Genomic DNA, 57,671 nt, shown 5'->3' on the forward strand with positions numbered 1-57,671 from the left:
AACAATAGCATATTTAGGAGGTGTTTTACAATATTTGCCCTTATAAGCCGCCAGAATTTCTTTTTCAAAACTTCCATCGGTATTGATCTTTCTGTCCATCAAATAAACCAAATTCGCCTGGCTAAGGTCATCTACTTTCTTTTCAAAGCTTGGAGCATAATACATACTGAATGCTTTTACTCCCTGAACTTCTTTAGACAAAGCGATCACTTTATTAGAGAACGCCTCACCCGCCGCGGAATCTGCATTGGCTAAAATCGCGATTACCGGAGCAGACTGTCCTGTCATCATATTTTGATCTAGTTGAATATCTGCTGCAGAATTCACGATCGTTACTGTTGGACTTTTTAATGTTTTTTCAAGACCTGCTTTAATGTAGTTGGCATTTTCTTTTTTAGCATCTGCAACAACATAGATTTTTTGGTCTGAATAAGAAGCTTTCACTTCCTCAACAATTTTATCAGCATAAGTTTGATCATTCGTTTCAACGATAATCAAATTGCTGTAGTTATATAATTCCGGAGAGTTGGCAAAAGGTGCCACAATCGGGATTTTTTGATTTTTAGTAAAGTCAAGAACATCTACCACATTCGACTTGAAGAACGGACCGATAATTAAATCTGTATTCTCAGGATGCAATTGCGTTAAAGAATTTCTGAATGTTGCCTCGTTTCCTGAATCTACAATTTTAACCTCAAGTTTCTGTCCGTTTCTAGCATTTCTTTCAATCGCTAACTTCGCTCCCGTAAGGAAATCCATAGCCATTGCTCTGTACTGCGTTTCGTTGGTACTGTATCCGAAAGGAAGCATCAATACAACACTTAGCGCATCACCATTTTTCTTAACGTAAGCAGGATCCAGCTTTTTAATCTTTAAAACCATTCCAGTTTTTAAACCATGAGAAAGATCTGGGTTTAATGCGATTAATTCATCAATTGAAATTCCGTATTTATTCACAATTGAGAATACGGTATCACCTTGCTGAACGGTATACGTTACAAAATCATCAGCAGTTGACGTAGCATTGGCTGAAGATCTTTCGTTTCCTGAATCTACTTTTGTTTTTGAATTAGAAGAAGATTCAGCAACCGGAGCTGCATTTGATTTTTTTATGATAATACTTTCTCCAGGCTTCAATCCTTTTTCCTCCAATCCCGGATTCAAAGCGAAAAGTTCCTGCTGAGAAATATTAAACTGTTTTGAAATTCTGTAATAATTATCTTTTGCCTGAACAACATAGTTTTCACCATCCGCAATCGGAGTTGGAGTTTCTACTGTTGACTGTTCTACAGGTTTAGGTGTTGAAACTGCTGCTACAGCCTGCTCGCCACCATATTTTTTAATACTTTCAAGAGGTAAAGTGATCTCGTCGCCAATCTTCATGTGAGAATCCAGCTCAGGATTCATTTTTCTAAGATCAGTTTCAGAAATACGGTATTGCTTTGTAATTCCGTAGATCGTTTGTTTAGGCTGCAAAACAATTTTTCCAACCTGCGAAGTGCTGGTTGCTTTTGGTTTTTCAACAACAGCCGCTTTAGGAGCTGAAGTTGTAGTTTTATCGCTTTTTACCGATAAAACATCACCAATTGCCAATTTGCCGTCTTTAAACTTCGGATTCATTTTCAGCAATTCATCTACAGTCATGCCGTATCTTTTTGCAATATTATAAGGATTGTCTCCTTTTGCAACAGTGTGCGATTTCTGAGCAGATACACCCAAAACCATACATAAACTGGATAGAATAAAAAACCTCTTTATCATATTCGATAATTATAATTTACAAAAATACTTCTTTAAAATTAAATGGCAACAATTATTAATTTTGAATCTTGAACCACCATTTCTTCCCAACAATTTTCAAGCCACGCATATCCATAATCTGCGAAGAACACGCTAAAATTATAAACCCTTTCCTGCCAGGTTTTAGAAGGATGTACATCTAAAAACAGATTTTCTAGTCTTTCTAACATTTCGCTCTGTTTTATTTTTTCTGCGTGAAGAAGACGTTTTTTCAGTCTTTTGAATGATTTTAACTGTCGAACTTCCTCCGCTTTCACCATATTTCCGAAAGATTTCTCCGTAGTTTCTGCAATAGTTCTTAATTCAGCGAAATGAGTCATTAGAAGATTTTCCTTTTCATCCAATAATTTCAGAATAGTATTATCGTCTAATATTTTGTTATTCGTAATCGTTGTGAAATTCTGGAAAAAGTCTTCTACTTTCAAATTCAATTTCTCGATTTTTCCAACTGTTTTTTCTTTCAGGAATAACATTGAATTTCGAGGAATTAAAATTGGAAAAGGAATATTGATGGTGTTGAAATAATCTTTTAATTCCAACCAATACATGATTTCGGCATTACCTCCGATATAAGCTAAATTCGGCAACACCGTTTCCTGATATACCGGACGCATCAATGCATTCGGACTAAATTTCTCAGGATGATTTTCAAGCTCATTAAGAATTTCTTCTTCTGTAAACTGAATATTTTTGTCTACAATCGTATATTTTTTTCCGTCAAAATCAATTCTGTCTCTTGTTTCAGAAAGATAAAACAAATTAATTTCGCGCGGATTTACCTGCACTTTCCCGTATTTCTTTGTTAAAAAATCAACTTTCTCTTTTGAGTTTTTATGTAAACTAAAATTAAGAAGTTCATCTTTAAAAGTTGCTTTAATTTGATTTTTAAGCGCCGAAGAATCGCCATCCAAAATCAACAAACCAAAGTTTGAAAACAATCGGTTCACCAAAATCTGAATCGCCTGTGTTAAAGTATTTCCAACTTTATAGGCTTCTTTCAGCATTAAAATTAATTCAGTTCCGAAAACAGAATCTTTAAATTCCTTTTCAAATTCAGAAATAAAGAAGGTATCATTTATATCAATTCTCCCAACTGCACCACCCGATTTTTCGTTGATCTCGTAATAATTATTCTCTGTTTTAAAATGATTGATCTCCGCAAAATCATGATCTTCTGAAGCCATCCAATAGATAGGAACAAAATTGAAATCCGGAAAATTTTCTTTTAAATAAGAACAGGTTTTAATCGTCTGTAAAATTTTATACACGAAAAAAACGGGTCCGGAGAATAAATTTAACTGATGCCCTGTGGTGATCGTAAAAGTATTCGGTTGCTTTATATTATCTATATTTTCTTTTTGCTTCGAAGAAAGTTCAAGATGAGAAAGCTGTCTTTCTAAAACATCTGAAAGAACATTTCTTTGCTCTGAAGTAAAAGAATACTGTTTTTTGTGAATTTGATTTTTAAAATGATCTAAAGAAAATGTGTTTTCTTCAAATCCCTCAATTTTTTGATTTAGAAAATCTTTAACCAATTGAGGAATGCTTTCTATATCGTTAAATGATATTTTATTTATAGTTTTCAACCTGATGTAAGTTTTAGTTGAACATATACCACACAATTCCGATGTTTAACCTAAAATCATAAACCGGATAGTGCGGAAATGCGTACGCTTTATTATTTGAGATAGCCGATCCCACTTGCTGACCTTCAATAAAGAAGAACATTTTTTTAATTTTCATATTAAAATAAATGTCTACCATAGGCTGTCCACCGATAGAGAAGGAGCCGGAACCCGGCAAAATGTATTCGTTAATGATTGGAAGGTATTCTCTTGTTGCAAACTTCGAGAAATAATAAATTTTGACACCTGTTTGTACTTCTGCAGCTTTCTTAAACCATTTTCCTTGGTAGAAAATATTGGCTCTACCAATGAAACTTGGCATCGGATAAAGATCTTTATTTGATAAAGCATTCTGAAACTGCAATCTTGTATTCAAATGGAAATTTCCGTAGCTAAATGTAGCATCGCCTCCAATTTGAGAAATATTAAGAGAACTTTCGCTTTGTTTTGGCTGTGCGCTACTGTCGAAGTATGTGTAATTATCAATTCTGAAATAGTTGGCAAACAATTCGGTTTTGAACCATTTTAAATTGATATTTCCTCCAATCTCAGTGATCGACTGGTTTTTCGCATCCTGCAGATAATAATTAAATCTATTATAGATCGAAGTATTCAAAAGATAGTTGAAACTTGGATAAACGCTTTGGAAATTCACCTTCGCATTTACAAAATAATCTTTGATAGGTTCAAATCTTAAATTATTGGTCGTTTTTAGATAATTCCCAAATTCGCTTCCTTTTGAAAATTCCAAGAATGAATTTAAATGAATTTTGTCAAAAAGTTTAACCTCTAAATTTCCAACGGCACCTAATCTATTTTCTTTAAGCTTTGTTGGATAAGCTACATCGTTGATTGTAATTCCGTTTTCTAAACCAAATTCAAGCATTTGATAACGAACTCCCGCATCCAGTTTCAAGTTTTCTTTATCAAAAACCAAACTTACCGTATTGCTTAAATTATTTGAAAATTTCTGAGTTCCCAACGAGTACCCATTTACCAACTCATTGGCATTTGTATACCAATATCCTTCCAAAGCATTCTGATGATAGAAATATTTATTTCCCTGATGAAAAATCGTGTGTCTTATTCTGAACGGAAATTTTTCCGCAGTGAAAGGCGTAAACTGATGGCTTAAATAATATCTTCGGTAAGAAAACTGCGAACTCGATGACGATAGATTGATTTGCATATTCTGTCGGTTACTTGAATTGCTGTCACCATCCTGGAAAAGATCATCTCTGGTAATTCCTCCGTTCTCCTGATTATTTACGTTTTGATGTAAATAGTGGGCAAACAATTCATAATTTCCGCTTTTGGAAATATAATGCCCCGAAAATAAAGTATTGTTATTGGCAGCCAGTGAATTTCTATAAAGCCCCTGAGAACGAAGTCCCATATACTCCACTGCAAAATTGAATCTTTTACCAATATTTTGAGTATAAGTAGATTTCAGTGCAGCTCCGTTTTTCATTGTATTATGATAGATAAAAGTTGCCGTCGGTGTTTTTACATCATAATATTGGATATCATTAATCCCTAAAATTCCATACGATTTATTGGTCGGAAGCAAGGATAAGTTCTGCTCTGCATTCACTTCAAATGACAAAGGATTGAATCCTGCTCCTACATTGGCAAATTGCGCTCTCCCAAAATTATCTTTATTGTTGTATTGCGTAAAGATATAAGTCTTGTCAAATGACATAACAGTATCAAACACCTTCTTTTCAGAAAATTGTGTCTGATACTGATAATCATTGATTGTTGGTTTAAATATTTTTAAGGAATCTTTCTTCCCCGAGTCTATCACCAGTGTATCTTTCTCAGCTATTTTTTTATCCAGCCTGTTGGAGTCTGTCTTATTAATTACCTGAGCGTGAGCGATAGAGGCGAAGAAAGTTATTATAAGAAATATGTATTTCATTTTTTGCTTTTGTAAGGCAAAAATACATGTTTTTTTATAATTACTATTTATTAATAAAATCAAATAATTTTATCAAATCAGCTTCTTTGCTGAAATTAATTTTATTAGACTTTACAAAGTCTTTTACACTTTTTTGGTCCAGAGAAAGTAAGCCTGACAATTCTTCTATATTCTTAGAAAGTTTATAGAAATTACTTCCATTAGAAACTAAATATAAATCTTTTTCTTTAGCATAATAATCATTAGCATCTTTACCGTAAGCATTTGGACTTTTCTCTCCTGGCATTAATTCCACTTTCTCTCTTTTAAACAAACCATACTTTCCATCCTTTTTACTTAAAAGAACAAGATATCCAACTTTAGTATTTCCTAAATAATCATATTTTTTTACAATATAAGTTTTATTCAACGATGGAAAATTTATCACAGTTCCTTCTACTTTATCAATATAATAGGTTTCATTATTATTAGAGAATTCCATCTCATCAGCATAAGCATTATACCTAAGATCCTGTACATTTTTAGAGTAGCCATCAATAGAAACCTTATCAAATTTTTTTCCATTAGAATAAGGATTACCATCTACTATATATTCACCACTTTTAACTCTTTTCCCTAAAGTAAAAATCCTATCACTGGACATAAAAACATTATCATTTCCTGTTTGAGCGAGAAAAGAAGTAGTTGCCAATGGCAAACATAAAATTAAAAATATTTTTTTCATATTGAACTTTTATATATACATGTAAAGATAATAATTTTCCTTGATGAATTTTCATAAAAAAAACCGCTAATAGCGGTTTTTTTTATGAAAATGATTATTAACAAATCATTAAATTAGTTATCATAACCAGGATTTGATTGAACAGCTCCTACATTAGTTTCTGATAAAGGAATAGGGAAAGCATTTAATAAGATACTTGTACTAGCACCTGTTGGTCTTGGTACAGCATCGCCCCATCTTCTTAAATCCCATTGTCTTAAACCTTCTCCAAGAAGTTCTCTTGCTCTTTCTTTTTTAAGTTCTACAATATCCACAGTTGTAGCAGCAGCTAAACCTCTATTTTGGCGAATCAAATTTAAGTAAATTAAAGCTTGAGATTGAGTTCCTCCATTAATTTCAGCTTCTACGCCATCTAATAAAACCTCTTCATAACGAAGCATTTTTATATTATCAGCACCAGAAGCATTCATATATTTACCTCTAGTTGTACCATTAGCAGCCAAATATGATAAATAACTCGTTCCTGAAGCTGTAGTTATAAGGCTCTTTCTAACATCTGTAGTAGTAGCCCCATACAAATCATTTGCAACACCAGCTTTAAGCACGACATTACCATAACCTCCATTACTTAATTTATGTCTATATGAAGCAGTTCCTAATGCAGAAACGTTTCCAACTGCCAATTCAAACATAGAGTTTGGTGAAGAACCATTCTTAGCAAAATCATAGCTTCCTGCAAAATCTGCCGCTGGTATAACACTATAACCTCCAACTGCAACAATTTGGCTTACTAATTGTCTAACTCTTGCGTAGTCTCCCTTGTAAAGATAGAATCTAGCCATTAATCCTTTAACAGCAGACAGAGATAAAGCAGTTCTGTCACTTGTTTTTAAATCATAATCGCTATTATCGGCCATTAATTGTACTGCTTTGTTAAAATCAGCCGCAATTTGTGCTTCCGTTTCTGCAACAGTACTTCTTGCCTGCTTAGCTTTAGGATCATATTTTAATGGTAATACAGCTCCTAAAGAAGTTGTGGAACCAGTATATTGCTGACCATATAAACGTAATATATCAAAAAAACCTAAAGCTCTGATAGCATAAGCTTGTCCTTGTAAAAAACTAGCGTATTCTTGATCATCAGAAGTAAATCCGGAAAAGTCCGTATTAATTACAACGTTTGCAATACCAACAGTTTTATAAATTTGATTCCAAGTATCTCGTGAATAAGCATCAGAAGAAGTCATTGTATAATTCTGTACATTCTGATAATATCCGCTCGCCAAATTACTATACATTACATCAGATCTTACCTCTCCAAATGCCAAGAAATCACAACCATAATAATAACGAGATCTCATCTGAGCATATCCCCCTCTTACAAAAGATTCAACTTCCTGAACTGACTTTAATTGCCCCTGTTCTACTTCTTCATAGAATTGTCTATCTACAAAATCATCACTACAAGAGACAGAAACTGTTAAAAGTCCTATAGATAGCAATGCTATTTTTAATATTTTATTTTTCATTTTTTATTTTTTAAAAACTTAGATTAACACCAAATAAGAACGACTTCAATACCGGTAAACTTAAATTTGTGTATCCCGCAATATTTGTTTCAGGATCAAATTTTAATTTCTTATCAAATCTGTAGGTCCATGCATTATTAGCCATTGCATATACTTGAACAGAATTTAATCCTGAACCCTTTAAGAAATCACCCGTGAATGTATATGCAACTCTCGCATTACTTAAACGAATATAATCTGCGTCATATAAAAATCTAGTTGATGCTCTGTTTGAAAGTTTGTTACCACCGTATACAGGTTTAGGATTTGATGCTCCCGTATTAGTTGGAGTCCAATAATCACCAATTACGTCACCATATCCAGGATAGTTATATGAATATTGTCCATCAGAATATAGGTAGCTTGACCAATCATCATATATTTTCCCTCCAAAACCATAAGTAAATTGAAGATCTAATGAGAACCCTTTATAAGATAAACTCGTATTAGCACCTCCAAATATGTTACTCAAGAAAGATCCTTGGACAGCTTGTTGAGCTTGGTTATAATTATTGGTCGTTGCACCATCAACACCATTTACATACCAAAGCGGATCTCCATTAGAAGGATCTACGCCTGCCCATTTTCTTAGATAGAAAGTTCTTACACCTTCACCAACTCTAAGTGTTGTTGTTGAACCATTTACCGTACCTCCATATAACTCCGTAACTTCATTATTAAGAGTTGAAAGGTTACCACCAATAGACCAATTAAGTTGGTTTCTATCACCTTTAATGATATCAGCATTAACAGCAAATTCAAATCCTTTATTTACTAATGTTCCTACATTGTCTACGTAGAATGCACTTAGTGGACTATCTGGGTTATTAACCCCTTGCGCACCAGATAAAGGTATATTATAAATTAGATTTTTAGTTTTCTTATTATAATATTCAGCTGTTACTGTCAATCTATTATTGAAGAATCCTAAATCAACTCCTACGTTAAACGGATTAACTGTTTCCCAAGATAAATTTGGATTATATACTCTATTAATAGAAGCCGCAGCATAGTCATTATAGTTTGTTGTATAAGAATATGTTGCATAAGGATTAGCATCGATTTGATTTCCTAATTTACCATAAGATGATCTAAACTTCAACATAGAAATTGCTCCTATATTTTTTATAACCTCAAATCTAGCTACATCTAACCCGACACCTACAGACCAAAAATCCCCAGCCTTTTGACCTGGTACGAATTGAGATAAGATATCACGTCTGTATGAAGCATCAACTAAAACTAATTTATCATAATCATAATGACCTGTAGCAGCATACCCGTAACGTGAAGTTAGACCTCTTTCTCCTCCATATCCAAAAGGAACAATGAAGTTTGTTAAAGTTTGTAATGTTGGAGTACCAACAGTAATTCCTGTTGCTGTAAGATATTTTTCATCTTTTTTGTAAGCTTCCTGAATTAATGAAGCACCAACATTATGCTTATCAAATCTATAGTTAAAATCTAATATGTTTTGGATGTTAAAATTAAAATAACGTCCCATACCTGTTTTTTGATAACCTCCATAATTATATCCATCACCATGTAAAGGATTCCAATAAGTATCTTCTTCTATATTTATATATTCTGGAGAGAAAACAAATCTATAAGTCAGATTTTTTAAAATTTTATATTCTGCATTTAAATTAGCAAACGCTCTGAAAGTACCTGCTTTCACATAATTTAAATCTTGAAGAGCTGCAGGGTTAAAGTTACCGTTGCTTAACCTTCCAGTAGCTCCTCCAAAATACCAACTACCATCTGCATTTCTAACAGGATCTGTTGGTCTGTTAAAATACTGAGCCAAAATAGGATTTGAAAATGCCCCTCCATCGCTTAGTGTACTAATCTTACTATACGAAAATTGGAAGTCTGTACTAATTTTTAATTTGTCTGTAGCTTGATAAGCTAATCTATTAGTAAATGCTAATCTGTTAAAATATGAATTTTTAACAACACTTTCTTGATTGAAATAGTTCAAAGAAGAATAATACGTGAATTTATCATTTCCACCAGACACACTAAAATCAGCATTTTGCTGGTAACCATATTTTTGAGTTTCCTTTTGCCAATCAGTACTATATGGAGAATTAAAAATAGCAGCTGGACCTGTTCCTAACTCACCTCCTTTTATGTCATCAACAGTAATTGTCTCATCATAATAATTTGAGAATCCTTCTGCGACATAGCTTTTCCACTCATCAGCAGTGAAAGCTCTGTGAGGTTTAACTGCTCTATCATTGAAACCACTACTAAAACCTAAATTAAACTTAGGCTTTCCTTTTTTACCAGATTTAGTTGTAATTACAATAACCCCAGCTCCCGCATCAGCTCCATATACTGCCGTTGAGACAGCATCTTTAAGAACTGTAACGTTTTCAATATCGTCTGGATTTAGAGAAGCTAAGACATTCGAAGTTGTATTTTGTCTTGATAAATCTCCTGATGCTATTCTAACTCCATCAACAATATAAATAGGAGAAGTCACCCCATTGATTGAAGAAATACCTCGAACACGCACAGACGCCATACCTCCTGGTTGTCCAGAAGCATTTCCTGTTTGCACCCCAGCTACTCTACCTTGAAGCATTTTATCTACAGAAGCTACAGGAACATCCTCGATAGCTTTTGCTGACATGGTACTTACAGATCCTGTCAATTCCTGAACTGTTTTCTTCTGACCAAATCCTACCATTACTACTTCCTCAATCTGAGTTTCTTTAGCAACTGTATCCTTCTTGGATTGTGCGTAAGCTGTTTGCCCTAAAAAGAACAACGCCCCAGCACTTAATACACGTAGTTTAACATTCATATTAACAAATTTTAATATATTTAATGGGCAAATATGTTAATAAATTTTAACACTTGCAAGTTTTTTTACCACTTATTAGAGAGTTACTTTTAGGTTTTACTATAAAATATACTTAAAACAAACAAAATTTAACAATAATATTCGCTCATTTTTAAATAAAATACATTTTCAATATACTAGAAAAAACTTTTAACATGTTTTCATTAATAGGAAAAAACTTATTTAGAATCATTATAAATTAATAAAATATATTAAATAAAAAAACCACCTCAAAAAAAGGTGGTTTTTATTTATCTGTAAAAAGTAGAGTTATTTCAACTTTTTCTTAACAGCAACTTCTTCGTAAACTTCTAGAATGTCGCCTATTTCAATATCATTATAGCCTTTCAAGTTCAATCCGCATTCGTAACCTTTTGTTACTTCTTTCACATCATCTTTGAAACGCTTTAAGCTTTCTAATTCTCCATCAAATTTCACAATACCGTCTCTTAGCAAACGTACTTTCGACTGTCTTGTTACTTTTCCGGTAAGAACCATACAACCAGCAATTGAACCCACTTTAGAGATCTTAAATACCTCACGGATTTCAACATTACCGATTACCTGCTCCTGAATTTCAGGAGAAAGCATTCCCTCCATTGCTTCTTTAACCTCATCGATAGCTTTATAGATTACAGAATATGTTCTGATCTCAATTTCTTCACGATCTGCCAATTCTTTTGCATTAGCACCTGCTCTTACGTTGAATCCGATGATAATCGCATCAGATGCTGCCGCTAAGTTGATATCAGATTCAGTGATTTGTCCAACACCTGAGTGTAGAATTTTCACACTGATCTCTTCTGTTGATAATCTTTGTAACTGATCGGAAAGTGCTTCCACAGAACCATCAACGTCACCTTTAAGGATAATATTCAATTCTTTGAATTCACCTAAAGCAATACGTCTTCCAAGCTCTTCAAGCGTTGTATGTTTTTTAGTTCTGATAGAAAGTTCTCTCTGAAGCTGCTCTCTCTTATTCGCGATTGCCTTACCTTCACTTTCGTCGGTATAAACACGGAATTTATCTCCTGCGGTAGGCGCTCCATCCAAACCTAAAATTGTTGCCGGAATTGAAGGACCTGCTTCTTTAAGATTCTTCCCTCTTTCATCAAGCAAAGCTTTTACTTTACCGTGATTCTTACCTGCTACCACATAATCTCCAACTCTTAAAGTTCCGGTTTGAACCAACATTGTTGCTACATAACCCCTTCCTTTATCCAAAGAAGCTTCGATAACAACTCCGTTTGCTGAACGATCCGGATTAGCTTTTAATTCAAGCATTTCTGCCTGTAATAAAACTTTCTCTAATAATAAATCAACATTATTACCAAATTTAGCTGAAATCTCCTGAGCTTGAACATTTCCACCCCATTCTTCAACTAAAACAGAAGGATTCAATCCTGAAAGCTGCTGACGGATATTATCAGGATTAGCATTTGGTTTATCTACCTTGTTGATCGCAATAATCATCGGTACACCTGCCGCCTGAGCGTGAGCAATAGCTTCTTTCGTTTGTGGCATTACATCATCATCGGCAGCAATTACGATAATCGCAATATCCGTGATCTGCGCACCTCTCGCTCTCATCGCCGTAAAGGCTTCGTGACCCGGAGTATCTAAGAATGTAATTCTCTGACCGTTCTCCAATTTCACGTTATAAGCACCGATGTGCTGTGTAATACCTCCGGATTCACCAGCAATTACGTTAGTTTTTCTTACGTAATCCAATAATGAAGTTTTACCGTGGTCAACGTGCCCCATTACCGTAACAACAGGCGCTCTTGGCACTAAGCTTTCTTCAGTATCGATTTCTTCTTCAGAGTCTGTATCTTCAAGATCTGCATCAGAGAATTCAATTTTATAACCGAACTCATCTGCTACTAATAATAAAGTATCAGCTTCAAGTCTTTGGTTCATGGTAACCATTACCCCAAGAGAGAAACATGCAGAAATTACTTCTGTAGGAGAAACGTTCATTAAACTTGCCAATTCACCAACAGTGATGAATTCTGTTACTTTTAATGTTCTGTCTGCTGCATCAATTTCTTGCTGACGCTCATCCTGCTCTCTACGGAAGTTTCTCTTATCTTTTCTGTGCTTAGCAGATTTAGACTTACCTCCTTTATTTGTTAATTTTTCAAGGGTTTCCTTGATTTGGTTTTTAACTTGTTCGTCTGTTAATTCAACAGGCATGGTTCTTTGCCCAGGTCTGTTTCCTCCTTGTCCGCCTCTGTTAAATCCGCCTCTGTTTCCACCTTGACCACCTTGTCCTGGTGGACGGTTTCCTTGGTTGTTTCCAAAACGGTTTCCGCCTTGACCACCTTGACCTTGAGGACGATTTCCTTGTCCACCCTGTCCTTGGTTACGGTTTCCCCCTTGTCCGCCTTGACCTTGAGGGCGGTTTCCTTGACCACCACCTTGGTTATTGTTGTTGTTATTGTTTCCGCCCTGTTGGTTATTTCCACCACCTTGTTGGTTGTTGTGCCCACCTGGCTTCTCAATTCTTTTTCTTTTCTTTTTCGCTCCAGAACTAGGTTTTGGTGCAAACTGAGTTAAGTCGATCTTTTCTCCAACGATCTTAGGACCGTCTAGTTTCTGATAAACTGTTTCAATTTTTTGTGGTTCCTGAGATTCAGGCTCAGCTTTCTGAGGTTCAGCTTTTACCTCAGCAGGTTTAGCCGGAGCCGGAGTTTCAGCAACTGGTTTTGGAGCTTGTTTTACAGGCTCAACTGGTTTTTCCTCTGCTTTCTTCACTTCTTCTTTTGGTTTGTCTTTTTTAGCAGGTCTGTTTCTAGATTCTAATTGAGACAAATCAATTTTATCCAGAACTTTAAATTCCTGTTTTTCGGGAGTCACTTTTACTTCAGGAGTTTCTTTCACTTCCGGAGCAGGTGCTACTTCCTCTTTTTTCTCCTCAATTACCGGTTCCGGCTTTTGAGCAGGAGCAGGAGTTTCTTCAACTTCAGGCTTTTTAGGCTCTAAGTCTATTTTACCTAAAATCTTAGTTTCTGGTTTATTAGCTTTAGCTCTTATTACTTCAGGGGTTTTCTTCTCTTCAATTTCCAGTTTTTCTTCCGGAACTTTTGTGATCACCACCTCATGGGAAGCCTTTCGCTGTTCACCATCCTTGGCAAACTCAGCCTCCAATGCAGAATATGCCGCTTCTTCTAATTGAGCGTTAGGATTGTTTTCAACCACAATATCTTTAGACTGTAAAAATTCTACAAGCCTAGACATCGAAATATTGAATTCCTTAACCGCTTTATTTAATCTTATTTTTGGCATCTATATTATTTACTGTTTTTTAATTCTTAAAATTAAAGTATTTCTTTTTTACTGTTTATTAAAATTTATTTAAAATCTTAATCTTCAAATTCTTCTCTAAGAATACGCTTCACATCTTCAATAGTCTCCTCTTCAAGATCCACCATATTCAGTAGACTTTCAGTATCTTTATCTAATACCGATTTCGCAGTTGTAAGACCTACTTTCTTAAATTCATCCAAAATCCACTGCTCGATATCGTCATTAAATTCTCTTAATTCAACATCGTCATCTTCGCTAGACTCTCTGTATACATCAATTTCAAATCCTGACAACCAAGAAGCCAGTCTAATATTCTGACCTTGCTTTCCGATTACTTTAGAAATCTCTTCAACAGGAGTATAAACTAAAGCATAATTAGTTTCCTCGTTGATGTCAATTTTATTGATGGTAACATTACCTAAAGCTCTCTTCACCATGATCTCCGGGTTTTTAGACCACTGGATTACATCAATGTTTTCATTTCTCAACTCTCTTACCACGCCGTGAATTCTTGAACCTTTCACACCCACACAAGCTCCTACAGGATCTATTCTGTCGTCGTAAGCATCTACTGCAATCTTCGCCTTTTCACCAGGAATTCTCACTACTTTTTTCAGCATGATCGTTCCGTCTTGGATCTCAGGAATTTCCAGCTCTAATAATTTCTCTAGGAATTTAGGTGCAGTTCTGGAAATAATAATCTGTGGTTTAGAACCTTTAAAATCTACTGTTTCAACAATAGCTCTGATATTCTCACCCTTTTTAAAGAAATCGGATTGGATCTGATTTTCTTTCGGCAAGATAAATTCGTTTCCTTCATCATCCAACAAGATCACGTGCTTATGACGGATATGGTGAATTTCTCCTACCACAATCTCCCCGATCTTATCTCTGAACTGCTCATACAACATGGCGTTGTTATGTTCCTGCAGTTTTGTTGCCAAAATCTGTTTCAACGTAAGAATATTTCTTCTTCCCAACTGAGCAACCGGAATTTCCATGGTAAAATCTTCACCTACTTCGAAGGTAGGATCTATTTTTTTAGCCGCAGAAATCTCGATTTCCAAATCATCATCTTCAGACATTTCGTCTTCAACGATTGTTTTGTTTAAAAAGATCTGAAAATCTCCTTTGTCAGGGTTTACAATTACATCAAAATGATCATCTGAATCGTATCTTTTTCTCAAAAGTGTCTTCAGTGAATCTTCAATAATTGCCATAAGATCAATCTTACTGATCCCTTTTTCGTCTTTAAAATCACCAAAGGATTCAATCAACGCTATATTATCCATTTATTCTTTTTTCTTTTAAAATTTAATTATTACTAATGCTTTTTTAATCTCAGAGTAAGGTATTTCTTTCTCTTCTACCACATCTACTTTGCCTTTACCGATATCTTTCGGTTTTCTGTAACGAAGCGTAAGTGTAATTTTTTCGTCATCTACTTTAGACAGTTCCCCTTCAATTTTTGTAGAGTCTTCAAACATTACTTCGATCTCTCTTCCAAGGTTTTTATTAAACTGTCTTGGCGTCGCAAGAGGCTCGCTTAATCCCGCCGACATTACCTGTAAGCTGAAATCATGCTCTTCACGATCCATATTAAATTCTACTGCACGGCTTGCATCAAGACAATCCTGCAAAGTAACCCCATTATCACCATCCAAAATCACAGTGATATCGTCCCCTGCAGAGATCTTTAAATCAATAAGAAACAAATCTGTTCTTGTTGCAAGGAATTCATTTAATAATTCTTCAATTCTTTTTCTAAACTCCATAAATTTAATGCTTGATTTACAGTACGAAAAAAGGCTTTCTTCCGAAGCCTTCTCATTTTTTCCCGTAAATCCAATGCAAATATACGAATTTTTCGTAAAAAAGCAAAATCATCTTATTATCAAGCAAATAAGTTAAAGAATGATTTACATCAAATTAAAAGACGTCGTGAAAGTATTTTTATTACTTTTGTGTAGAAATTTTAAAAACATACATTTTGAATATTACTATTGTAGGAACAGGTTATGTAGGATTAGTTACAGGAACCACCCTTGCAGAACTTGGAAATTCAGTATACTGTGTAGATATTGATGAAAAGAAAGTAGAAGGTATGAAAAACGGCGTAGTTCCCATCTATGAGCCGAACCTTGAAGAAATGTTCTTAAGAAACATTCAATCTGAAAGATTATTTTTCACTACAGACTTAAAAGAAGCTTTAGACAAAAGCGAAGTTGTGTATCTCGCACTGCCTACTCCACCGGGAGAAGATGGCTCTGCAGATCTTTCTTACGTTTTAAAAGTGGCCAACGATATCGGCGAGATGATGACTGAATATAAAGTGATCGTCAACAAAAGCACAGTTCCCGTAGGCACAGCCGACAGAGTGAGAGAAGTAATCTCATCTAAAACTCAAATTCCTTTTGATGTGGTTTCAAACCCGGAATTCCTTAGAGAAGGTTTTGCGGTAGAAGATTCTATGAACCCGTCAAGAGTTGTTGTAGGCGCAAGCTCTCAAAAAGCACAGGACATTATGGCTAAGATCTATCAGCCATTTACCAATACAGGAATCCCTATTATTTTCATGGACGAAAAGTCTTCTGAATTAACAAAATATGCTGCCAACTCATTTTTAGCTGTAAAGATTACATTTATGAATGAAATCGCTAATTATTGTGAAAAAGTAGGTGCTGACGTTGATAAAGTAAGACTTGGAATGGGAAGTGACGATAGAATTGGTCACAGATTTTTATTTCCGGGAATCGGATATGGAGGAAGTTGTTTTCCTAAAGATGTGAAGGCATTGATCAACTCAGGAAAGCAGGAAGATTTTAACTTCCAGATTTTGGAAGCAACTGAAAATGTAAACACGGCGCAAAAAGTAATTCTTGTTTCAGAAATTGAAAAGTATTTCGGCGGAAATATTGAAGGCAAGAAAATTGCCATGTGGGGACTTGCTTTTAAAGCAAATACGGATGACATTCGTGAAGCATCTTCTTTAGATAATATTGATCTTCTTTTACAAAAAGGTGCAAACGTGGTTGCATACGATGCTATTGCTGAAAGTAATGTGCAAAAAGTATTAGGAGACAAAATTCAATATGCGAAAGGAATGTATGATGCATTGGAAGATGCAGATGCTTTATTCATCGCAACAGAATGGCCGGAATTCAAAAATCCAAACTTTGAATTAATGGCTAAAAAACTTAAAAATAAAGTTATTTTTGACGGAAGAAACATGTATCCTCTGGAGATTCCGGAGCAAAATGGTTTCTTTTATAAAAGTATAGGCAGAAAGACAATCTCAAAATAAATAGATGAAGAACATAATCATTACAGGAGGAGCAGGATTTATTGGTTCCCACGTGGTAAGAGAGTTTGTAAAGAACAATCCGAACACGACAATAATTAACCTTGATGCTCTTACCTATGCCGGAAATCTTGAAAATTTAAAAGATATTGAAAACGAACCTAATTACGTTTTCGAAAAAGCCGACATTACAAAACCTGAAGAACTAAGAAAAGTTTTCGAAAAATATAATCCGGATGCGGTTGTGCATTTAGCAGCCGAAAGTCATGTGGACAGAAGTATTACAGATCCGATGGCGTTCATCAACACTAATGTAAACGGAACAGCGAATCTTCTGAATCTTTGTAAAGAATTCTGGGCATTAAACCCAGATCATACACACGGAAGATTTCCTAATGAGAAAAGAACCAATCTTTTTTATCACGTTTCTACTGACGAAGTGTATGGAAGTTTAGGTGAAACAGGATTTTTCCTTGAAACAACATCTTACGATCCGCAGTCTCCATATTCAGCTTCAAAAGCAGCTTCTGACCATTTGGTGAGAGCGTACGGAAATACTTACGGAATGCCTTTTATTGTTTCAAACTGTTCAAACAATTACGGTCCGAATCATTTCCCTGAAAAATTGATTCCACTTTGTATTTCAAATATTATTAACGAAAGACCTTTGCCAATTTACGGTGACGGAAAATATACAAGAGACTGGTTATACGTAATCGATCACGCAAAAGGAATTCATCAAATCTTTAACGAAGCTAAAACCGGAGAAACTTACAATATCGGAGGTTTCAACGAATGGCAGAATATTGATTTGGTTAAAGAATTAATTAAGCAAATGGATGCTAAACTTGGAAGAGAAGAAGGTTATTCTGAAAAACTGATCACTTTTGTAAAAGACAGACCTGGTCACGACAAACGTTATGCAATTGATGCTACAAAACTGAATTCTGAGCTGGGATGGAAACCATCTGTAACTTTCGAAGAAGGTTTAGGAAAAACAATCGACTGGTATCTTGAAAACAAAGAATGGCTTGAAAATGTAACAAGCGGAGATTATCAGAAGTACTACGAAAACCAGTATAACTAAAACACACAAGAGATGAAAGGTATCATTTTAGCAGGAGGCTCAGGAACAAGACTTTATCCTCTTACGATTGCTGTAAGCAAGCAATTAATGCCGGTTTATGACAAACCAATGATTTATTACCCGCTTTCCACGTTATTGTTAGCTGGAATTAAAGACATTTTAATTATCACAACTCCGCACGATCAGGCAGGTTTTATCAAGCTACTGGGCGACGGATCACAAATCGGATGTAATATAGAATATGTTGTTCAGCCAAGTCCGGATGGTCTGGCACAGGCTTTTATTTTAGGAGATAAATTCATCGGAGACGATGCTGCGGCATTGGTTTTAGGTGATAATATTTTCTACGGTTCCGAAATGGGAACTTTATTGAAAAACAAAACCAATCCAGACGGAGGTGTTGTGTTTGCTTACCACGTTTCAGATCCTGAAAGATATGGTGTGGTAGAATTTGATGATAACTTTAAAGCGGTTTCTATCGAAGAAAAGCCGACACAACCAAAATCAAATTATGCAGTTCCTGGCTTATATTTTTATGATAATGATGTTGTAGAAATTGCCAAAAACATCAAACCTTCTCATAGAGGAGAGCTGGAGATTACTGATGTGAATAATGTATATTTAAACAAGGGTAAACTTGAGGTAGGTGTTTTAGACAGAGGAACAGCGTGGCTGGATACAGGAACTTTCGATTCTCTAAATGATGCTTCGGAATTCGTAAGCGTAATTGAGAAAAGACAAGGTTTCAAAATTGGATGTATTGAAGAAATTGCTTTCAGAAACCATTTTATCGACGAGGAAAAATTGCTCGAAACGGCAGTTAAATACGGCAAAAGCGGTTACGGAGAATACCTAAAGAAACTCGTACAGAAATAACAATTTAATTTTAAATAATTCAAAACTATTAACCTTTATGGTTAATAGTTTTTGTTAATACCAACAAATATTAATATATTAGTTGTTATTTTCTAATTGTTATGTGAATAATAATTCACAAACATAAAAGTACCGTAAAGATTAATTATTATAAATTTGCACTAAATTTTCACACAGATGAATGAACCACAACAGAAGTGGACAGAAACGATAGAGGCCAGCCATTCTTTATTTGATGTAAAACTTAAAGAAGTATGGAAGTATAAAGATTTGATTTACATGTTTGTGAAGAGAGACTTTATATCCAGTTTCAAACAAACTATATTGGGGCCTATTTGGTTTTTTATCAATCCCATTTTCACTACAATTACTTACCTTATTATTTTTGGTAGATTTGCTAAGCTTCCTACAGATGGAGCTCCGGGACTTATCTTCTATTTGGCAGGAGTTACCTTGTGGAATTATTTTTCAGGGGCATTGCTCGGTACATCGGGTACATTTACAGGAAATGCCAGCATTTTCGGCAAAGTATATTTCCCAAGATTAGTAACCCCTATTTCCATTGTGATTTCAAACCTAATGCGCTTAAGTGTCCAGTTTATTTTATTCCTGCTGGTTTGGGTTTATTATTTAATTAATAACGAAATTTCTCCTAATATCTGGATTTTAGCAACTCCTTTTTTACTTCTGTTAATGGCATTATTCGCTCTAGGAGTGGGAATGATTTTTTCAGCATTAACCACAAAGTATAAAGATTTAAGTATGCTGTTAGCATTTGGTATTACATTATATATGTATGCTACTCCAGTGATCTATCCCGTATCGATGCTTCCTGGATATTTTAAAAAACTAGCTAAGTTTAATCCGCTCACAGGTATTTTTGAATGCTTTAAATACGGATGGCTTGGTGTAGGAGATTTTTCTCCTATAATGCTCCTGATAAGTTCTTGTATTATCGTTATACTTTTATTTATTGGCATCATTACCTTCAACAAGGTGGAAAAAACATTTATGGACACCGTGTAAAATTATTAAAAACACGCTGACAAAAAAATTTAAAACAAAGAAACATGCTAGCTTTAAAGGCAGAAAACATATCAAAACAATACCGATTAGGGCAAGTGGGAACAGGCACGCTTTCTCATGACCTCAACAGGTTTTGGCACAGAGTAAGAGGAAAAGAAGATCCTTATTTAAAAATTGGAGAATCTAACGACAGAACTACCAAAGGAGATTCTGAATATGTATGGTCTCTTCGTGATATTAATTTTGAAATTAATCAGGGAGATGCCGTAGGAATTATCGGAAGAAATGGTGCCGGAAAATCTACATTACTAAAACTATTAAGTAAGGTAACTAAACCTACCACAGGAACCATTCATACCAACGGAAGAATTGCATCTTTATTAGAGGTAGGAACAGGTTTTCACCCCGAAATGACAGGTCGTGAAAATGTTTTTCTGAACGGCGCCATTTTAGGGATGACCCGAAAAGAAATCACCAGAAAATTTGATGAAATTGTAGCATTCTCTGGTGTTGAAAGATATATTGATACTCCTGTAAAAAGATATTCCTCGGGAATGTATGTTCGTTTGGCATTTGCCGTTGCAGCCCATTTGGAATCTGAAATTTTGATTGTAGATGAAGTGTTGGCAGTGGGAGATGCAGATTTCCAAAAAAAATGTTTAGGTAAAATGAATGATGTGGCAAAAGGAGAAGGAAGAACAATTCTTTTTGTGAGCCATAATATGACTGCCGTAAAAGAGCTTTGTAACAAAGGTATTCTTCTAAATCAAGGTACGCTTCAATATGAAGGTGATATGCTAAGTACAATTATCGAATATCAAAAAAGTAGTGCCACCGCAAGCTCTTATCACTACAACGGAAATATAAATGAGGCGTTAGGCAATGAAAACATCAGAATAAAAGAATTTTCGGTAAATCCTATCAAGGGAAGTTTAATTGATATTGATTCTGGAGTTCGTGTAAAGTTGGTTTTCGAAAACTTCCGTCCTGATATTAATTTGGATACGACTTTTGAATTAAAGAATTATGAAGAATTAGTAATTTTTCATGTAGGTGCCTTTGCTGCAAAAAATAACGATGCCAAGATAGGTGAATATACTGTAGAATATGATATTCCTTCGGGATTATTAAACGCTGGAAACTATTACTTTAAACTGTATTTCGGAAGAGATCAAAGCGAACTTTTATACGGAGTTGATAGTTTCATAGGGTTTGAAGTTGAAAATGTAAAAGTTGGTAATAAGCTTCACATCTATCCTGGAATTACAAGACCTCATTTCGATTATAAAGTACAGACACCATGATTAAAGAAATAATAAAAAATTCCCAGACATGGCAGAACCACAAATAATAACATTGGACAAAATAGGTTCTTCAGAGCTTGGTTATATAACAATTGCTGAAGCTCAAAAGAATATACCGTTTGATATACAACGTGTCTACTGGACTTACTTTACTCCACAAGATGTCACCAGAGGAGGTCACGCTCATAGAAATTTACAACAGGTAATCTTTGCTGTATCAGGAACTATCACTTTTAATACAGAGGATAAAGCGGGAAATAAAAACAATTTTGTTTTAGACCACCCTACAAAAGGATTATATATCCCTAAACTAGTTTGGAGAGACATTCAGTTTTCTCACAATGCAGTTCTCTTATGCTTAGCTTCGGAATTGTATGATGAGAATGATTATTTCAGAGATTTTGAAGAATTTAAAAATTATTAAAAATGATACATCGTTTAGCTGATGTACAATCTTTAGATATTGGAGAAGGTACAAATATATGGCAGTTTTGCATTATTCTGAAAGGGGCAAAAATAGGTAAAGACTGTAATATCAATTGTCAGGTGCTTATTGAAAATGATGTTATCATTGGTGATAATGTTACTATAAAGCCTGGTGTACAGATTTGGGATGGGATTACACTTGAAGACGATGTTTTTGTGGGTCCGAATGTGACTTTTACCAATGATCTATTTCCAAAATCTAAAAATAAAGACTTTAAATTAGAAAAAACAATTGTCAGAAAAGGAGCTTCTGTTGGAGCTAATGCAACCATATTAGCAGGTATTACAATTGGAGAAAACGCACTGATAGGAGCCGGAAGTGTCGTTACAAAAAATGTTCCCGAAAACGAAATATGGGTTGGCAATCCTGCAAAATTTTTAAAGAAAAAACAATAATGATAAAATTCCTCGATTTACAGAAAGTTAATTTACAACATCAAGCCGAAATTGAAGCGCAGCTTTTAGAGGTTTTCCGTTCTGGCTGGTATCTGCTTGGAGAAAAAGTAAAAGCTTTTGAAAATAATCTTTCACAATACATCGGAACCTCACAGGCAATTGGAGTTGCAAACGGGTTAGATGCTTTACGCCTTATCCTTCGTGCTTATATCGAAATGGGAGTAATGAATCGAGGAGATGAAATTATCGTCCCATCCAATACCTATATCGCTTCTATTCTAGCCATTTCGGATAACGGATTAATTCCTGTTCTGGTAGAACCTGAAATTAACACCTATAATATTGATATTTCTAAAATCGAAGCGAAAATCACTCCTAAAACAAAAGGAATTCTTATTGTTCACTTACAGGGAAGAATTGTTTTTTCAGATGAATTGAAACAAATTGCCCAAGAACATAATTTAAAAATCATCGAAGACAACGCCCAAGCCATCGGAGCGGTGTGGAATGGTTTAAAATCAGGAAATTTAGGAGACGCGGCGGGTTTCAGTTTTTATCCCGGTAAAAATTTAGGAGCGCTGGGCGATGCTGGTGCCGTAACTACCAATGATGAAGAACTGGCAAAAACAATCAGAGCATTGGCCAATTATGGTTCTAATCAAAAATATGTAAATATCTATCAGGGTTTAAATTCAAGACTAGATGAAATTCAGGCGGCTGTTTTGGATGTTAAACTGAAATATATAGATAACGAAAATACGATCAGAAGAGAAATTGCAAAACGTTTTATTAATGAAATAAAAAATCCGGCAATTATTCTTCCTAAAAATCCTAAAAATGAAAGCGAGCATGTATGGCATGTTTTTGTCATCCGTTCAGAAAAAAGAGACGAATTTCAGGCTTATCTTACTGAAAATGGAGTTCAGACCTTGATCCACTACCCTATTCCTCCACATCATCAGGAAGCGTATAAAGAGTGGAAGACTTTATCTTTCCCAATTAGTGAAAAGATACACCGTGAAGTTTTAAGTTTGCCTATTTCTCCTGTGATGACAAAGGATGAAATTGAAAAAATAATTTCAATAGTAAATGATTTCAAATAAGCAACTTATAAATTTAGATTCAATTCTAAAAAAGAATTTAAAGACATCTATTAGTCTTAAAGATTTTGATAAAGCTTTGAGGTTAATCGAACTGTCTGCACATTTACAATATAATTATTGCTTCAATTCTACATTATACGATCAAGAACTTGAACATTCTTTACAGCAAATTGCTGATCAATTATTTGAAAATGTAGAAATAATACCAGAAGATAATGTTGTATTATTCTATGATTTTTTTGGATATGACAACAGAGGGCTTACCCAGCAATATTTGCGTGCTTTAAAAGAATTGAATAAGCGAATTGTTTTAGTTTTTGAAAATAAAAAAAGACAATATAAAAACGAGGCTATTCTTGCTGAGATCGAAAATTATCCAAACAAAGTAATTTATTATCTTGAGGGTAATAACAGAATTGAATTATGTGAATCTCTATTCAAGATTGTAGAAACTGAGAAACCAAAGGATATTTTAATGCACCTTATCCCTTGGGATACAATTGCCTATATGGCATTTTATAAAATAAAAGGCGCAACAAGATATCAAGTTAACTTAACAGATCACACGTTTTGGTTAGGTACTGATATTACAGATGTTAACATAGAGTTTCGTTCTTTTGGGATGAATTTGTCTGAACAATTAAGAAATATTCCGGCTCATAAAACCCGTTTGTTACCGTTTTATCCAATTTTATCTACAGAAGAATTTCAAGGATTTGATTTTGATACTCAAGGAAAAAAAATCATTTTCTCAGGAAGTACTTTTTATAAAGTTTTAGGTCATGATTTAGCCTTTTTTAAAACCATACATCAGCTTTTAAAATTGGATGATAATCTAATTTTTATATTAGCCGGAAGTGGTAATAATACGGCTATTATTGATTTTATTAATAAAAATAATCTTAACAACAGAATATATCTTATTGGTGATAGATATGATTTGTTTGAGGTTATGAAAAGAGTTGATTATTATATTTCCACCTTCCCCTTTACAGGGGCATTAATGACTCAAATTGCTGTAGCTGCGGGATTACCCATATTTGCTTATGTAAATTCAAACAGCCTTTACAACGGAATAGAAGATTTATTCTCTAAGTCTGAAACTTTTGAATCCATCAATAGTTTAGATGAGCTTGTAGAAAAATTTTCAATTGAACATAAGAAAGGAAGCCAAAGAAATTCTCAGGGAAGAGAATCTATGCTAAGTGAAGAGGAATTTGCTCAAATCTTATGTAAAATTTTAAAGGGACAAAATCCAATGTCTTTTTTGGAAAAAAGAGTAAGCGTACAAAAATCTTATCAAACATTTAATGAATTAATGATTGAGACGGAAAATCTTTATAACCCGACATTTGAAAGTACTATAAATAAATATTTACCTGCAAAAGAAAGATTAAAGTTAATTCCTAATTACAGACGTAATTATTACAAAAAAGTATTTAAAGAAAATAAAATACAGTTTTTAAAAGAATTATATTATTACTTAATAAAAGGAGAATGAGTTTTTTAAAAAAATATCTTGTAAAATACTTATTTAAAATAATTAATTCTGATGCATACAAATCTCATAAAATGCATCAGCAAAATGCTTGGGCAAAAGCTAACTTCAAAACGTTTGGAGAAGGCTCTCATCTGCCTGACTTTTATTGGATAAAAAATCCAAAATATATGTCAATTGGAAAAGGATTCAGCTCTCTATTCAATCTTAGGCTAGAAGCATGGGATCGTTTTCAAGACCAAACTTTTACTCCCGAAATATCTATTGGTGATAATGTGATCTTAAATTCTGATGTTCATATAGGTGCCATTGAAAAAATTATCATTGGAAATAATGTTTTAATGGCAAGCAGAATTTATATTTCAGATCATTATCACGGTGATATCAGCGGTAATGATTTAGACATTCCTCCGAGGCTCAGACCTCTTTACGCCAAAGGTCCTGTTATTATTGAAGATAATGTATGGATTGGTGAAGGAGTCTGCATACTACCCGGAGTTACCATTGGCGAAAATTGTATTATAGGAGCAAATTCTGTAGTAAACAAATCATTTCCTAAAAATTCCGTAATTGCTGGTGTACCAGCAAGATTAATCAAAACACTTGAAAAATAATTTAAAAATGAAAGCAAGAGCAATAACATATTACCTCCCTCAATACTATCCCATTCCTGAAAATGATGAATGGTGGGAAAAAGGTTTTACCGAATGGACGAATGTGACCAAAGCAAAACCGTTGTTTCCGGGACATCATCAACCCAACTTACCTTCAGAACTTGGATTTTATGATCTAAGAGTTCCTGAAACAAGAGAACAGCAGGCAGAATTGGCAAGAGAGCATGGTATCGAAGGTTTTTGTTATTGGCATTATTGGTTTGGCAATGGCAAACGTATTTTAGATAAAATCTTTAAAGAAGTTTTAGAAAGCGGCAAACCAGATTTTCCGTTTTGTATAGCTTGGGCAAACGAAACATGGAAAGGTATTTGGCATGGTTTGGATAATCAAATCTTGGCTGAGCAGACTTATCCTGGAATTGAAGATTATACTGCTCATTTTTATGAATTATTACCAGCCTTCAAAGACAGCCGATACATCAGAGTAAACAACAAGCCTCTATTTGTTATTTATAAAGCTTTTGATATTCCGGACGTAAAAGTATTTTTAGATCTATGGAATAAACTGGCCAAGGAAAACGGCTTAGATGGAATCTATTTCGTAGGTCATCTTTTTGATTTCAGAAAATATCAGGAAATTCTAGATTTAGGTTTAGATGCTGTAAATGTAGTTCGTATGAATGAAGTTCAGCGTTTACTTCCAAAACCTAAATTGACAATAAAAGAAAAACTGGAATACAAGCTTAAAAATTATGCTACTAATATTCCGAAATATGAATATAGTGACGCTATAAAAGTTTTGCTGGGAGAAGAGTCTAAACATAAAAATGTAATCCCTACCCTGTTTCCAAACTGGGATCATTCACCGAGAAGTAAAGGAAAAACATTGGTTCTTCATGATTCTACTCCGGAATTGTTTAGACAACATGTAAAAGAAGCGCTAGATTTAGTAAAAGATAAACCTGAAGAAGAGAGAATTATTTTCATTAAATCATGGAATGAATGGGCAGAAGGCAATTATCTGGAGCCCGATCGCAGATATGGAAGAAAATATTTAGAAGCACTGAAAGACGAAATTCTGTAAAATATGACGATAACCGTTATCATACCTGTTTACAACGCCGAAGAATTTATCGAGAAAGCGGTAGAATCTGTGATTCAGTTTCCTGAAGTGAAAGAGGTTTTATTGATAGATGATGGCTCGAAAGATCACTCATTACAAATCTGTCAGCAAATGGCAGAAAAGCACCCTCTAGTAAAGACGATTCAGCATGAAGACAAAAAAAATCATGGTGTTTCAGCTACACGAAATTTGGGTATGGATCTCGCTTCACAGGAATTTGTAGCATTTTTGGATGCCGACGATTATTATCTTCCTAATAGGTTTGATGCAGAAAGAGAATGTCTTAAAAACCCAGATATTGACGGAGTTTTCGGAGCTATTGGTGTAGAATTCGTAACAGAAGCCGGAAAACAGAAATACCTTTCTGTGATCAATGATACTGGTTTAACTACCGTTCATCATCCGGCAGAAGGTAAAGAGGTTTTTAATGGTCTTATTCAGATTGATCCTACATTCGGAACTTTTTTTTCACTTATTGCTACAACCCTCAGAAAATCAGCGATTGAAAATCCAAAATTAAGGCTCAACGAAAGCTTGAGAATGCATGAAGACAAGGATTTCATTGTGAAATTGTCTTATCACTGTAATTTAAAATCAGGTTTTATAGATAAAGCGGTTGCAATAAGAACAGGACATGAGAATAATACTTTTTCATCGGTTCAGAATAGATCAAAGCAATATTACATCAATCAGGAAAAGCTCTATAACTCGCTATATTCTTGGGCAAAAGAGGAAAAATTACCCGAAGATATTACAGAAATGTTTAAGTTAAAAGGAATTTGCGCTTACATTTCTCAAAAACAAGGTGTAGCAAAGTATATAAATTATGCATTTAAAGCATTAGCAAACCCCAAATTATTGAAAACAAGGTATCAATATTTTGCTTTAAAAAACAGACTTTAAAATGGTTATATACTACAAGATCATTTAATTATTCAAATATTTTTTTTATATTTTTGAAAATTATAAACACTAAGATAAAAAACACTATGCATCAAAAAATTTCCCTCATTATTCCTGTCTACAATTCTTCTAAATTTTTGTATAAAACTTTGGAGGCAGTGGATGACCAAAGAAAGATATCAAATTGGGATCTGGAACTTGTTTTGGTGGAAGACGGAAGCCCAGACGGAAGTTTCGAAGTAATAGAGGCTTTATCTGATAAATATCCCTATATAAAAGCAATTAAACTTTCGAGAAATTTCGGACATCAAATTGCTGTAAAAACAGGTCTTAGCTATGCAACTGGTGATTATATAGCCATTATAGATGATGATCTTCAGGATCCCCCATCACTTCTTCCACGTTTTTTTGATGAACTAGATAAAGGATATGAAGTAGTATATGGCATCCGGGAAAAAAGAAAAGAAAACAAGTTAAAAAAACTGGCTTATGGCAGCTTTTACAGATTTTTAAATTCAATAAGCGATACCAAAATCCCTTTAGATTCTGGAGACTTCTGTGTGATGACAAAAAATGTAAAAGATAAAATGCTTACTTTAAATGAGCAAAATCCTTATTTGAGAGGTATTAGAGCTTGGGTAGGGTTTAAGCAACTTGGGCTACGTTACGAAAGAAGCGGAAGAGTGGAGGGCGAATCTGGATATTCACTAAAAAAACTTATAAAAATAGCAAAAGACGGTATTTTTTCTTTTTCATCTTTACCTTTACAAATTATCAGTATTTTAGGAAATCTTGGGCTTTTAATTTCTATTCTCTTTACAATATTTACTCTTGTAAGGTATTTAAAAAATGAAATTGAGGTGCCCGGTTATACAACTATAATCATAATAATGGCATTTTTTAATTCTATATTGCTAATTAGCTTAGGATTAATTGGCGAATATATTTACAGAATTTATAACGAAGTAAGAAACAGACCTTACACTATTATTGAAAAAACGATCAACGTATGATTATTGGTAACGGAATTTTAGCAAATGCATTCAGGTCTTTTGATGATGAGAATATAATATTTTTCGCTTCAGGAGTTTCTAATTCGTTAGAAACCAAAGCATCTGAATTCCAACGAGAACTTGATCTCCTTCATTCAACAATTGAGAAATACCCTAATAAAAAGTTGATTTATTTTTCAACTTGCAGTGTGTATGATTCTTCAAAAACTGAAAGCCACTATGTAATGCATAAGCTCAACATGGAAAAAATAATTTCAGAGTCTTGTCAAGAATATGCTATTTTCAGAATTGGAAATGCTGTAGGGAAAGGAGGAAATAACAATACTTTAATCAATTATCTTAAAAATTCTATTGAAGAAGGAAAAACAATTAAAGTACATGGCAAAGCAAAAAGAGTTTTTATTGGTGTAAATGATGTAGCTCTATTTATTCATGAAAATAAAATAGAAAATAAAATTTTCAATTTAGTATATCCTTACCAGTTTTCTTTAACCGAGGTCATTACTCCTTTAGAAAACCATCTAGGTAAAAAACTAATGTATGAAGTTGTAAATGAAGGCTCGTATTATGATATTGATTTTGAAGATAGCACAAAAGACTTCTTTAGTAAAATATCACCCGAAGAATATTTAAAAAAACTGTATACTACTTATCTGTAACCCCCATTACAAAGACTTTATAAACTGTTAATTATTAAGAAAATTCAAAAATGAAAGAAAAAATACAATCAATTATTGCAGCCGGCCAAAACTATGAATACAAAGATGGAAAATTTGTATTTCTGGAATTTAATGAAGATATCGTTTCTGATTCCCTCGATAAAATTAAAACATTTTTTAAAAAATATGTATGGTTATATGAGCTATTAATATATATTATTGCTCCGCTTTATCCATCCAGATATTATTTTTTAAAGAAATTACTAAAGGAGACAAAAAATTCTGATAAGGTAATTGTAAATTTAGGAAGTGGCTATACAGATTTAAGAGAAGATATTATAAATGTAGATCTTATACCTTATAATCCTGTAAATGTAGTTTGCGACATTACAAAGCTACCTTTTAAGGATAATTCTGTAGATCAGATTATTAATATTGCAGTTTTAGAACACGTTCCTAATCCTCAGGCTGTAATAGCAGAAATTCATCGAGTACTAAAACCTGGTGGAAAGTTATTATGCGAAATTCCTTTTATGCAAGGTTTTCACGCGTCTCCGTACGATTTTCAAAGATTTACTTATGAAGGAATAAAAGTACAATTTCAGGAGTTTAATAATCTTAAAATACATTCAATCAGCCCAACAGGTGGTATGCTTTGGCAATTGCAGGAATGGGTGGTCATGCTTTTTTCATTCGGAATTAAGCCTTTACACAATATTTTATTAATTATTGTAATGTGCCTTACTTTCCCTATTAAATTCCTAGATGTTATCTTACAATATCATCCGCTAAGTAAAAATATTGCATCTGCATTCATTTTTGAATGTGAAAAATAATACCTATTGTATGAAGTTTATTCAAAAAATAGATATCTATAAAATTTTCTCAGTAATTATTATTATTGGGACAGTATTTTTGGGCTACATTACCTATGCCAATTTAGGTAAAGGATTTATTTTTAATGACGAAGCTTATTATCTTTCTTACTTTAAAAATAAAGGAGAATATTTGAGCTTTGACAGAACTAATTATTTCAGAATTTTTAAGTTCCTGTATACCCCGGACATTCATCGTTTCAGAATAAATACCACGACTACTCTTATCCTAAGTAATTTTATTCTGTACTTCTGCGTCTTCAAATATTTCAAAATCAATAAATATATATTTGTTTTCAGTTTAATAGGTATATTCGTTGCTTTCCATACTTGGAGTATTACTAATCTATCCTTACAACAATATATAGGAAATACAATTCTGGTCAATATAGGATTGTCATTAATTCTCATTTCATTTATACTAAAAAAGCAATTCATTATATTATTTGCTGGGTTTATCCTATCTTTTATTTTGTTTGATGGAAACTCTCACGTAGTTGTATTAATCCCTATTTCATTATTTTTATGGTTGGCAGATAAAGAAAAAAGGATAACAAATTCTTTGTATTATCTTGCTGGTTTTTCAATTGGTATTATCATTTATTTCACTACGATGGATACCACAGAAAATTTTTTAGATCAATTCAAATTTTTAAAAGAATATCTTACATTCCACAGAAAGCAGCATTCAAAAAGATTTATGGTTCTTTGGTTTGTATATCTTTTCTTGAATGCAATTTTACCAGTAGCCATTGCTTATTTCTTTTTAAAAAAAGCAAAGTTTTCTTTAAAGTCAATTAGTATTCTAGAGAAAATAGTGGCTGTAACGGGGATATTAACTGTAATCACTTATTTCTTTTTTTTAGAATACGGTTACATCATGCAAATTCTATTTACCCATTTACTTGTACTTAGATTCTGGTTAATGAAGGAAGAGCCAATAGCCAATAAATATCTCATTACACTTCTTTTGGTAATCCCGTATGGTTTAACATTTGGATCTCAAACATGGTTCCATTTGCGTCTACATGTTTATATAGTTTATTATTTTTTACTTACTCTTATCTGCTTTATTAAATTATATCGAAATATCTATTGGATAGCGGGTTATTCAATCGTGTTAATTTTCTTAATCGTTACTTTTCCGGCGCGTCTTACAGAAAAAGGCTGGAAAGATTTTGTTTTTACCGAACAAAATGAGAAGGTGAAAGTAAACGGATATGACCTTTATTTAGACAAAGGCAGAAAGAAAGATTTGGATGACTTGCGACCTTATCTGGAAAACCAACCGAACGTAATATATTCCAGTAATCATTTAATGGGGTATTTGTATATGTTGGATGCAACACCACCTATTTACTATTACTTTACATTAAAAGATTACATCAATTATATTATAAAAAAAGTTGGTAAAACACCAGATGACTACATTTACATTGAAAGTAATGATTATCCTTTCAGTCCAAAAGAAATTATACCTTTAAAATTTGTAAATCATCCAGAAAAATATAAAGTTGTAAAAACAGGCAGATTCACATTGTATCTTCCTGCTCAATTTCAAAAAAAATAACAAAACGCCCATGTGTGGAATCGCCGGAATCATAACAAAAAACGCCCGAAACTATCAATCTGAAATTCAGAAAATGACCGATGCCATGGAGTATCGTGGTCCCGATGCTGCAGATCATGAATTTTTTGAGAATGCCGCTTTGGGACATCGCAGACTTTCTATCATTGATTTATCTGAAAATGGTAAGCAACCGATGTTTTCCAGCACAAAGAAAGAATGTATTGTTCTGAATGGTGAAATTTATGGTTACCAGGATATTAAAAATCAATATTCGGATTACCCTTTTCGTGGAGGCTCTGATACAGAGGTGATTTTGGCCATGTACCAGAAAAAACAAAAAGACCTCATTCATGATCTTCCAGGAATGTTTGCCTTTGCTATTTGGGATGAAAAAAAACAGGAGTTATTCTGCGCCAGAGATCGTTTTGGAGAAAAACCTTTTTATTACGCAATCGGACAAAACGGAGAATTCATATTTGCCTCCGAGATCAAAGCGATTCTTGCGACCGGATTGATAAAACCTGAAATTGATAAAGCACAAATTGCGTATTATTTAAAGAACGGCTACATTCATCCTCACAAAACGGTTTATAAAAATATTTTCAATCTAAAACCTGCCCATACTTTAGTGTTAAAAGATGGCAAGTTTGAGATAAAACCATATTGGAAAATTCCTACTCAGGATTCTAAATTAAGTTTGGAGGAAAGCATCGAAAAGTTTAAATACCTTTTGGATAATGCAGTGAAAAAACAGTTAATTGCCGATGTTCCCGTAGGTTCATTTCTTTCGGGAGGTTTAGATTCCAGCACCATTGTAGCTGTGGCATCCAAGTATAAAGAGAATATCAAGACCCTTGTTTATGGCTATGAAAGCGGTGATTTAAATGAGATGCCTTATGCACAAGCCATTGCCGATAAATACAAGACCGATCACCATATTCTTTTAGACAGAAAACAGAAAATTTCTGAAACCCTTCAGGAAGTGTATTCTTATATGGACGAACCTTTAATGGATACTTCTTTGCTTCCAACTCACCTTATTTTTAAAGAAGCGTCAAAAGATCTGAAGGTTATTCTTTCCGGGGATGTGGGAGACGAGTTGTTCGGTGGGTACAGTTTCTATCGATATAACATCAATATTTCTGAAAAAGGATATTACCCCGATTATTTGTCTAAAATGTTTCTTTTAGCAGGAAAATTCAGAGAAATTGGTTCAGAAAGACGTCATAGAGCAGAATATAAAGACACGTTAGATTATCATCAAAACAAAGTAAGAAACCATTTTACGGTTGCCGAAATAAAAAAATTAGGAATTCAGGAAGAAGTTCCGGGGCAAGATTTCAGCTTCACTCCAACTAATGAAAACTACAATGATTTGATGCGAATTGATCTGGAAAAATACGTTCCCGCCAATATGTTGTTGAAAGGCGACAGAACCTCTATGTATAATTCTGTAGAGGTGAGAATTCCGTTTTTGGATATTGATTTTGCTGAATTTTGCATTCAGCTTCCTTCGCAATATAAAGTGAATTCTACGGAGGATAAAATTATTCTGAGAAAGGCTTATTCACAGGCATGGACAGAAGAAATCGCCAAACGCAGAAAAAATGGCTTCGGAGCTTCTGTAAGCGAATGGTTTAAGGAACCAGAGTTACAAGCTTTAAGTAAAGAATTACTAGAAAATAAAAACAGCTATATTTTTGAATATCTTGATTTTAATGAAGTTCAAAAAAAACTTAACAGGCAACTTCAGCACTGGAATTTATTAATTCTTGCACTTTGGTTTAAAAACAATAAAAAGCACTTACAATAGCATGAAAATAGGATTGACAAAAAATGATTACCCCATCAGAAGGAATATTTTAGATAAAGTTTCCGGCTGTGAGTATGTCTTTCTGAGAAATAACAACAATCTTTTTCATTCATTGTCGACAGTAAAAAACTTAATCTTTCGAAAAAAATCAAATATCGAAGGAAAATACTACTTTTATCAAAAACCTACAATTGATGTTCTGCATCTTTATAATGACATCAATTATTCGTCTCAAAAGTGGGTGGTTTCTTTTGAAACATTGGTTCCGCGTTTTTTGGAAACAAGAAACGATCATCAAAAAACTGAACCTCAACATATAAAAAACTCAAAAACAGCAGATGGGCTGAAACAAATTGCCAAAAAAAATTGTTTGGGAATAGTTTCTATTTCACAGGCTTCTGCCAATATTCAGCTAGAACTTTTAAAGCATTATCCTGAATTTAAAGATCAGATTGAAGCTAAACTTACGGTAATACATCCGCCTCAGGAAATTATTCCAAGAGACAGTTCGAATATTTATAACAATATTGAAACATTCAATTTAATTTTTGTCGGAACACAATTTCACCTGAAAGGCGGCGTAGAAATGGTAGACGTTTTAAGAAAACTAAAGTCAAAATATAATTTTAAACTGAAGATTATTTCATCTTTTAAAACGGATAATTACGTAACCAAAGTTTCTGAAAAAGAAGCTCAGGAAACCAAAGAACTCTTGAAAAAAGAAGACTGGATCACTTTATTTGAAAATATTCCGAATGAAAAGGTTTTAGAATTAATCAAAGAATCTCATTTCGGTTTGTTGCCCACTTGGTCAGACACCTACGGATTTTCGGTTCTCGAAATGCAGGCTGCGGGAGTTCCTGTAATCACGACAGACATTCGGGCTTTACCGGAAATTAATAATGAAAATTGTGGTTGGTTAATCAATATTCCTCAAAATCGTCTGAAGCAGGCGCTTTATTATACAGATGAACAAAAAGAAGAGCTTAAAAAAGCCATAAAATCTCAACTTGAGAATATTATAGAAGATATCTTTGCCAATCCTGAACAATTGAAAGAAAAATCAAAAAATTCAGTTGAAAGAATTAAAAAGAACCATGATCCTGATATCTTCAGTGAAAAATTAAAATCCATATACAGCAAAGCATGAATGTTTCGGTAATCATCCCTGTTTATAATGCCTCAGAATTTTTAGAAAAAGCTGTAGATTCTGTCTTGCAATTAAACGAAGTAAAGGAAATCGTTTTAATTGAAGATAAATCTACCGACAATTCTTTAGAGGTTTGTCAAAAGTTGATATTGAAAGATTCACGGATTAAATTGTATCAGCATCCCGACAAAGAAAATCATGGCGCAGGAGCTACCCGAAATTTAGGATTAGAAAAAGCAAATTGCGAATTTATTTCATTTTTAGATTCTGATGATTATTATCTTCCGAATCGTTTTGATGCAGAAAAAGAAATTTTTAAAGATGAAAAAATTGAGGGAGTATTTGGCGCAATTGGCGTAGAATATTTAACCGAAAAAGGTAGAAAAGAATTTGAAGAAAAATTTAAAAATATTTCTTTAACTACAGTAAATTTTCCAGCAGAAGGCAATGACGTATTTTTGGGATTATTGGGCTTAACTCCCAAAGTCTTCGGAACTTTTTTTCATTTGAATGCCTTAACTATCAGAAAATCAGCTTTAGAAAAGAATAATTTACGCTTTAACGAAAAACTTCGTGTACATCAGGACTCAGATTTCATTGTTAAACTGGCATTTCATTGTCATCTGAAATCCGGAATTATAGATAAAGCTATTGCTATAAGAGGTGTTCATGACAATAACAGAATTACAAAAATTGTAAGATATTCACCTCAATACAATGAAAGACAGCTGCTACTTTGGACCTCAATGAATGATTGGGCTAAAGCAAACGCCTTATCATCTGAGGCTAAAGCTAAAATTTATTTAACTTATAAATCATTTGATCTGGCGCTGAAAAAAGGATTGAACAAATATTCAAACATCTTTTTAGAGGTCATCAAAAACCCGCTTATTTTAAAAACACAATATCGTTTTACATATCTCAACCGATAAGTATGAAAATATCCGTCATCATTCCCGTTTATAATGCTGAAAAGTATGTTTCACAAGCTGTGGAATCGGCTTTGCAGTTTGAAGAAGTCTATGAAGTTGTTTTAATTGAAGACAAATCGCCCGATAATGCGCTGGAAGTTTGTCAGAAATTAGCGGAAAAATATAATCAGGTAAAGCTTTATCAACATCCTGACAAAGGGAATCACGGGGCAGGAGCTTCAAGAAATTTGGGTTTGGAAAAGGTAACCGGAGATTTTATTGCATTTCTAGATGCAGATGACATTTATTTACCCAATCGTTTTAATGCGGAAAGAGATTTGTTTAAAAATCCTAAAGTAGAAGGCGTTTACGGAGCTACTGGTGTTCAATATTATTCGGAAAAAGCGAGAGAACAATATTATCCTATTTATCAAGACAAATTGGATACTGTATATAAAAAAACTGAGCCAGAGCATGTTTATCAAGGATTAGTTCATTTTAGAGGAACTTTTGGATTGATTCATTTGGATGCTTTAACGCTAAGAAAATCTTCAATGTTGAAGATTCATAAAATGTTCGAAACCTCTCTCCGACTCCATCAGGATTCTGAATTTGTTGTGAGATTAGCTTATTACTTAAAATTGTATACAGGAATTAACGAAACGCCTGTGGCTCTGAGAGGTATTCATGAAAACAACAGAATTACAACAGTAGATTCTGCTAAAATAAATCCTGCAACAACGCGTGTTTTTTTGTGGAAAGAATTAGATCAATGGGCACAAAACGAGCCTTCTATGCCGGAAAATGTGAAAATTCATATTCATAGAATGCATCGCAGTTTTGAGATTGCCATTGCTCCAAGATTCAAAAAATACGGAATGATTGCAACATACCTCATCACCGACTACAAAAGTATTCGCTCAGGATTATATAATATTAATTTCAGACATTCGATATTTTAAGTTAAATTTATATTAATGAAAATATCTGTCATCGTTCCCGTTTATAATGCCGAAAAATACGTTTCTCAGGCTGTAGAATCTGCTTTGCAGTTTGAAGAAGTATTCGAAATTATTTTAATTGAAGATAAATCGCCGGATAACGCCCTAAAAATTTGTCAGGAATTAGCCCAAAAGCATGAAAAAGTAAAGCTTTTTCAACATCCTGATCAAGAAAATCATGGTGCGGGAGCTTCAAGAAACTTAGGTCTTGAAAAAGCGACCGGAGATTTTATTGCCTTTTTGGATGCAGATGATTATTATCTACCCAACAGATTTGATGCAGAAAAAGAAATGTTCAAAAATCCTGAAGTAGAAGGTATTTACGGAGCTATTGGCGTTCAGTATTATTCTGAAAAGGCAAAAGAACAATATTATAATCAATATGAAGATCGTTTAACCACTGTTTATAAAAAGCATCATCCAAAAGATGTATTTCCGGGACAAATACACATGCGAGGAACTTTCGGGCAGTTTACGCTAGATGCGCTTACTATACGCAAAACATCTTTACAGAAGATGAAGGATTTTTTTAAAACAAATTTAAAGCTTCATCAGGACAGTGAATTTCTTTTCAGACTCTCCTATTACCTCGATCTTTATCCTGGCATTTTAGACCAAGCTGTGGCCATGAGAGGCGTACATGAAAATAATAGAATAACAAAGGTGAATTCAGGCAAAATAAACCCTGCAACAACCCGCGTTTTACTGTGGAACGAGCTTAATAATTGGGCTAAAAACGAAGAAACACTACCTGAAAATGTAAAAACTCATATCAACAGAATGCATCGAAGTTTCGAGATCGCTTTGGCTCCAAAAATTAAAAAATGGGGAATGATCGGGAAATATCTGATTACAGATTATCCAAGTATACGTTCGGGATTATTTAATATTAATTTCAGAAAGAATTTATTTTAACTTTCTCTTATCCAACAAGATAGAATCAGCAATCTGAGCTGTAAACTTTTTACCAGATTCTTTATACATGTGGTTTCCGTCTGTGTAAATATAATCATCCGGTTTTTTAGATAAATCGAAGAACTTTACTCCGTTTTTTTGGGCGATATTTTCTATTTTTTCGCTGAAATCAGGCGCGTATTGATCTTCAAGTTTCATCATTCCACCAAAAGCCGGAATTCTTACAATATAAACGCTCCCTTTATTCTTCAGGTATTGAATCATATCAACAAAGCCCTTCGTTCTAAAGGGTGATACTTTTTGATTCTTCATTAAATCTGTATAGCCTTCAATCTTCTTTACCGCTCTTGCGCTTACACTATCCGGATGTACATCTACACTTACTTCCATCCAGCCGTTTTTATGCAGATAGGTCACAGATTTTCCAACTTCTTCTCTTTCTTTATAAATATTAAACCAACTTCGGGAATAATGTTTTAGAAGATATTCGTAATTCGGAGTCATGTTGAAAAAATTCATATCTGCCAGAGGAGAATTTTTATCCGGATCTTCTTTTGAATTTTCTAGATTTTTATCCATTGAAAAACACCAAGGATCAACCGTTAAAATAAAAATTCCGTCTTTCGTATCAGGATTTATTTTTTTCTTTAAGGCTTCAAGATAAACCTGTCCGTAAGGCGAATCTCCAATATTTAAAGCGAAATTATTAAATGTTTTACCTTTAAATTTTTCGTCCAAAACGTCCGGAACTAAAGCCTGGCCGCCGCGGGAATCTCCCAAGATCATATTTGAAGGACTTGGCCCAATGTAATGTCTGTAATTATCATCTGTATTGCCGTCTGCATAAGTTCCCAAGAACAGTAGAACGGCCACAATTCCTACAATATAAAACGATATTTTAATTAAAAACTTCTTCATATTAAAACTGTTCATAGATGAAACTTCCATTTCCAAATACACCGTAATACATGATCATAAAAATCAGGAAAATGTAAAATAGTCTTCTCGTAACAGGCTTGAAACGGCTGATTTCAAGACCGTGTTCTTTATCTTTATTCAACCAGTCTATCAAAATAATGATTCCTATTAATCCTAAAATTTTAACCTGAATAAATTTCGGAATCGAGAATAATGAAAGGCTGAAAATTCTGCCATACATTCCGAAAGCGTCTGTAAGATTCGGTGCCACAAAAAGAACTAAAGCAAAGCAAACCATAGTCATTGTAAGCATAATATTTCCAAATTCCGGAAGCGTAGGAATAGATTTGGTAAATTTTTTCTTCTTGTTTAATTTGTCTTTTAAAATCAAAGGAACATAATAAAGTCCGTGAAGTAATCCGAACAATACAAAGGTAAATCTCGGTCCGTGCCAAGCTCCAATTAATATAAAATTCAAAATAATAGCGGCAATTAATCCCTTCTTTTCATAGTCTCTAAACTGAATAACCAAGGGTGTAAAAACATATTCCGTTAACCAAGAAGTTAGTGAAATATGCCATTTTCGCCAGTAATCTGCAATATTTTGCGCAAACAATGGGAAAGCAAAGTTTTTCGTGATTTTAAAACCTAATAATTTTGCAAAACCAATCGCCATATCAGAATATCCTGAAAAATCGGCATACATTTCAAAAAGAAACAATACCACCCCGAAAGCAACTGTGCTTCCTGAAAGGTGATCGTAATTTTGAAATACTTCTTGAGTAATCGGTGTAATGCTATTGGCAACCACTAACTTTTTAAATGCTCCTAAAAGAATTTGTCTCGCCGCATCTGAACCGTTTTCAACCGTAAAAACTCTTTCTTTTTTTAATTGAGGCAACAATAATCCAGCTTTATCAATCGGCCCGGAAGTCATACTCGGAAAGAACGCAATATAATTGAAAAAAGCCAACGCATCGGTTTCTGCTTTCAATTTATTATTCTTTATATCAAGAAGATAACTAATCATTCTAAAAGTATAAAAACTGATACCCAAAGGAAGGATGATCGTTAACGTAAGTGTGCTTTTAATATTAAATAAATCGGCAAAAGAATCTATAAAGAAATTGAAATATTTAAAATAAAACAGCGTCCCGATAGAAAAAAGAAGCCCAAGATTGACTAATAATTTCTTTCGTTTAGGCTCTTGACTTTCAGAAATCTTTAATCCTAAATAATAACTAATTGCCGAGCTTGTAATCAAAAGTATTAAAAATCTCCAATCCCAATTGGCATAAAAAATATAACTGGCCAATAGTAAAAATACGTTCTGTGCTTTAAGTTTTTTACCTAAAACCCACCAGTAGACAGCAAAAACAACTGAGAAAAAAAGAATGAATACTAATGATGTAAACTGCATCAATTCGCGTTTAAAAGTTCAACAATTCCATAAGGAAGCATCAAAAAAGCTACTTTTCGATTATTGAAAAGAATAGCTTCTTTGGGCGGAGAGATCAACATTCCTCCATTTTGTGTAAGATGTTCTATGGTTGCGTTAATATCTTCAACCTCATAACAAATATGGTAGTAAGAAATTCTTTTTTTCAAAAGATTCTCAACAGGTTTTCCCGAAACAAATTCGATATTTAAACCATCTTCAACCGTCACCATGCAAAGTTCTGCTTGTTGATTAGGATCAAAAACCACGGCAGTTTCTTCAACAATTTTATGAAGCTTTCTGATATTTTGGAGTTCTGCCTGTACATCTTTACAGGCAACCCCAACGTGATGAAATTTCATTATAATTTCGAAGCTATAGAATCTGCCATTTCACCGACATTATTCCAACTTTGGATTTCTGAAGATGTAAAACGAATCCCGAAAGCCTTTTCAACAGCCACAATCAGCTGAATGTGAGAAAGAGAATCCCACTCTTCAATATCATCTGCAGTCGTTTCAGCGTTTAATACAATTTCTTCGTTATCCAATTCTTCTTGAAAAACATTCGTAAGCTTAGTTAAAATCTCATTTCTATCCATAATGCGTTATTAAAATTTAGAATTATTTATTTGTTATAAAAACTTCTTTAGTTTGATAGTGATCTACATTCAAAATCCATTTATCTTCCTGAACATCAAATCCTAATCGACCGTAATGATCGGCAACCATTTGATTTTTAGATGTTGGAATATATTCTCCCTCCACGTATTTAAAACCGTTCTTTCTGGCGATATCTACAATGGTATTTAATGTAAAATCTTCCATTCCGCGCTTTAAAACACGGCAACTCATCAGCCAAGTATCGATGAAAAGTGTTTCCTGATCTTTCTTTTCAAGAACAATCACGCAAATCAATCCGTTATCGCCATATTTATCTTCTAGTGTGAAAGAAATCGTATGATGATCTTCGGAATTCATTAGATTTTCGACTTCTTGTTCTGTATATCTTATCGTTCTTAAATTGAACTGATTGGAACGTTGCGTTAACTGAGAAACTCTCGGTTTTGAAAAATTATTGAACTCCTGAACATCCGAAACCATATTCATACTTTTCAGGAAATCTTCTACGTTGGTAAAGCTTTCCAAAGCAATCGCCCGTTGTGCTTCTACCTGATATTGTTTTGTTCTTTCAGCATCATTTTCAGAAAAACTTGCCGTTTCGAACAGGTTTAAACTGTATAAATATTCAAGATATTCTGCTGGATCTTCAGGAAGTTCCGGAACGCAAACATCAGGAAGATTTTCTCTTACGATATTTCTTTCAAACGGATTGTCATCAAGAAAAACCATAGAATCAAACCCTATATTCAGAATACTTTGAATTTTTCTGATATTATCTGCCTTGTTATCCCAATTCGCAACGAAAACTGCGATATCATCAAGCTTTAGCACCATATCAGGATGTTTTTCGAATGGCTCTTTCGCTTTATCTTCATCATTCTTGCTACAAACAGCAACAATAACTCCTCTTTTCTGTAAAGATTTTACCCAATATTGAAATTCGGTGAAAGCTTTTCCAATGCCTAAACTTCCGATCTGAATTTTTTCTAAACCATCGTCACCAATGATTCCGCCCCAAGTGGTGTTATCCAAATCCAGAATTACACATTTTTTAAATTTACCCTGAATAGAAGAAATAATGCTCATCACATGATTTGCCACAATTGGCAACGCATCCAATGAAAGAACCATTTCTGTATTCACATAAATATTGGGAGAAAACATAAAATTTCTGCCCCATTTATTTTGAAGTGAAACAAGATCGGCGATGAAAAAATTACTTTTATTGATTCCGACTTGAGCGGAAAGAAGATAATTCAATTTATTTAGTTGAAAAACAAAAGATGATTCTACTTTATTGGCAAAATTTCCAAAAACCTGATTGTCAATCCCCGGAAAATTACAATAAATTACCTTACTTTTTGTTCTACTTTGAATAGTTTCGTATAACTCTTCTACGTAGTTGATTTTGTTTTCGGCAAAACTTAATTGAGAATTATAAGACTTGTAATACTGACTTAATAGTTTATGTGAAGATTCGAAAATGATCGTATAATCGGCTTGAAACTCGTAATATTCTGAAGTTGGATCTAAAATTTGTCTGGAGATCTGACCGAAATCTGCTTCGAAAACATCCAAATCAAAGCCATGATCTACCGCCGAGCCCTTCAGTGCAACATTAAGAAACTGGGTTGCTGTATCACCCAACAAGGCTACCTTTATTGTTTTTAACCCCTGTGGCTTTTTACCTATATTTTTCTTTAATTGAGTGAATGTTTTCATCATAGGTTTATGTTTAAGGCTGCAAAATACGACTTATCTCAATCATTTACAAAACCCTGGTCGTTCTTTAATTAAATCTTAATGTGAAAATAACTCTATTTTTTGTCTAAAATTTCTTCCAGCAACGGAGCCATTTTTGCAGAAAGTATCCTCGATCCTTTTTCATTTAGATGCCCCGTATCCCATCTGTTTTCATATTGATAAAACTCAGGATATGCATCAGGATTTACAAGGCTTATCACAGGAACTTTCAACACATTTTGATATACTAAAAGTTTCTTCGCATCCGGCTCTGCAGGCCCAGGGATAAACATGATTAGCTGAATATTTTTCTTCTTACATTTTTCCGCCAATTCATTAATTTTTTCAACTAAAATTTTATTTGGAACATGCTTTTCGTTATCTGCATGATATTTTTCTAATCTGGTCTTAATAACCTCTTTCAGTTTCGCTTCCTTCATTCTTGGCACCACGCTGTATTCTAATGCAGAAAAACCCTGTTTTTGATCTACAGAGATATCGTAAGCATTACTAATTGTTCTTTCGTCGTGACATTTATTAAAATGAAAAACATTTAACACAAAAGAAGCAGCTGACAAAACAACTTGTTTATAATCATGTTCCTCTTTCTGAAATTTCATTGCAAAAAGTGTATTTTCATAATTAAAAGCTCCGAAACTTCTTTCAGTTTTTAAGTTCTGTCTTGTAATATTTATTTTATCCTGAAGCTCCAGCACAATATATTTAGGTTTAAAAGAAGGATTTTGTAAAACATATTCCAACGTCTGAAAATTTTCAAGATTAAAACCCGCATTTGCACCTAAATTGTAGGATTTTATACCTTTTATCTTTTCATCAATCAACTTACTGTCAATTTGATCATTCACTTTTGAGCTTCCAATAAAGTATAAATTGTATTCAGGATGTTTTTTAAGATAATCTAATTTCGCATTCAAAAAAGGATATGAATAATTTGTATTCGGGCTAATAGCAAGTTTTATCAAGCCAATTACAAACATAATGGCGACAAACAGGGATAAGATGGAAAGAAACTTTTTCATTTAAAACTGAAAATAAATAAATTCATTACTTCCGAAATTGGCAAAATTCAACACTAAATATGCTACTACAATATAAATAACAGCCTGAACAATTGGTTTTTTTTCCTGAATTTTTAAACCATAATCATGCGTTCTGTTCATCCATTCCATTCCGAGCATAAAAATGACAAGCCAGAATAAAACCGGACGGAATTCGGTCGGAAACGAAAATAAACTTTGACTGAAAATACCTTTAATATAACCAATGGCATGAGAAACGCTTTCTGCTCTGAAGAAAATCCACGCAAAACACGTTAATGTAAATGTAAGAAGAATACTGAAAACCTCTCTGAAAGAAGGAATAATTTTCCCCATGGCAACAACTTCCAGATTATGTCTGTTCTTTTCAGCCAACAATAACGGGAGGAAAAATACGGCATTTAGTCCGCCCCAAATAATGAAAGTCCAATTCGCGCCGTGCCAAAAACCACTGACTAAAAAGATGATAAAAGTATTCCGAATTTTCATCCACAATCCTCCCTTGCTCCCTCCTAGCGGAATATAAAGGTAATCTCTGAACCATGAAGAAAGTGAAATATGCCATCTTCTCCAAAACTCGGCAATATCTCGTGAGAAATACGGATAAGAGAAGTTTTTTAATAATTCGATTCCAAATAATCTTGAAGTTCCCAAGGCAATATCTGAATATCCTGAGAAATCTCCATAGATCTGGAAAGCGAAAAGAACGGCTCCCAACGCGAGATTACTTGCACTTTCGGTTTGATAATTATTGAATATTTCGTTAACAATCGGAGCGCAATTATCGGCAATCACCATTTTTTTGAAAAATCCCCAAAGAATCTGCGCCATTCCGTCTTTTGCTTTTTGATAATCGAAAGATCGTTTCACCTGAATTTGAGGAAGTAAATGCGTTGCTCTCTCAATAGGCCCAGCCACCAAAAGCGGAAAATAGCTAACGAAAACGGCATAATCTACATAATTTCTTTCTGCCGGAATACGTTTTTTATACACATCAATCACATACGAAAGCCCATGAAATGTATAGAATGAAATACCAACCGGCAAAATCACTTTTAAAATCCACATATTGACTCCGAAACCGAATGCTTTTAATAATTCGGCAAAGTTTTCGATAAAGAAATTATAATATTTAAAGAAACCTAAAAATCCCAAATTGATCCCAATACTGATGACCAGCCATATTGTGGCTTCCCGTTTGGTCTTGCTATTCTCGATTTTAATGCCGGAAAAATAATCCAACCCAATGGAAAACATCAGAAGAAAAAGAAACCGCCAATCCCAACAGCCGTAAAAGTAAAAACTGGCTGCCAGTAAAAGCATATTCTGAAATTTATAATTCTTATTAAATACACACCAATAGAGAATAAAAACTATTGGCAAAAAAATAAGAAAGGCTATAGAATTAAAGAGCATAGAGGGATTTTCTTTAACGGAGATAAATATAAAGAAATTACTTTATAAATGCTCCTATATATTTTTTTTCATGTTCTATAATGGTCGCTTCAATACTATTATTTTCACAAAAATCCTGAAACGCAGAATTGTCCCCAATATCATCACTGATAAAAATGCCGCCTTTCTTCAAATGTGCATACAATTCTTCATATGCCCACATTCTTCCATTATAGCTTTTATCTGAATCATAATGCACTACATGAAACTCAGCACAATCAGCAAAAATCTTTGGTAACGATTCTTTATCGGCAAATCTAAATAATTTCCAGCTATTTTTAAAATTTTCAGGCACAATATATCCCACATATTGATCTCCATCTTGTGCTAAGTAAGGCATATCTGAACTGAAAAGTGCTCCGTTTCGCTTTTTTAAAGATAAAAGTGCGGCTAAAGAAGACCATCCGTAGGCAACGCCTGTTTCTACAACATTTTGTGCTTTTGTAAATTCACAGGCATAATAAATCAGCTCTAACGCACCAGCTCCGCCCATTTTAATAGGACATTCAGTTTCTCTCTTTTTAGCTATAGTTAATATTTCATTAAAGTCAGTTTCAAATTCCAACTTGTGCACATTAAAGAGTTCTGAAACCGCTTTCTGCTGAGTAACCGCCCTCTCGGCTGCCCAAAGATTTGTCTTTTCTTTTCCTTTAAATGCATTGTTTCTATTAACCGTATTTTTTATGATTTTTCTCCCAAGTTCAGGGTAAAGATCGGGACGTTTTACATATGCCACAAATGTCTTGAAGACTCTTACTATTTCACTCATTGTATTTTTTTATATTGCAAAGCTAGGCATTTTATTTCACTAAATATCGAATTTCCAACACCTTACTTCTGTTTTAATCAAATTTTAATCAAATTAAAATTTATTAGTAAAATATTTCATAAATACCATATTTTTAACCAAAAAATAATAACCAATCTAAAATTACATTACTGTTATTTTATGAATAATCATCATATTTGCAGTAATTAAAACACACTTTTATTTAATGATGACATTCTCAATTCTCATCGCAAACTATAATAATGGCAAATTTTTTAAAAATTGTTATGATTCAATTATTTCTCAAAAATATACCAATTGGGAAGTTATTATTCTCGATGATTGTTCCACAGACAATTCTCTAGAGCTCATTAATGGGCTTATAAAAGATGACAGCAGATTCAAACTATTTGAAAATGAGGTAAACTGCGGAGTTGGTATTACAAAGGCAAAACTGATAGAATTGGCCAATGGAGAAATTTGCGGTTTTGTAGATCCTGATGATGGTATTTCTCCCGATGCACTTCTTTCAAGTATTACTGTTTTTACGAAAAGTAAAGATGTAGTTCTTACCTATTCCAAATTTGTAAAATGTGATGACAATCTTCAGCCTTTAGAAATTCCCAAGTTGGCAATGCAAGTTCCAAATGGGGATCCGTATTTTTTCAATTGCCCGGTACACATTGTACATTTTGTTTCATTCAGAAAAGATGTTTATTTACAAACAGAAAAGATGAATACAATCATGAGAATTGCCGAAGATCAAGACTTATATCTGAAAATGTATGAGAAGGGAAAGGTAAAATTCATTAATGAAAATAATTATCTTTACAGAACGCACTCCGGAGGGATTTCTCAGAATGAAAACAGGCCAAAATCTCGAGAATACTTTGCACAAGTAATTTTCAATGCGATGAAACGTAGAAAATTAACAACAATTAACGGAAAAAAGGTTCCGGAAACCTACACAAATTCAAAGGAAATTTATAACTTACTGGATTATCAAACCTCAATTTTTTACCGATTTAAAAAGAAATTGAAAATTTTAATCCAAACCGCTTTTAGCTAATAATGAAAAACGATAAAATTAAAGTCCTCTTCAGGCACCGTTCTATGGAAATGGGCGGTGTGGAAAAGGTTGTTTTAAGCATGCTGAATAATCTCAACCGCGAAAAGTTTGAGATGACGTTATGTTTAAATATGAATCAGGGAGAATTGCGAAACGAAATCCCGCCCCACATTCGAAAAGTTTATCTTACTGAAGGAAAGGAAGATTTGTCAAAAAATCCTGTAATTAAAAAAGTTCAGTTAGTTAGAAGAAGATTAAAACTGAAAGAATCTGAAACCAATCCTAAAATCGCAGATAAAATCTTAAAAGATACTTATGATGTTGAAATTGCTCCCACATATGCTGTTTTTGAAGCAGTTTTGAATTCAAGCAATAAAAACTCAAAGAAAATAGGCTGGTTTCACTCAGATGTTACCGTTCCTAAATTCAAACCATTACTTCCTGCAGTTTTAAGGCAGATTCCTCAGTTTGATTATTTTATTTTTGGATCTCAGCAGACAAAAGATATTTTTGTAAAAACATTTCCTGATGTGAAATTACCGGAAAATGAAGTGATTTTAAATGCAATTCCAATTGATGAGCTACGACAAAAAGCAAACGCATTTAAGCCTGAATTTCCCAACAAACCCGTTTTTGCATCTGTAGCAAGACTACATTCTAGAAAAGGATTTCATAAATTGATGGACGCCCATGCAAGATTATTAAAAGAGGGCTTTGATCATCATATTGTAGTTATTGGCGATGGCGAAGAAAAAGAAAACTTAAAAAAACAGGCAGAAAAGTTAGGCGTTACCAAAAGTTTTGAATTTTTAGGATCTTTACTAAATCCTTATCCTTATGTAAAAAATGCCGATTTTTATATTCTGCCCTCAGAATCTGAAGGCTGGCCATTGATTATAGCCGATACTTTGATTCTCCAAAAACCCATCATTGCCACCAATGTTGGAGGAATTCCGGAAATGATTACCCATGAAGAAAATGGCTATCTCATCAATTATGAAACGGATGAAATGTATGAAGCGATGAAAAAATTCATGACTGAACCAGAATTGATTGCTAAAATCAATAAAAATTTAGAAAACATAGATGAACAGTTCGATAATCAAAAAATTTTTGATGCTGTTGAAAATATAATTTTAAAATTGTCTCACAAATGATATTATTATACAGAATTATCCTGAAAATTCGTTCTCTGTATCAGGATCTGGTAAAACAAGCTGCCATAAAAGTTGCCATCCATCAAGGAATGAAAGTTGGCGAAAATTTATATGTTCAGGGCATTCCAAACTTTGGTTCAGAATGTTTTCTGATTGAAATGGGCGACAATGTTACCATCGCAGAAGGTGTTTCATTTATCAATCACGGCGGCGACGGAAGAGTAACCAAAAGAATTGAAAAATATAAAGACGGAAGAACATTTGGAAGAATAAAAATCGGCAACAACACATTTATTGGAAAAGGCGCCGTACTTCTACCGGGAGTTTCTATTGGAAGCAACTGTATTGTAGGCTCAATGAGTGTTGTAAGCTCTTCTGTTCCTGATAATTCGGTGTATGCTGGGGCTCCGGCGAGATTTATTTGCACCATTGAGCAATATGGAGATAAATTGTTAGCAAACAATACGGTTTACCCTTTAGAATTAGAAAAAGACCGTAAAGCATTAGAAGATCACATCAAAAAAAATCTTCCTCACACTTATAAACCTGTAAGAAAATAGATGTCGAAAAAAAAGAAAATCCTCATTCGAATAGGCTCACTTCGTCACGGCGGCGCAGAAAAAGTACTTGTGACTTTTCTGAAAAATATTTCTCCCGATAAGTATGAAGTTGATTTATTAATTAATTTATATTCAGGAATTTACATTAAAGAAGTTCCATCTTGGGTTAATGTTTTTTATTTGCTTAAAGGTGAGATGATTACCACCAACAAACCTCATGAAATTCCGGTGAAGGCTTACAGAGTTCTTTACCAGAAAATGTTTCTTTGGTTTCCGTCATTGCTTTATAAATTTGTTTTAAAGAACAAAAAATATGATGTTGAGCTGGCTGCCATTCACGGGATGTATAAAGAAATACTTTCCAGTCCACAGAAAGATTCAAAGAAAATCATTTGGGTTCAGAATGATATTTTTAATTTAAAAGATTACACTTCCGAGGTTATCCGTGAATTTTTTAAGTTTGATAAAATCTTGGTTATTTCCAACAAACTTCAGGAAGAAATGCACAAGCTCGCCAAAAATGACAAAGAAAAACAGTCGGTTATTAAAATTTTCAACCCGATTGATAAACAAGATACTCTTCAAAAGGCAAATGTTTCAATTGATGACTATCCTTTTAATAATGATATTCCGACATTTGTAAGCGTGGGAACTGTTTATCCTCAAAAAGGCTACGATAGATTATTAGAAGTTCACAAAAAGCTTTTAGATGAAGGTTTAAAACATCAGTTAATCATCATTGGGGACGGTTATGACCTCAACAATATTCAGGCTTTACTTGAAAAATTAGAACTTCAGGAAACGGCAAAAATGCTGGGTTTCCGAAGCAATCCTTATCCTTATTTGAAAAAGGCAGATTTCTATATTATGTCTTCACGACATGAAGGTTTTCCAACGATTATCGCCGAAGCTTTGCTGTTAAACAAGCCAATTTCAGCGACTGATATTTCAGGAATTAAGGATCTTTTACAAGACGGAAAATTAGGAATTATTACTCCAAATTCAGAAGATGGAATTTATGATGGAATGAAAAAATTTCTAATTGACAAAAGCCTTTCTGAGCATTATAAAAAAGAAATAGAACAAACAGATCTACCTTTTGTCTTGGAAAAATCTGTTAAGCATCTTCAGGAAATAATTGATGCGGTATAAATTGTAAAATACATGTCAAACCATTCTATCATACAAAAAGATTTCTACAGAGAAAGCGGAAAATGGCTTTCAGGTTTCCAGCTTTTATCAAAGTGTATTAATCCGAATCTTCATTTTATTTATGTTTTAAGAAAATCTCAAAAGCATCTAAAAACTCCGGGTTTAAATATTTTCTGGAAGTTTGTTTTGAGGCATTATCAGATCAAATATGGTTATCAGATTTATCCAGAAACAGAAATTGGCGAAGGTTTATATTTAGGGCATTGGGGCGCATTGGTGATTAACCCAAAAGCAAAAGTCGGTAAAAACTGTAATATCGCGCAAGGTGTAACCATTGGCCAGCAAAACCGGGGAAAATCTCAAGGTTTTCCTACCATTGAAGACGAAGTGTGGATCGGTACTAATGCGGTTATTGTAGGCGGCATTACCATCGGAAGAAATACTTTGATTGCACCAAACTCTTATGTTAATTTTGATGTTCCGGCAGATTCTGTGGTGATGGGAAATCCTGGAAAAATCTATCCTAAAAGCAATGCTACAGAAGGCTATATCAATAATAAGATTTAAACCGATCTTAAAATAATCAACACATTGAAATAAATAACTTAAAAATATAAATCAACTTTTAATAAGTTGATTTTTTTATAAACAATTAAGAATATTTTATGTGTTTGAATATTGTTTTCTACCTGAGAGTTCGTAATTTTATCTGAGAATTTTAAGATGTTTAAATTATCAAAAAGGCAAAATATACGCTTTAATGATAAAAATAAGGTTTAGTATTAATTGATATATATGATTTTAAGCATATTTTAATATTAAATATTGTTAAAAGTGATTAATCTTTCAACAAAAATTATATTTTTGCATTATTGATTTGGTCTATTGAATTTAAAAATAATTTAAACGAAATAAATAATTAAACTTTTAAAGTATGTCACAATCGTACGAAAGTATTTTTGAAAACAATAGAAAATGGGTAGAATCTAAGGTTGCAGACAATCCTGAATTCTTTCATGAATTAGCTAAAACGCAGACTCCTGATTATTTATACATAGGATGTTCAGACAGCAGAGCTACAGCAGAAGAATTGATGGGTGCCAAACCAGGCGAAGTTTTCGTGACAAGAAACATTGCCAATGTGGTAAATACTTTAGATATGAGTTCAACAGCAGTTATTCAGTATGCAGTAGAACATCTGAAAGTAAAACATATTATTGTTTGCGGACATTACAACTGCGGTGGTGTAAAAGCAGCGATGACGCCTCAAGATTTAGGATTATTGAATCCTTGGCTGAGAAATATTCGTGATGTGTACAGATTGCATCAGGCAGAATTAGATTCAATTGAAGATGAAGGAAAACGTTATGACAGGCTTGTTGAGCTCAATGTTCAGGAGCAATGCATCAACGTTATAAAAATGGCCTGTGTACAGGAAAGGTATATTTTAGAAGAATATCCTGTAGTGCACGGCTGGGTTTTTGACCTGAGAACGGGTAAGATCATTGATTTGGAGATCGATTTTGAAAAAATATTGAAAGACATCCAAAAAATCTACAATCTTACAAGCTCAGATTGGGTAATGAGCAGGAAAATAAAATAGTTTTCTGCTCGAAAAAAAGAGTAAAATGAAATTCTGGAGTATTATTACATTATTATTCGTCTTAAACTTCACAGCACTACCAAGTATTGCTGCAGTTTTCGGCTGGAAAATAATACGTACGAATATCATTGTGAATGAGGAAGAACCCAATTCTCACGCAACCTCTTTTGTAGTTTATGAAAAAACACTTCCAAAAACTTTAAGCGTATTCGATTACGTAAAGTTTACGGAGCCAGACCTTACGCATAGGTCTTTTATACTGATAGATGATGATTTTCATCTATCTCCCCTACTCAGCATATTTTCTCCGCCTCCGGAAGCCTAATTTTTAAGTATAGTTAGATTTTTTATCGTATTCATTATCATTTTGATGGTATTGAATCAACGCGTGCTTTAAAAATTAAATTTCCAATCTTTTTATAATGGGTTAATCACAGCTGACCTGTTATAATCACAGCATTTTCATATCATGAAAAACACATCATTAATAGGAGGAATAAAGGAGAATTTCCCTTCAGGACTCGTTGTATTCTTAGTAGCGCTTCCTCTTTGTTTAGGAATTGCATTAGCATCAGGAGCACCACCATTGTCAGGTATCATTGCCGGTATCGTGGGTGGTTTGGTAGTAGGAACGATCAGTAATTCGAATATTTCGGTTTCTGGCCCTGCTGCAGGTCTTACGGCGATTGTCTTAACGGCGATCACAGATTTAGGTGCATTCGAACTTTTTCTTTGTGCAGGAATTATTGCGGGGCTTATCCAGTTGGTTTTAGGCTTCGTTCGAGCAGGAAGTATATCTAATTACTTCCCGAATAACGTTATTGAAGGAATGCTTGCCGCCATCGGTATCATTATTATTTTAAAACAAATCCCCCATGCATTGGGATTCGATAAAGACTATGAAGGTCACGAATCTATCTTTGATAACGGCCTCAATTTCAATTATTTTACCGAACTGTTCGGAGCAGTTCATCCGGGAGCCATTATTGTAACCTTGGTTTCAGTAGGAATTCTTTTAGCTTGGGACAAAATACCGACGCTAAGAAGAATGAAAATGCTTCCAGGAGCTCTTGTAGCTGTAGTTGCAGGTATTTTATTAAATGAAATTTTTAAACTGACAGGAAGCTCTTTAGCAATTAGCCCAAAACATTTAGTTGTTTTGCCTATTCCGCAGTCGTTTGATGATTTCAAAAATCTTGTTACAATGCCCGATTTCAACGGCTTCACCAATCCTAAAGTATGGATCGTAGGGGCAACCATTGCCATTGTAGCTTCTATTGAAACCTTACTTTGTATCGAGGCATCCGACAGATTAGACAGACAAAGAAGAATAACAGATACCAACCTTGAATTAAAAGCTCAGGGAATCGGAAATCTTATCAGTTCATTTATTGGTGGGCTTCCGATGACTTCAGTTGTCGTAAGAAGCTCTGCGAATGCTAATGCAGGTGCTACTTCAAAATTATCAGCGATCATTCATGGAGTTCTCCTATTAATTTGTGTATTATCAATTCCGATGATTTTAAACCTGATTCCATTAGCAACATTGGCGGCAGTTTTGCTTTTGGTGGGATATAAATTAGCAAAACCAGCAACATTCAAACATTTCTGGCATTTAGGAAAATTCCAGTTTATTCCGTTTGTGGCGACGGTAATCGCCGTGGTTGCAACCGACTTACTAAAAGGTGTTGGAATTGGTTTAGCCATTTCCGTTTTCTATATTCTTCAGGGAAATATGAAACGTGCTTATTATTTAAGCCGTGAAAAACTGAACGATGCAGACGGAATTAATATCAAACTGGCTGAGGAAGTTTCATTTTTGAATAAAGCAGCGATTAAAAAAACGCTAAAAAACATAAAAGCAAATTCTAACGTAACCATTGATGCGAGAGGAACATCCTATATTGCGACGGATGTATTGGAAATGATACAGGATTTTGCCAATATCCGCGCTAAAGAAGAAGACATTAATGTGGAACTATTAGGCTTCAAAACTTCATACAGAGACTATGAAAGGGATGAAGACTCTCACATTTTGGTTACTCATAAAAGAGCAATGTAAGCTCATTTCAATAATTTTTTTAACTTTAAAAAAGTAAAATTTAATAATAAATAATAAAAATATGAAAGCACATACGTCTGAAACTCAGTCAACAATTACTCCAGAAAAAGCATTAGAGTTTTTAAAGGAAGGAAACCAAAGATTCGTAAACAATTTAAAGGCAAACAGAGACCTTTTGGAGCAGGTAAACGCGACAAGAGAAGGGCAATGGCCTTTTGCTGTGGTTCTTAGCTGTATCGACAGCCGTACTTCTGCGGAACTGATCTTTGACCAAGGACTGGGAGATGTTTTCAGCATCAGAATTGCAGGAAATTTTGTTAATCAGGATATTTTAGGATCAATGGAATTCGGTTGTAATGTAGCGGGTTCTAAACTGGTTGTTGTTTTAGGACATACAAAATGTGGCGCTCTGAAAGGAGGTCTTGATGCTGCGCAAATCGAAGGTTTAGGAATGGATAATTTGAATCATTTGATTAATCATTTCGATCCTATCATTAAGGAAGTAATCGAAGAAGGTGAAGAGCGTTCGTCTAAAAACAGTTCTTTGTTGGAAAGATTAAACCAACAAAATGTAAAGAGCGCGATTGAAGATATCCGCAAGCAAAGTTCAACACTGAGAAACCTTGAAACTGAAGGTAAAATCAAAATTGTAGGCGCTAACTACGATGTTGAAACAGGTGTTGTAACTTGGTTATAATTAAGAATGTTATAGTTAGATAGATTGGAAATTAAATTTTTAAAAGTACAACTATTGGCCATCGGAATTTTTCGGTGGCCTTTTTTATAATTAGTTGACAGTTGATTCTTTTGGGTTGATTGTTTTTAAAACACATATTTTTAATAGAGTTTTAACTAAAAGGCAATTTCAGTACATTTTCAAAATACCTACATTTGATATTCTAAAAATTTACGATTAATCAACTTATGAAAATACAGTTCAAAATATTTCTTTTCGGAATTTTATTTTTTCTAAACGGATTTACAAAAGCTCAGGAAACATCCAAAAAAGCAATTGACACTTTATCTTATCTGAGAAAATTTGAAATGAACAAGGATAAATACATTGGTAAACGTTTCGGATTGCTAATAAAAGATATGGTTCAGATGCAGCCAAAAATGGCAAAATCTACCTTCAATGAAGATGTAAATAATCCGATGACAAGCACCAGTTTCAGGTTTTCTGAAAAAGATTTTGATAACGATAACGACCTTACTTTAATTGTAAAGTGGAGAACAGATGATATTCCCACAGGGCCAATTCAGTTTGCGGAAGAAGGAAATAATTACCACTTCACCGTTGGGCAGAAAAATATGATGGAAAAGAAAATCATAAAAGACATTGCCGTTGTCAGCAAATAATTTGAATTCGGCATAAGAATTTGCCTGGAAGCTGGAAGATCATTAAGTTCCTCATTCTGTAATGATGACAAAAATTCAAAGAAAAAAGGAAGATTTTGATTTTTATAACCTTACATAGCTTCCCTTTTCCAGCCCCGAGCTTCCATCCTCTATAACCTGAAAAAGTATATTATTTAATTTATCGTCGAATTTTATTTCCCATTAAAAGCAGACATTGTATTATTAATTCCAGCAAAAACGAAGGATAAAGAAGCCTTTGTAAACTTTTCAATTCTTTCGGAAAGCTTTTCAGATTCTTCTGCATTCCATGTTCCTAAAACGTAATCAACTTGTCTTCCTTCAGAAAAATCAGCAGAAATTCCGAAACGAAGTCGCGCGTAATTTTGAGTTTGCAATACTTCATTGATATTTTTCAATCCGTTATGTCCTGCATCAGAGCCTTTTCCTTTTAACCTCAACGTTCCGAAAGGCAATGCCAAATCATCCGTAACAATCAGCACATTTTCCAACGGAATATTTTCTTTCTGCATCCAGTATTTCACGGCATTTCCGGAAAGATTCATATAAGTATCAGGTTTTAAAACCAAGACTCTTCTTCCTTTGTATTTTCCGTCTGCCATCCAGCCGAAATTGGTGGTATTGAATGAAACTTCTAATGTTTCCGCAATTTTATCGGCAACTTTAAATCCTATATTATGGCGTGTATTTTCGTATTCTGCACCTTTGTTTCCAAGGCCAACTATTAAATATTTCATCGAGAAATTTTTTGCAAAATTAAGGCATTAAAAATAAAACTCAACCTTCAGAAAGGTTGAGTTTAATATTATTTAAAAATTTATTTCTTACAATGGTTTGTAGATATAATTTATTCCGAAACCAACTCTCATATACGTTTGAGGATCGTAAAGGTAATCTGTTGTTAAGAATACCGGGCTCGGAATTGGTGTCATAAGATCTGTAATAGAGATTCTTTTCGGACTGTTTGGTGACAAGATGAAACTTTCTACATCATTTGATTCTGTAGACAATAATCTTGAAATTTTATATCCGAAAGGCAATAATGTAAACGGACTGATCTGTGTATCATAAGAATAATAATCATATCCGTATTTAGTGACAACTCCACCTCCTACAGGACCATACTCTCTTGTTACTTTAGATACATTATCTCCCTGATATTCATACTTTGTATCTGAATAGTCTGTAAAAACGAAAGGTGTACCAGACGCATCCGGGCCATTTTGCATACCAATAGATTCAAGTTTATCTGTAGTAGCGCTATATTTCAGCGTATAAAGTGATTTTGTCTTTTTATAAAGCGTTTGAGGACCAGGCGTTGTAGACGGCGGCACAGCTGGAGTTCTTTTAAAGAAAGAACGATTTTCAGAGATTGTTACCAATTTCCCGGTTGGCCCATAAGTAAATAACTGAGAGTAAGAAACACTATCTTTATTTAAATCACCATCACCATCAAGATCCAAGAATCCCATAAAATCGATTTTGCTAATTTTATCTCCGCTATAAGCAATATTCGTTACAGAACCACTGTCTGTAAGAACTTTTGTAAGAAGCAACCCGTTATAATGATATTCTGCAAGTGTATCTGCATCCGTAACTTCTCTAAACAGAGCTCTAGGCCCTGTAAGACCGCTATCCGGATTTAAATCGATCAATGAATTTCCGTCTTCATCTATCATTTCTTTACAAGAATGGATAGAAGATAGACCGGCAATGAGTAAAATAAAATAGAAAAGTTGTTTCATTTCCAGGTGTTTGTTTATTTTTCCACAAATATAATTTTTTTTTGAATAAAAAGTATATTTTTATTCATATTATAACGAAAGTATTAATAGAATATTTTTGTTTTAAGCTAAAAAAACAAATTCTTTATCAATATTTTAGATAAAATTTGTTCTAAAAAAACCTGAAGGCAAAAGTCATCAGGTTTTCAAAAATTTGTATATAATTTAAAAGCTTAATAAGGCTGCATTACCGAAGTTGTAAGTACAGATTGCGACATATCAGTATTCAGATACGTATCATTTACTGATCTACCAATTCCCAATGTACCATTATTCAGGTTTCTTTTTGTACAGGCTACTTTTACAGCATAATTATTTTTTTGAGGTACATTAGTTAACGTAGCATTCAAGTTAAAAATCTTATAAGCCCCGTCTGTACCGATCAAAACATCTGTTCTTACTGCTTTCAATTGATTATCAACAAAGATCCCGCAGGCAAATCCTGTAGAAGAATTTGTGTTAGCCGTTTTCTGTGCAGTCGTCTGGAATGTGAAAAATACTTTATTTGTAGACGAGGTTACAGAGTAGGTATCCTGCGTGCCTGGAAGAACTGTCCATGCACTGGTAATTGTCATATTTTCTTCATAAGGATCTGTAGAGCCATTAGCTCCGCTAAATTGTGCTCCCGTTTTATCAGATACCGTATTCATAAAAAATACCGACATACTTCCTTGCCCGTCTGCAATTTTGATACTTTTCCAATCGTTTACTGCCAATGCAGAATTGTTGTGTAAAATTGTTCCGGCGGCTCCGGGAGAACCTTTTACTGTATTAGTACCTCCTGTTCTTAATTCCTTTCTTAATCCTAAATCTCCATTAATATCCAGCATATTAACTGGAGTTCTGGTATTTATTCCCACCTGAGCGGAAATCGCCAATGAAAACAATGATAACGTTATAATAAATATTTTCTTCATGATTTAGTTTAAGATTGTATTAAATACTTGAGGAATTTCGTAAACATCAACTTTAAGAGAAGACTGTGTGATGAAATCATCGATATTGGCGGCAACGTTAATTCCAATACCTAATGTAGCCGTAGAGTTATAAGACTTTAATCTTGAACATGCCACGCTTACAGAATGTGAACCTTTGTCTAAATTCGCAGCCATACCAATCTGATTGTGGGTAATAAAAGTACTGGCTGCACTACTTGCTTTAAGGTTTCTCTGTCTTAAATTCACCAATTTATCATCCACAAAAATCCCACAAGCATAATCAATAGAAATATCGGGAGAAGAATTCACAGGAAAAGTTGCCTGAACAACGGTTTCAAACTGAAAATACGTTTTGCTGTCTGAGCTGTAAACTGTAAAGTTTTGAGATAACCCGGGAATTTTTTTGAACCTGTTTAAACTCGCAAACGTAGCATCTTTCACCAGTGTAGTAGATCTCGAAGCCCCGTTGTTGGATACTTCATTGCTTGTAAAAGTAACCCCGGTTCTATCTGAAAAAGAATTATTAAAGATCAAATAAAATTT

The 57,671-nt window shown here is 33.8% G+C and carries 52 protein-coding genes (2 of these 52 running past the window's edge); 31 read left to right on the forward strand and 21 right to left on the reverse strand.

The window, feature by feature from the left end; genetic code table 11:
* The 9 genes from ABEG63_RS03370 to rimP all read right to left on the reverse strand — a co-directional run.
* Window positions 1-1,761, reverse strand: the 5' portion of a protein-coding gene (locus tag ABEG63_RS03370; protein ID WP_346582977.1) for a LysM peptidoglycan-binding domain-containing protein. Its footprint begins 171 nt before the window's first position; only the first 1,761 of its 1,932 coding nucleotides appear in the window; the start codon lies at window positions 1,759-1,761; the stop codon falls past the left edge of the window.
* A 38-nt stretch (window positions 1,762-1,799) separates the two neighbouring features.
* A complete protein-coding gene (gene bshC / locus ABEG63_RS03375) occupies window positions 1,800-3,386 on the reverse strand; it encodes a bacillithiol biosynthesis cysteine-adding enzyme BshC (protein WP_346582979.1) in 1,587 nt (528 codons plus the stop codon).
* Between the two features lie 13 nt (window positions 3,387-3,399).
* Window positions 3,400-5,346, reverse strand: coding sequence for a putative porin (locus tag ABEG63_RS03380; RefSeq protein WP_346582980.1), 1,947 nt, complete (start codon window positions 5,344-5,346; stop codon window positions 3,400-3,402).
* A gap of 43 nt (window positions 5,347-5,389) precedes the next feature.
* Entirely contained in the window at window positions 5,390-6,070 is a 681-nt protein-coding gene (locus ABEG63_RS03385) for a hypothetical protein (protein WP_267405570.1), read from the reverse strand.
* Window positions 6,071-6,183: 113 nt separating this feature from the next.
* Window positions 6,184-7,599 (reverse strand): RagB/SusD family nutrient uptake outer membrane protein, encoded by a 1,416-nt coding sequence (locus ABEG63_RS03390; RefSeq protein WP_267405572.1) that lies wholly within the window; start codon window positions 7,597-7,599, stop codon window positions 6,184-6,186.
* A gap of 10 nt (window positions 7,600-7,609) precedes the next feature.
* On the reverse strand, window positions 7,610-10,450 hold the full coding sequence (locus tag ABEG63_RS03395; protein WP_346582983.1) for a SusC/RagA family TonB-linked outer membrane protein: 2,841 nt from the start codon (window positions 10,448-10,450) through the stop codon (window positions 7,610-7,612).
* 309 nt (window positions 10,451-10,759) lie between these two features.
* Entirely contained in the window at window positions 10,760-13,777 is a 3,018-nt protein-coding gene (gene infB / locus ABEG63_RS03400) for a translation initiation factor IF-2 (protein WP_346582985.1), read from the reverse strand.
* A 77-nt stretch (window positions 13,778-13,854) separates the two neighbouring features.
* Window positions 13,855-15,090, reverse strand: coding sequence for a transcription termination factor NusA (gene nusA, locus ABEG63_RS03405; protein WP_267405577.1), 1,236 nt, complete (start codon window positions 15,088-15,090; stop codon window positions 13,855-13,857).
* Window positions 15,091-15,105: 15 nt separating this feature from the next.
* Window positions 15,106-15,573, reverse strand: coding sequence for a ribosome assembly cofactor RimP (rimP, locus tag ABEG63_RS03410; RefSeq protein ID WP_267405579.1), 468 nt, complete (start codon window positions 15,571-15,573; stop codon window positions 15,106-15,108).
* 215 nt (window positions 15,574-15,788) lie between these two features.
* Here rimP and ABEG63_RS03415 point away from each other — a divergent pair, with 215 nt between their 5' ends.
* The 21 genes from ABEG63_RS03415 to ABEG63_RS03515 all read left to right on the forward strand — a co-directional run bounded on the left by ABEG63_RS03415 (window position 15,789) and on the right by ABEG63_RS03515 (window position 37,422).
* Entirely contained in the window at window positions 15,789-17,102 is a 1,314-nt protein-coding gene (locus ABEG63_RS03415) for a UDP-glucose/GDP-mannose dehydrogenase family protein (protein ID WP_346582988.1), read from the forward strand.
* A 4-nt stretch (window positions 17,103-17,106) separates the two neighbouring features.
* Window positions 17,107-18,186: a dTDP-glucose 4,6-dehydratase gene (gene rfbB / locus ABEG63_RS03420; protein WP_346582990.1), complete on the forward strand. Its 1,080-nt coding sequence runs from the start codon at window positions 17,107-17,109 to the stop codon at window positions 18,184-18,186.
* Between the two features lie 12 nt (window positions 18,187-18,198).
* Window positions 18,199-19,062, forward strand: a complete 864-nt coding sequence (gene rfbA, locus ABEG63_RS03425) for a glucose-1-phosphate thymidylyltransferase RfbA (protein ID WP_346582992.1) — start codon at window positions 18,199-18,201, stop codon at window positions 19,060-19,062.
* 177 nt (window positions 19,063-19,239) lie between these two features.
* Window positions 19,240-20,088 carry an ABC transporter permease gene (locus tag ABEG63_RS03430; protein ID WP_346582994.1) on the forward strand — a complete coding sequence of 283 codons (849 nt, stop codon included), beginning with the start codon at window positions 19,240-19,242 and terminating at the stop codon, window positions 20,086-20,088.
* A gap of 44 nt (window positions 20,089-20,132) precedes the next feature.
* Entirely contained in the window at window positions 20,133-21,392 is a 1,260-nt protein-coding gene (locus tag ABEG63_RS03435) for a polysaccharide ABC transporter ATP-binding protein (protein ID WP_267405588.1), read from the forward strand.
* 28 nt (window positions 21,393-21,420) lie between these two features.
* Window positions 21,421-21,816, forward strand: a complete 396-nt coding sequence (locus ABEG63_RS03440; protein WP_346582996.1) for an FdtA/QdtA family cupin domain-containing protein — start codon at window positions 21,421-21,423, stop codon at window positions 21,814-21,816.
* 2 nt (window positions 21,817-21,818) lie between these two features.
* Window positions 21,819-22,274 (forward strand): acyltransferase, encoded by a 456-nt coding sequence (locus ABEG63_RS03445; protein WP_346582998.1) that lies wholly within the window; start codon window positions 21,819-21,821, stop codon window positions 22,272-22,274.
* A complete protein-coding gene (locus tag ABEG63_RS03450) occupies window positions 22,274-23,377 on the forward strand; it encodes a DegT/DnrJ/EryC1/StrS family aminotransferase (protein ID WP_346583000.1) in 1,104 nt (367 codons plus the stop codon). The genes ABEG63_RS03445 and ABEG63_RS03450 overlap by 1 nt, the downstream gene beginning before the upstream one ends.
* Window positions 23,364-24,878 (forward strand): glycosyltransferase family 4 protein, encoded by a 1,515-nt coding sequence (locus ABEG63_RS03455; protein WP_346583002.1) that lies wholly within the window; start codon window positions 23,364-23,366, stop codon window positions 24,876-24,878. The genes ABEG63_RS03450 and ABEG63_RS03455 overlap by 14 nt, the downstream gene beginning before the upstream one ends.
* A 71-nt stretch (window positions 24,879-24,949) precedes the next feature.
* The gene (locus ABEG63_RS03460) at window positions 24,950-25,489 is read left to right on the forward strand and encodes a DapH/DapD/GlmU-related protein (RefSeq protein WP_346583004.1); all 540 of its coding nucleotides are present in this window, start codon (window positions 24,950-24,952) and stop codon (window positions 25,487-25,489) included.
* 7 nt (window positions 25,490-25,496) lie between these two features.
* A complete protein-coding gene (locus ABEG63_RS03465; protein WP_346583006.1) occupies window positions 25,497-26,573 on the forward strand; it encodes a glycoside hydrolase family 99-like domain-containing protein in 1,077 nt (358 codons plus the stop codon).
* A gap of 3 nt (window positions 26,574-26,576) precedes the next feature.
* Window positions 26,577-27,515, forward strand: coding sequence for a glycosyltransferase (locus ABEG63_RS03470; RefSeq protein ID WP_346583008.1), 939 nt, complete (start codon window positions 26,577-26,579; stop codon window positions 27,513-27,515).
* Window positions 27,516-27,601: 86 nt separating this feature from the next.
* A complete protein-coding gene (locus tag ABEG63_RS03475) occupies window positions 27,602-28,528 on the forward strand; it encodes a glycosyltransferase family 2 protein (protein ID WP_346583010.1) in 927 nt (308 codons plus the stop codon).
* Complete coding sequence (locus ABEG63_RS03480; RefSeq protein ID WP_346583012.1) at window positions 28,525-29,187, forward strand: NAD-dependent epimerase/dehydratase family protein; 663 nt, start codon at window positions 28,525-28,527, stop codon at window positions 29,185-29,187. Before ABEG63_RS03475 ends, ABEG63_RS03480 begins: the two co-directional genes overlap by 4 nt.
* A gap of 50 nt (window positions 29,188-29,237) precedes the next feature.
* A complete protein-coding gene (locus tag ABEG63_RS03485; RefSeq protein WP_267405606.1) occupies window positions 29,238-30,023 on the forward strand; it encodes a class I SAM-dependent methyltransferase in 786 nt (261 codons plus the stop codon).
* 10 nt (window positions 30,024-30,033) lie between these two features.
* The gene (locus tag ABEG63_RS03490; RefSeq protein WP_346583014.1) at window positions 30,034-31,632 is read left to right on the forward strand and encodes a hypothetical protein; all 1,599 of its coding nucleotides are present in this window, start codon (window positions 30,034-30,036) and stop codon (window positions 31,630-31,632) included.
* A gap of 10 nt (window positions 31,633-31,642) precedes the next feature.
* Window positions 31,643-33,445 (forward strand): asparagine synthase (glutamine-hydrolyzing), encoded by a 1,803-nt coding sequence (gene asnB, locus ABEG63_RS03495; RefSeq protein WP_346583015.1) that lies wholly within the window; start codon window positions 31,643-31,645, stop codon window positions 33,443-33,445.
* 1 nt (window position 33,446) lies between these two features.
* Window positions 33,447-34,595, forward strand: coding sequence for a glycosyltransferase family 4 protein (locus tag ABEG63_RS03500; RefSeq protein WP_346583017.1), 1,149 nt, complete (start codon window positions 33,447-33,449; stop codon window positions 34,593-34,595).
* Window positions 34,592-35,527, forward strand: coding sequence for a glycosyltransferase family 2 protein (locus tag ABEG63_RS03505; protein ID WP_346583019.1), 936 nt, complete (start codon window positions 34,592-34,594; stop codon window positions 35,525-35,527). The genes ABEG63_RS03500 and ABEG63_RS03505 overlap by 4 nt, the downstream gene beginning before the upstream one ends.
* Window positions 35,528-35,529: 2 nt before the next feature.
* Window positions 35,530-36,468 carry a glycosyltransferase family 2 protein gene (locus tag ABEG63_RS03510; RefSeq protein WP_346583021.1) on the forward strand — a complete coding sequence of 313 codons (939 nt, stop codon included), beginning with the start codon at window positions 35,530-35,532 and terminating at the stop codon, window positions 36,466-36,468.
* Window positions 36,469-36,483: 15 nt separating this feature from the next.
* Window positions 36,484-37,422 carry a glycosyltransferase family 2 protein gene (locus ABEG63_RS03515; RefSeq protein WP_346583023.1) on the forward strand — a complete coding sequence of 313 codons (939 nt, stop codon included), beginning with the start codon at window positions 36,484-36,486 and terminating at the stop codon, window positions 37,420-37,422.
* Here the strand turns inward: ABEG63_RS03515 and ABEG63_RS03520 are convergent.
* The 8 genes from ABEG63_RS03520 to ABEG63_RS03555 all read right to left on the reverse strand — a co-directional run bounded on the left by ABEG63_RS03520 (window position 37,414) and on the right by ABEG63_RS03555 (window position 45,426).
* Window positions 37,414-38,340 carry a hypothetical protein gene (locus ABEG63_RS03520; RefSeq protein ID WP_346583026.1) on the reverse strand — a complete coding sequence of 309 codons (927 nt, stop codon included), beginning with the start codon at window positions 38,338-38,340 and terminating at the stop codon, window positions 37,414-37,416. The genes ABEG63_RS03515 and ABEG63_RS03520 overlap by 9 nt on opposite strands.
* A gap of 1 nt (window position 38,341) precedes the next feature.
* Window positions 38,342-39,760, reverse strand: a complete 1,419-nt coding sequence (locus ABEG63_RS03525) for an MBOAT family O-acyltransferase (protein ID WP_346583028.1) — start codon at window positions 39,758-39,760, stop codon at window positions 38,342-38,344.
* A complete protein-coding gene (locus ABEG63_RS03530) occupies window positions 39,760-40,140 on the reverse strand; it encodes a VOC family protein (RefSeq protein ID WP_346583030.1) in 381 nt (126 codons plus the stop codon). Before ABEG63_RS03530 ends, ABEG63_RS03525 begins: the two co-directional genes overlap by 1 nt.
* Window positions 40,140-40,379 (reverse strand): acyl carrier protein, encoded by a 240-nt coding sequence (locus ABEG63_RS03535; RefSeq protein WP_267405617.1) that lies wholly within the window; start codon window positions 40,377-40,379, stop codon window positions 40,140-40,142. The genes ABEG63_RS03530 and ABEG63_RS03535 overlap by 1 nt, the downstream gene beginning before the upstream one ends.
* A 22-nt stretch (window positions 40,380-40,401) precedes the next feature.
* Complete coding sequence (locus ABEG63_RS03540) at window positions 40,402-42,126, reverse strand: HAD-IIIC family phosphatase (protein ID WP_346583032.1); 1,725 nt, start codon at window positions 42,124-42,126, stop codon at window positions 40,402-40,404.
* A gap of 92 nt (window positions 42,127-42,218) precedes the next feature.
* Complete coding sequence (locus tag ABEG63_RS03545) at window positions 42,219-43,184, reverse strand: hypothetical protein (protein ID WP_346583034.1); 966 nt, start codon at window positions 43,182-43,184, stop codon at window positions 42,219-42,221.
* The gene (locus ABEG63_RS03550) at window positions 43,185-44,618 is read right to left on the reverse strand and encodes an MBOAT family O-acyltransferase (protein ID WP_346583036.1); all 1,434 of its coding nucleotides are present in this window, start codon (window positions 44,616-44,618) and stop codon (window positions 43,185-43,187) included.
* Window positions 44,619-44,655: 37 nt separating this feature from the next.
* Entirely contained in the window at window positions 44,656-45,426 is a 771-nt protein-coding gene (locus tag ABEG63_RS03555; RefSeq protein WP_346583038.1) for a class I SAM-dependent methyltransferase, read from the reverse strand.
* A gap of 226 nt (window positions 45,427-45,652) precedes the next feature.
* Here ABEG63_RS03555 and ABEG63_RS03560 point away from each other — a divergent pair, with 226 nt between their 5' ends.
* From ABEG63_RS03560 to ABEG63_RS03605, 10 genes are all read left to right on the forward strand, one after another.
* Window positions 45,653-46,495 carry a glycosyltransferase gene (locus ABEG63_RS03560; protein ID WP_346583040.1) on the forward strand — a complete coding sequence of 281 codons (843 nt, stop codon included), beginning with the start codon at window positions 45,653-45,655 and terminating at the stop codon, window positions 46,493-46,495.
* A gap of 2 nt (window positions 46,496-46,497) precedes the next feature.
* On the forward strand, window positions 46,498-47,652 hold the full coding sequence (locus ABEG63_RS03565; RefSeq protein ID WP_267405627.1) for a glycosyltransferase: 1,155 nt from the start codon (window positions 46,498-46,500) through the stop codon (window positions 47,650-47,652).
* Window positions 47,649-48,212: a DapH/DapD/GlmU-related protein gene (locus ABEG63_RS03570; protein WP_346583042.1), complete on the forward strand. Its 564-nt coding sequence runs from the start codon at window positions 47,649-47,651 to the stop codon at window positions 48,210-48,212. Before ABEG63_RS03565 ends, ABEG63_RS03570 begins: the two co-directional genes overlap by 4 nt.
* Window positions 48,213-49,364, forward strand: a complete 1,152-nt coding sequence (locus ABEG63_RS03575; RefSeq protein ID WP_346583044.1) for a glycosyltransferase — start codon at window positions 48,213-48,215, stop codon at window positions 49,362-49,364.
* Window positions 49,365-49,376: 12 nt separating this feature from the next.
* The gene (locus ABEG63_RS03580; RefSeq protein ID WP_312389452.1) at window positions 49,377-49,931 is read left to right on the forward strand and encodes a serine acetyltransferase; all 555 of its coding nucleotides are present in this window, start codon (window positions 49,377-49,379) and stop codon (window positions 49,929-49,931) included.
* Between the two features lie 367 nt (window positions 49,932-50,298).
* A complete protein-coding gene (locus tag ABEG63_RS03585; RefSeq protein ID WP_267405635.1) occupies window positions 50,299-50,967 on the forward strand; it encodes a carbonic anhydrase in 669 nt (222 codons plus the stop codon).
* Between the two features lie 25 nt (window positions 50,968-50,992).
* The gene (locus ABEG63_RS03590) at window positions 50,993-51,292 is read left to right on the forward strand and encodes a hypothetical protein (protein WP_346583047.1); all 300 of its coding nucleotides are present in this window, start codon (window positions 50,993-50,995) and stop codon (window positions 51,290-51,292) included.
* 144 nt (window positions 51,293-51,436) lie between these two features.
* A complete protein-coding gene (locus ABEG63_RS03595) occupies window positions 51,437-53,029 on the forward strand; it encodes a SulP family inorganic anion transporter (RefSeq protein WP_267405637.1) in 1,593 nt (530 codons plus the stop codon).
* Between the two features lie 61 nt (window positions 53,030-53,090).
* Window positions 53,091-53,726 (forward strand): carbonic anhydrase family protein, encoded by a 636-nt coding sequence (locus ABEG63_RS03600; protein ID WP_267405638.1) that lies wholly within the window; start codon window positions 53,091-53,093, stop codon window positions 53,724-53,726.
* A gap of 227 nt (window positions 53,727-53,953) precedes the next feature.
* Window positions 53,954-54,388, forward strand: a complete 435-nt coding sequence (locus tag ABEG63_RS03605; RefSeq protein ID WP_346583049.1) for a hypothetical protein — start codon at window positions 53,954-53,956, stop codon at window positions 54,386-54,388.
* A gap of 191 nt (window positions 54,389-54,579) precedes the next feature.
* Here the strand turns inward: ABEG63_RS03605 and pth are convergent, their stop codons facing one another.
* The 4 genes from pth to ABEG63_RS03625 all read right to left on the reverse strand — a co-directional run.
* A complete protein-coding gene (gene pth, locus ABEG63_RS03610) occupies window positions 54,580-55,143 on the reverse strand; it encodes an aminoacyl-tRNA hydrolase (RefSeq protein WP_312389463.1) in 564 nt (187 codons plus the stop codon).
* A gap of 87 nt (window positions 55,144-55,230) precedes the next feature.
* Complete coding sequence (locus ABEG63_RS03615) at window positions 55,231-56,151, reverse strand: hypothetical protein (RefSeq protein WP_346583051.1); 921 nt, start codon at window positions 56,149-56,151, stop codon at window positions 55,231-55,233.
* Between the two features lie 212 nt (window positions 56,152-56,363).
* Window positions 56,364-57,107 (reverse strand): hypothetical protein, encoded by a 744-nt coding sequence (locus ABEG63_RS03620; protein WP_267405644.1) that lies wholly within the window; start codon window positions 57,105-57,107, stop codon window positions 56,364-56,366.
* Window positions 57,108-57,110: 3 nt separating this feature from the next.
* Window positions 57,111-57,671, reverse strand: partial view of a hypothetical protein gene (locus ABEG63_RS03625; RefSeq protein WP_267405645.1) — the 3' portion only. It continues 252 nt past the right edge of the window; only the last 561 of its 813 coding nucleotides appear in the window; its start codon lies beyond the right edge, outside the window; it ends in the stop codon at window positions 57,111-57,113.

The sequence above is a fragment of the Chryseobacterium sp. C39-AII1 genome (genome assembly GCF_039672645.1).
In the GTDB taxonomy this organism is placed as follows: Bacteria; Bacteroidota; Bacteroidia; order Flavobacteriales; family Weeksellaceae; genus Chryseobacterium.

What these genes read in the sequence shown, in the direction of transcription:
- ABEG63_RS03380 (WP_346582980.1), bottom strand. Translation starts at nt 5,346, where the DNA reads ATGAAATACATATTTCTTATAATAACTTTCTTCGCCTCTATCGCTCAC.
- ABEG63_RS03385 (WP_267405570.1), bottom strand. Translation starts at nt 6,070, where the DNA reads ATGAAAAAAATATTTTTAATTTTATGTTTGCCATTGGCAACTACTTCT.
- ABEG63_RS03390 (WP_267405572.1), bottom strand. Translation starts at nt 7,599, where the DNA reads ATGAAAAATAAAATATTAAAAATAGCATTGCTATCTATAGGACTTTTA.
- ABEG63_RS03395 (WP_346582983.1), bottom strand. Translation starts at nt 10,450, where the DNA reads ATGAATGTTAAACTACGTGTATTAAGTGCTGGGGCGTTGTTCTTTTTA.
- infB (WP_346582985.1), bottom strand. Translation starts at nt 13,777, where the DNA reads ATGCCAAAAATAAGATTAAATAAAGCGGTTAAGGAATTCAATATTTCG.
- nusA (WP_267405577.1), bottom strand. Translation starts at nt 15,090, where the DNA reads ATGGATAATATAGCGTTGATTGAATCCTTTGGTGATTTTAAAGACGAA.
- rimP (WP_267405579.1), bottom strand. Translation starts at nt 15,573, where the DNA reads ATGGAGTTTAGAAAAAGAATTGAAGAATTATTAAATGAATTCCTTGCA.
- rfbB (WP_346582990.1), top strand. Translation starts at nt 17,107, where the DNA reads ATGAAGAACATAATCATTACAGGAGGAGCAGGATTTATTGGTTCCCAC.
- rfbA (WP_346582992.1), top strand. Translation starts at nt 18,199, where the DNA reads ATGAAAGGTATCATTTTAGCAGGAGGCTCAGGAACAAGACTTTATCCT.
- ABEG63_RS03430 (WP_346582994.1), top strand. Translation starts at nt 19,240, where the DNA reads ATGAATGAACCACAACAGAAGTGGACAGAAACGATAGAGGCCAGCCAT.
- ABEG63_RS03435 (WP_267405588.1), top strand. Translation starts at nt 20,133, where the DNA reads ATGCTAGCTTTAAAGGCAGAAAACATATCAAAACAATACCGATTAGGG.
- ABEG63_RS03440 (WP_346582996.1), top strand. Translation starts at nt 21,421, where the DNA reads ATGGCAGAACCACAAATAATAACATTGGACAAAATAGGTTCTTCAGAG.
- ABEG63_RS03445 (WP_346582998.1), top strand. Translation starts at nt 21,819, where the DNA reads ATGATACATCGTTTAGCTGATGTACAATCTTTAGATATTGGAGAAGGT.
- ABEG63_RS03450 (WP_346583000.1), top strand. Translation starts at nt 22,274, where the DNA reads ATGATAAAATTCCTCGATTTACAGAAAGTTAATTTACAACATCAAGCC.
- ABEG63_RS03455 (WP_346583002.1), top strand. Translation starts at nt 23,364, where the DNA reads ATGATTTCAAATAAGCAACTTATAAATTTAGATTCAATTCTAAAAAAG.
- ABEG63_RS03460 (WP_346583004.1), top strand. Translation starts at nt 24,950, where the DNA reads ATGCATCAGCAAAATGCTTGGGCAAAAGCTAACTTCAAAACGTTTGGA.
- ABEG63_RS03465 (WP_346583006.1), top strand. Translation starts at nt 25,497, where the DNA reads ATGAAAGCAAGAGCAATAACATATTACCTCCCTCAATACTATCCCATT.
- ABEG63_RS03470 (WP_346583008.1), top strand. Translation starts at nt 26,577, where the DNA reads ATGACGATAACCGTTATCATACCTGTTTACAACGCCGAAGAATTTATC.
- ABEG63_RS03475 (WP_346583010.1), top strand. Translation starts at nt 27,602, where the DNA reads ATGCATCAAAAAATTTCCCTCATTATTCCTGTCTACAATTCTTCTAAA.
- ABEG63_RS03480 (WP_346583012.1), top strand. Translation starts at nt 28,525, where the DNA reads ATGATTATTGGTAACGGAATTTTAGCAAATGCATTCAGGTCTTTTGAT.
- ABEG63_RS03485 (WP_267405606.1), top strand. Translation starts at nt 29,238, where the DNA reads ATGAAAGAAAAAATACAATCAATTATTGCAGCCGGCCAAAACTATGAA.
- ABEG63_RS03490 (WP_346583014.1), top strand. Translation starts at nt 30,034, where the DNA reads ATGAAGTTTATTCAAAAAATAGATATCTATAAAATTTTCTCAGTAATT.
- asnB (WP_346583015.1), top strand. Translation starts at nt 31,643, where the DNA reads ATGTGTGGAATCGCCGGAATCATAACAAAAAACGCCCGAAACTATCAA.
- ABEG63_RS03500 (WP_346583017.1), top strand. Translation starts at nt 33,447, where the DNA reads ATGAAAATAGGATTGACAAAAAATGATTACCCCATCAGAAGGAATATT.
- ABEG63_RS03505 (WP_346583019.1), top strand. Translation starts at nt 34,592, where the DNA reads ATGAATGTTTCGGTAATCATCCCTGTTTATAATGCCTCAGAATTTTTA.
- ABEG63_RS03510 (WP_346583021.1), top strand. Translation starts at nt 35,530, where the DNA reads ATGAAAATATCCGTCATCATTCCCGTTTATAATGCTGAAAAGTATGTT.
- ABEG63_RS03515 (WP_346583023.1), top strand. Translation starts at nt 36,484, where the DNA reads ATGAAAATATCTGTCATCGTTCCCGTTTATAATGCCGAAAAATACGTT.
- ABEG63_RS03520 (WP_346583026.1), bottom strand. Translation starts at nt 38,340, where the DNA reads ATGAAGAAGTTTTTAATTAAAATATCGTTTTATATTGTAGGAATTGTG.
- ABEG63_RS03525 (WP_346583028.1), bottom strand. Translation starts at nt 39,760, where the DNA reads ATGCAGTTTACATCATTAGTATTCATTCTTTTTTTCTCAGTTGTTTTT.
- ABEG63_RS03530 (WP_346583030.1), bottom strand. Translation starts at nt 40,140, where the DNA reads ATGAAATTTCATCACGTTGGGGTTGCCTGTAAAGATGTACAGGCAGAA.
- ABEG63_RS03535 (WP_267405617.1), bottom strand. Translation starts at nt 40,379, where the DNA reads ATGGATAGAAATGAGATTTTAACTAAGCTTACGAATGTTTTTCAAGAA.
- ABEG63_RS03540 (WP_346583032.1), bottom strand. Translation starts at nt 42,126, where the DNA reads ATGATGAAAACATTCACTCAATTAAAGAAAAATATAGGTAAAAAGCCA.
- ABEG63_RS03545 (WP_346583034.1), bottom strand. Translation starts at nt 43,184, where the DNA reads ATGAAAAAGTTTCTTTCCATCTTATCCCTGTTTGTCGCCATTATGTTT.
- ABEG63_RS03550 (WP_346583036.1), bottom strand. Translation starts at nt 44,618, where the DNA reads ATGCTCTTTAATTCTATAGCCTTTCTTATTTTTTTGCCAATAGTTTTT.
- ABEG63_RS03555 (WP_346583038.1), bottom strand. Translation starts at nt 45,426, where the DNA reads ATGAGTGAAATAGTAAGAGTCTTCAAGACATTTGTGGCATATGTAAAA.
- ABEG63_RS03560 (WP_346583040.1), top strand. Translation starts at nt 45,653, where the DNA reads ATGATGACATTCTCAATTCTCATCGCAAACTATAATAATGGCAAATTT.
- ABEG63_RS03565 (WP_267405627.1), top strand. Translation starts at nt 46,498, where the DNA reads ATGAAAAACGATAAAATTAAAGTCCTCTTCAGGCACCGTTCTATGGAA.
- ABEG63_RS03570 (WP_346583042.1), top strand. Translation starts at nt 47,649, where the DNA reads ATGATATTATTATACAGAATTATCCTGAAAATTCGTTCTCTGTATCAG.
- ABEG63_RS03575 (WP_346583044.1), top strand. Translation starts at nt 48,213, where the DNA reads ATGTCGAAAAAAAAGAAAATCCTCATTCGAATAGGCTCACTTCGTCAC.
- ABEG63_RS03580 (WP_312389452.1), top strand. Translation starts at nt 49,377, where the DNA reads ATGTCAAACCATTCTATCATACAAAAAGATTTCTACAGAGAAAGCGGA.
- ABEG63_RS03585 (WP_267405635.1), top strand. Translation starts at nt 50,299, where the DNA reads ATGTCACAATCGTACGAAAGTATTTTTGAAAACAATAGAAAATGGGTA.
- ABEG63_RS03590 (WP_346583047.1), top strand. Translation starts at nt 50,993, where the DNA reads ATGAAATTCTGGAGTATTATTACATTATTATTCGTCTTAAACTTCACA.
- ABEG63_RS03595 (WP_267405637.1), top strand. Translation starts at nt 51,437, where the DNA reads ATGAAAAACACATCATTAATAGGAGGAATAAAGGAGAATTTCCCTTCA.
- ABEG63_RS03600 (WP_267405638.1), top strand. Translation starts at nt 53,091, where the DNA reads ATGAAAGCACATACGTCTGAAACTCAGTCAACAATTACTCCAGAAAAA.
- ABEG63_RS03605 (WP_346583049.1), top strand. Translation starts at nt 53,954, where the DNA reads ATGAAAATACAGTTCAAAATATTTCTTTTCGGAATTTTATTTTTTCTA.
- pth (WP_312389463.1), bottom strand. Translation starts at nt 55,143, where the DNA reads ATGAAATATTTAATAGTTGGCCTTGGAAACAAAGGTGCAGAATACGAA.
- ABEG63_RS03615 (WP_346583051.1), bottom strand. Translation starts at nt 56,151, where the DNA reads ATGAAACAACTTTTCTATTTTATTTTACTCATTGCCGGTCTATCTTCT.
- ABEG63_RS03620 (WP_267405644.1), bottom strand. Translation starts at nt 57,107, where the DNA reads ATGAAGAAAATATTTATTATAACGTTATCATTGTTTTCATTGGCGATT.